The 57,671-nt window shown below is 61.7% G+C and carries 38 protein-coding genes (2 of these 38 running past the window's edge); 16 read left to right on the top strand and 22 right to left on the bottom strand.

What is annotated here, in order from left to right:
- The 4 genes from ACVIIV_RS35525 to ACVIIV_RS35510 all read left to right on the top strand — a co-directional run.
- Window positions 1-878, top strand: partial view of an ABC transporter substrate-binding protein gene (locus ACVIIV_RS35525; protein ID WP_456748349.1) — the 3' portion only. 115 nt of this gene lie to the left of the window's left edge; only the last 878 of its 993 coding nucleotides appear in the window; its start codon lies off the left edge, out of view; the stop codon is at window positions 876-878.
- Between the two features lie 208 nt (window positions 879-1,086).
- Window positions 1,087-1,359 carry a hypothetical protein gene (locus tag ACVIIV_RS35520; RefSeq protein ID WP_244607753.1) on the top strand — a complete coding sequence of 91 codons (273 nt, stop codon included), beginning with the start codon at window positions 1,087-1,089 and terminating at the stop codon, window positions 1,357-1,359.
- 292 nt (window positions 1,360-1,651) lie between these two features.
- Entirely contained in the window at window positions 1,652-2,626 is a 975-nt protein-coding gene (locus ACVIIV_RS35515) for a GDP-L-fucose synthase family protein (RefSeq protein ID WP_456748911.1), read from the top strand.
- Between the two features lie 56 nt (window positions 2,627-2,682).
- Window positions 2,683-3,990 (top strand): WcaI family glycosyltransferase, encoded by a 1,308-nt coding sequence (locus tag ACVIIV_RS35510; RefSeq protein WP_456748348.1) that lies wholly within the window; start codon window positions 2,683-2,685, stop codon window positions 3,988-3,990.
- A gap of 107 nt (window positions 3,991-4,097) precedes the next feature.
- Here the strand turns inward: ACVIIV_RS35510 and gmd are convergent, their stop codons facing one another.
- The 3 genes from gmd to ACVIIV_RS35495 all read right to left on the bottom strand — a co-directional run bounded on the left by gmd (window position 4,098) and on the right by ACVIIV_RS35495 (window position 7,909).
- On the bottom strand, window positions 4,098-5,189 hold the full coding sequence (gmd, locus tag ACVIIV_RS35505) for a GDP-mannose 4,6-dehydratase (RefSeq protein WP_456748347.1): 1,092 nt from the start codon (window positions 5,187-5,189) through the stop codon (window positions 4,098-4,100).
- Window positions 5,190-5,468: 279 nt separating this feature from the next.
- Entirely contained in the window at window positions 5,469-6,053 is a 585-nt protein-coding gene (locus tag ACVIIV_RS35500; RefSeq protein ID WP_456748346.1) for a transglutaminase-like cysteine peptidase, read from the bottom strand.
- A 755-nt stretch (window positions 6,054-6,808) separates the two neighbouring features.
- Window positions 6,809-7,909, bottom strand: a complete 1,101-nt coding sequence (locus ACVIIV_RS35495) for a helix-turn-helix transcriptional regulator (protein WP_456748345.1) — start codon at window positions 7,907-7,909, stop codon at window positions 6,809-6,811.
- A 1,022-nt stretch (window positions 7,910-8,931) separates the two neighbouring features.
- Between ACVIIV_RS35495 and ACVIIV_RS35490 the strand changes: the two genes are divergently transcribed.
- Window positions 8,932-19,734, top strand: a complete 10,803-nt coding sequence (locus ACVIIV_RS35490; RefSeq protein ID WP_456748344.1) for a VCBS domain-containing protein — start codon at window positions 8,932-8,934, stop codon at window positions 19,732-19,734.
- 249 nt (window positions 19,735-19,983) lie between these two features.
- Here ACVIIV_RS35490 and ACVIIV_RS35485 read toward each other — a convergent pair whose 3' ends face one another.
- The gene (locus ACVIIV_RS35485; RefSeq protein ID WP_456748343.1) at window positions 19,984-20,694 is read right to left on the bottom strand and encodes a hypothetical protein; all 711 of its coding nucleotides are present in this window, start codon (window positions 20,692-20,694) and stop codon (window positions 19,984-19,986) included.
- 431 nt (window positions 20,695-21,125) lie between these two features.
- Here ACVIIV_RS35485 and ACVIIV_RS35480 point away from each other — a divergent pair, with 431 nt between their 5' ends.
- Complete coding sequence (locus ACVIIV_RS35480; RefSeq protein ID WP_456748342.1) at window positions 21,126-21,464, top strand: H-NS histone family protein; 339 nt, start codon at window positions 21,126-21,128, stop codon at window positions 21,462-21,464.
- 311 nt (window positions 21,465-21,775) lie between these two features.
- Here ACVIIV_RS35480 and ACVIIV_RS35475 read toward each other — a convergent pair whose 3' ends face one another.
- Together ACVIIV_RS35475 and ACVIIV_RS35470 are read right to left on the bottom strand one after the other, a co-directional pair.
- Window positions 21,776-22,465 carry a hypothetical protein gene (locus ACVIIV_RS35475; protein ID WP_456748341.1) on the bottom strand — a complete coding sequence of 230 codons (690 nt, stop codon included), beginning with the start codon at window positions 22,463-22,465 and terminating at the stop codon, window positions 21,776-21,778.
- Between the two features lie 596 nt (window positions 22,466-23,061).
- The gene (locus ACVIIV_RS35470; protein ID WP_456748340.1) at window positions 23,062-23,328 is read right to left on the bottom strand and encodes a hypothetical protein; all 267 of its coding nucleotides are present in this window, start codon (window positions 23,326-23,328) and stop codon (window positions 23,062-23,064) included.
- 617 nt (window positions 23,329-23,945) lie between these two features.
- Between ACVIIV_RS35470 and ACVIIV_RS35465 the strand changes: the two genes are divergently transcribed.
- Window positions 23,946-24,224, top strand: a complete 279-nt coding sequence (locus tag ACVIIV_RS35465; RefSeq protein ID WP_456748339.1) for a hypothetical protein — start codon at window positions 23,946-23,948, stop codon at window positions 24,222-24,224.
- A 72-nt stretch (window positions 24,225-24,296) separates the two neighbouring features.
- Here ACVIIV_RS35465 and ACVIIV_RS35460 read toward each other — a convergent pair whose 3' ends face one another.
- Both ACVIIV_RS35460 and ACVIIV_RS35455 read right to left on the bottom strand, forming a co-directional pair.
- Window positions 24,297-25,034, bottom strand: a complete 738-nt coding sequence (locus ACVIIV_RS35460) for a metallophosphoesterase family protein (RefSeq protein WP_456748338.1) — start codon at window positions 25,032-25,034, stop codon at window positions 24,297-24,299.
- A 327-nt stretch (window positions 25,035-25,361) separates the two neighbouring features.
- Complete coding sequence (locus ACVIIV_RS35455; protein ID WP_456748337.1) at window positions 25,362-25,547, bottom strand: hypothetical protein; 186 nt, start codon at window positions 25,545-25,547, stop codon at window positions 25,362-25,364.
- Window positions 25,548-25,629: 82 nt separating this feature from the next.
- Between ACVIIV_RS35455 and ACVIIV_RS35450 the strand changes: the two genes are divergently transcribed.
- On the top strand, window positions 25,630-27,060 hold the full coding sequence (locus ACVIIV_RS35450; RefSeq protein WP_456748336.1) for an undecaprenyl-phosphate glucose phosphotransferase: 1,431 nt from the start codon (window positions 25,630-25,632) through the stop codon (window positions 27,058-27,060).
- A 43-nt stretch (window positions 27,061-27,103) separates the two neighbouring features.
- Here the strand turns inward: ACVIIV_RS35450 and ACVIIV_RS35445 are convergent, their stop codons facing one another.
- From ACVIIV_RS35445 to ACVIIV_RS35435, 3 genes are all read right to left on the bottom strand, one after another.
- Window positions 27,104-27,391, bottom strand: coding sequence for a hypothetical protein (locus tag ACVIIV_RS35445; protein WP_456748335.1), 288 nt, complete (start codon window positions 27,389-27,391; stop codon window positions 27,104-27,106).
- 394 nt (window positions 27,392-27,785) lie between these two features.
- Window positions 27,786-29,987: a Wzz/FepE/Etk N-terminal domain-containing protein gene (locus tag ACVIIV_RS35440; protein ID WP_456748334.1), complete on the bottom strand. Its 2,202-nt coding sequence runs from the start codon at window positions 29,985-29,987 to the stop codon at window positions 27,786-27,788.
- A 32-nt stretch (window positions 29,988-30,019) separates the two neighbouring features.
- Entirely contained in the window at window positions 30,020-30,532 is a 513-nt protein-coding gene (locus ACVIIV_RS35435; RefSeq protein WP_456748333.1) for a hypothetical protein, read from the bottom strand.
- Between the two features lie 648 nt (window positions 30,533-31,180).
- On the opposite strand from ACVIIV_RS35435, the gene ACVIIV_RS35430 reads away from it, so the two are divergent.
- Genes ACVIIV_RS35430 through ACVIIV_RS35415 form a run of 4 tightly spaced genes read left to right on the top strand, consistent with a single transcriptional unit; the run spans window position 31,181 to window position 35,938 of the window.
- A complete protein-coding gene (locus ACVIIV_RS35430; RefSeq protein ID WP_456748332.1) occupies window positions 31,181-32,392 on the top strand; it encodes an acyltransferase family protein in 1,212 nt (403 codons plus the stop codon).
- Window positions 32,393-32,399: 7 nt separating this feature from the next.
- A complete protein-coding gene (locus ACVIIV_RS35425; protein ID WP_456748331.1) occupies window positions 32,400-33,737 on the top strand; it encodes a hypothetical protein in 1,338 nt (445 codons plus the stop codon).
- Between the two features lie 9 nt (window positions 33,738-33,746).
- On the top strand, window positions 33,747-34,853 hold the full coding sequence (locus ACVIIV_RS35420) for an acyltransferase family protein (protein WP_456748330.1): 1,107 nt from the start codon (window positions 33,747-33,749) through the stop codon (window positions 34,851-34,853).
- Entirely contained in the window at window positions 34,850-35,938 is a 1,089-nt protein-coding gene (locus ACVIIV_RS35415; protein ID WP_456748329.1) for an acyltransferase family protein, read from the top strand. The genes ACVIIV_RS35420 and ACVIIV_RS35415 overlap by 4 nt, the downstream gene beginning before the upstream one ends.
- A gap of 16 nt (window positions 35,939-35,954) precedes the next feature.
- Here ACVIIV_RS35415 and ACVIIV_RS35410 read toward each other — a convergent pair whose 3' ends face one another.
- Window positions 35,955-37,052, bottom strand: a complete 1,098-nt coding sequence (locus ACVIIV_RS35410; protein ID WP_456748328.1) for a glycosyltransferase family 4 protein — start codon at window positions 37,050-37,052, stop codon at window positions 35,955-35,957.
- A gap of 287 nt (window positions 37,053-37,339) precedes the next feature.
- Between ACVIIV_RS35410 and ACVIIV_RS35405 the strand changes: the two genes are divergently transcribed.
- Together ACVIIV_RS35405 and ACVIIV_RS35400 are read left to right on the top strand one after the other, a co-directional pair.
- Window positions 37,340-38,797 carry a lipopolysaccharide biosynthesis protein gene (locus ACVIIV_RS35405; protein WP_456748327.1) on the top strand — a complete coding sequence of 486 codons (1,458 nt, stop codon included), beginning with the start codon at window positions 37,340-37,342 and terminating at the stop codon, window positions 38,795-38,797.
- A 19-nt stretch (window positions 38,798-38,816) separates the two neighbouring features.
- The gene (locus ACVIIV_RS35400) at window positions 38,817-40,178 is read left to right on the top strand and encodes a polysaccharide pyruvyl transferase family protein (RefSeq protein ID WP_456748326.1); all 1,362 of its coding nucleotides are present in this window, start codon (window positions 38,817-38,819) and stop codon (window positions 40,176-40,178) included.
- 24 nt (window positions 40,179-40,202) lie between these two features.
- On the opposite strand, the gene ACVIIV_RS35395 is transcribed toward ACVIIV_RS35400, so the two are convergent.
- The 7 genes from ACVIIV_RS35395 to ACVIIV_RS35365 all read right to left on the bottom strand — a co-directional run bounded on the left by ACVIIV_RS35395 (window position 40,203) and on the right by ACVIIV_RS35365 (window position 52,658).
- Entirely contained in the window at window positions 40,203-41,330 is a 1,128-nt protein-coding gene (locus tag ACVIIV_RS35395; RefSeq protein ID WP_456748325.1) for an acyltransferase family protein, read from the bottom strand.
- Between the two features lie 246 nt (window positions 41,331-41,576).
- A complete protein-coding gene (locus tag ACVIIV_RS35390; RefSeq protein WP_456748324.1) occupies window positions 41,577-45,485 on the bottom strand; it encodes an RHS repeat protein in 3,909 nt (1,302 codons plus the stop codon).
- Window positions 45,486-46,026: 541 nt separating this feature from the next.
- Entirely contained in the window at window positions 46,027-47,418 is a 1,392-nt protein-coding gene (locus ACVIIV_RS35385) for a hypothetical protein (protein ID WP_456748323.1), read from the bottom strand.
- Window positions 47,415-48,689, bottom strand: coding sequence for a glycosyltransferase family 4 protein (locus ACVIIV_RS35380; RefSeq protein WP_456748322.1), 1,275 nt, complete (start codon window positions 48,687-48,689; stop codon window positions 47,415-47,417). The genes ACVIIV_RS35385 and ACVIIV_RS35380 overlap by 4 nt, the downstream gene beginning before the upstream one ends.
- Window positions 48,690-48,718: 29 nt before the next feature.
- Complete coding sequence (locus tag ACVIIV_RS35375) at window positions 48,719-50,053, bottom strand: hypothetical protein (RefSeq protein ID WP_456748321.1); 1,335 nt, start codon at window positions 50,051-50,053, stop codon at window positions 48,719-48,721.
- 109 nt (window positions 50,054-50,162) lie between these two features.
- Window positions 50,163-51,302 (bottom strand): glycosyltransferase, encoded by a 1,140-nt coding sequence (locus ACVIIV_RS35370; protein ID WP_456748320.1) that lies wholly within the window; start codon window positions 51,300-51,302, stop codon window positions 50,163-50,165.
- Between the two features lie 252 nt (window positions 51,303-51,554).
- Window positions 51,555-52,658, bottom strand: a complete 1,104-nt coding sequence (locus tag ACVIIV_RS35365; protein WP_456748910.1) for a glycosyltransferase family 4 protein — start codon at window positions 52,656-52,658, stop codon at window positions 51,555-51,557.
- Window positions 52,659-52,841: 183 nt separating this feature from the next.
- Between ACVIIV_RS35365 and ACVIIV_RS35360 the strand changes: the two genes are divergently transcribed.
- Window positions 52,842-53,729 carry an aldose 1-epimerase family protein gene (locus tag ACVIIV_RS35360; protein ID WP_456748319.1) on the top strand — a complete coding sequence of 296 codons (888 nt, stop codon included), beginning with the start codon at window positions 52,842-52,844 and terminating at the stop codon, window positions 53,727-53,729.
- A gap of 48 nt (window positions 53,730-53,777) precedes the next feature.
- On the opposite strand, the gene ACVIIV_RS35355 is transcribed toward ACVIIV_RS35360, so the two are convergent.
- Complete coding sequence (locus ACVIIV_RS35355; RefSeq protein WP_456748318.1) at window positions 53,778-54,626, bottom strand: MBL fold metallo-hydrolase; 849 nt, start codon at window positions 54,624-54,626, stop codon at window positions 53,778-53,780.
- Window positions 54,627-54,698: 72 nt separating this feature from the next.
- Window positions 54,699-55,859, bottom strand: coding sequence for an acyltransferase family protein (locus ACVIIV_RS35350; protein WP_456748317.1), 1,161 nt, complete (start codon window positions 55,857-55,859; stop codon window positions 54,699-54,701).
- A gap of 291 nt (window positions 55,860-56,150) precedes the next feature.
- Here ACVIIV_RS35350 and ACVIIV_RS35345 point away from each other — a divergent pair, with 291 nt between their 5' ends.
- Window positions 56,151-56,966, top strand: coding sequence for a response regulator (locus tag ACVIIV_RS35345; protein WP_456748316.1), 816 nt, complete (start codon window positions 56,151-56,153; stop codon window positions 56,964-56,966).
- An 18-nt stretch (window positions 56,967-56,984) separates the two neighbouring features.
- On the opposite strand, the gene ACVIIV_RS35340 is transcribed toward ACVIIV_RS35345, so the two are convergent.
- Window positions 56,985-57,671 carry the 3' portion of a transglycosylase SLT domain-containing protein gene (locus tag ACVIIV_RS35340; protein ID WP_456748315.1) on the bottom strand. It continues 66 nt past the right edge of the window, so the window shows 687 of its 753 coding nt (coding positions 67-753); its start codon lies beyond the right edge, outside the window — the gene reads right to left on this strand; it ends in the stop codon at window positions 56,985-56,987.

Here is a 57,671-nt window from a genome sequence, read left to right as displayed (position 1 = left end):
TCGCTGCATCGAGGCAGGGATATTTCTCCTCCCGCATTGAGGTGTCGGCTCAGCCCGAAGGTCCTGACTTCGTCCAAACCATTGCACGCCAACATGCCATCGGCGTGACGAGCGGCCAGAACTTCCTGCTGGCAAGCTGGCGCGGCGTTCCCGTAACCGCCTTCGCTGCAAGCTTCCTCGATACCTCTGTCGCGATTTTCACGCTCGAAAGCTCGGGCTTGCGGCGGCCGGCCGATCTGGTCGGAAAACGGGTCGGATACCGCAGGGCGAGCGAGGGAGACGTCGTCTTTGATGCCATGATGGCGCAGCTCGGGCTGCCCCGAAGCCAGATCACCAAGGTCCCGGAGCGCGACAGCTTCGAAGCCCTGCGGGCCGGGGAGGTGGATGCGATTATCGCCGCCATCGACGAGCAGCCCGATCCCTCCAGCTCGACCTTCGTGAAGCTGAACGTCATCAAGCCGCAGGACTACGGCATCCATGTCCCGGGCCAAGTCTATTTCGCGAGCAATGATCTCATTCATGACCAGCCGTCCGTGATCGCCGACGTCCTTCAGGGGCTCATTCGAGGATGGCAATTTGCCTACGCGGACTATGCACGGAGCGTGCCCGTTCTCGCTGGCACCGGTCCGGCCAGGCTGAACTCCGAGCGGCTGAAATTCGAGCTGCAGCAGCAGCGCCCGCTGGTGCTGCCGACGGGCGGCCGCATCGGCGACTACGACGAAAGCCGCTGGCGGACGCTTCGGGATATCCTTCTCTTCGCCAAGCTCGGCGAGGAAGACGTGCCTTTGGCTCAGACGGTCAACTACCAGTTCCTTCGGGATGTGTACCGCCGTTCACCCGACCTCGCTGCCCCCGGCGCCTGGAGCGAGGAAAAATAGGACCAAGAAGCCACACTTGCGCGCCATATCGTCCCAAAAGGCCCTCGGCTGCCCCGGCATCGGTTGCATTTCGGCCGGTGCCCTTGGTAAAGTTCGGCTCGCTATTTGGGCTAGTTGCGGAGTTGCTTTACGGACCGTGACGTTGGTCGGCTGGGGTCTGACAAGCGCGAGTCGGGGATCAAATCCGCAGGGGCGAGGAGCTTTTTGGATGTTTAAGACGTTGATGCGAGCAGGTCTTTTGGCCGCAACTGTTACTTTCTGCGCAGCGAGCGGGGCGAGCGCCGCGATGCAGATGCCCGCGCCGGCAGCCCTGCTCACGGGCGAGAGCCAGGTGACGCCTGTTACATTCTGGGCGCAGCCGTATCCATATCGGTATGTGCCGTCGCGTCGTTGCCCGTTGGTGCGCGTCGAGACGCCTTATGGCTGGTACATGGACCGGGTTTGCGCGCCTGTCGGTCCTGTTCTGCGCCGGGCGTACTGAGGCTGAAGTAAACCGAGCGGCGGCTGCCGTTTTTCAAAGGTCGTTCAAGGCAGCCGCACAGCTGATGCGGCTGCCTTGCTCTTTTTTGTTTCATTGTGTGCTGATCATTTGTGCGCGCAGCGCAGGTTCACCATGAATATCTTTGTCGGGCCGGGACAGGCTGTTGCATGGTGAAGATTGTGTTAGCAGTTTGGCGGGGCTGCATCGGCAGCGTGATTGCGTAATGCGACCGGTGGCCGGATCTCGCCAGAGTGGCGGAGATCCGGCCAGCCGGATGCTGATAGAGGATACGATGACAGGGGTTTCAGCCTACGATCTCACGGGCAAACGTGTCTTCGTCGCGGGTCACCGCGGCATGGTGGGATCCGCTGTCGTCCGCAGGCTTGCGTCAGAGAATTGCACCGTGCTGACGGCTGATCGGCGTGAGCTGGACCTCACAAAGGAAGAGCCCACGCTGAAATGGCTCGAGGCCAATCGTCCGGAGGTCGTGGTTCATGCCGCTGCCAAGGTCGGCGGTATCGCAGCCAACAACAATTTCCCGGTCGACTTTCTCTGCGACAACCTTGCGCTGGAATTGAGCGTGATCCGCGCAAGTCACGCGGTTGGTGTGCAGCGCCTGCTGTTCCTCGGCTCCTCCTGCATCTATCCCAAGCACGCCAGGCAGCCGATCGCCGAAAGCGAATTGCTGACGGGGCCCCTTGAGCCGACCAACGAGTGGTACGCAATCGCCAAGATTGCCGGCCTCAAGATGTGCCAGGCGTATCGTCGGCAATATGGCGATGATTTCATTTCGGTGATGCCGACCAATCTCTACGGTCGCGGTGACAATTATCATCCGGACCATAGTCATGTACCCGCAGCGTTGATCCGGCGCTTCCATGAAGCCAAGCTCGCCAATGCACCCGGCGTCTCGGTCTGGGGCACCGGCAAGCCGCTCCGCGAATTCCTCAATGTCGAGGACTTTGCGGATGCCTGCGTTTTCCTTCTGAAGAACTATTCGAGTGACCTGCCGATCAATGTTGGCAGTGGCGACGAATTGTCGATTGCCGAATTTGCGACAACAGTCGCGGAGGTCGTGGGCTATAGAGGCAAGCTTGCGTTCGATACCTCCAAGCCTGACGGAACGCCACGCAAGTTGCTGGACAGCTCGAGAATCCGAGGGCTTGGTTGGCAGCCGAAAGTTGCCCTGCGGGCCGGCCTCGCGGCGGCTTACGCAGATTATCTCGAGGGCTACGGACGTCATCTGGAAGTCGGCGCAACGCGCTGAGTAGTTAGATTGCCAGCGACTTTTTTTATTCTGAAGTTTGAATTGGGACGGACTTTATGCGTGTTCTCTTGGTCGGCATTAATTATGCCCCCGATCTGATCGGCGTGGCGAAATACAACGCCGAGCTCTGCGAAAGTCTGGTAGCCGAAGGTCATGAAGTTAGAGTCATTACGGCGCCTCCCTATTATCCCACCTGGAAGATCCCCCCTGCGTTCAAATCGTCGTACTTCAGATCGAGAGATCTTGACGGCGTTCGAGTAACACGGACGCCGATTTATGTGCCCGGACATCCCTCGGGCGCTAAACGGCTGGTCCATCACGTTTCATTCGCGCTCACCAGCGCGGCGCCGGTTCTTTTTGAGGCGGTATCTTGGCGGCCCGACGTTATGATCGCTGTCGCGCCATCGCTGATGTCTGCTGCCTTCGTCTCGTTCGTCGCTCGTCGCGTCGGCGCCCAATCATGGCTTCACGTGCAGGATTTCGAGGTCGATGCGGCCTTCGATCTTGGTCTGCTGCGCAATCCTTCTCTGCGAAAATGGATGCTTCGAGTCGAAGCGGCGATCCTCAAATCGTTCGATAACGTTTCAACCATCTCTCAAGCGATGGTAGAGCGGTTGAGGATCAAGGGTCTGAGGCCCGACAGAACCGCCGAGGTGAGAAACTGGATTGACACCACCGCGATCTGCCCGGGTTCTCGAACGACCAAATACCGTCAGGAGCTGAACCTGGGCGAGGACGATATCGTTGCGCTCTATTCCGGAACGATGTCCAACAAGCAAGGTCTTGAACTCGTGATCGAGGCTGCGATTGGCTTAGAGAAAAGTCATCCGCATATCCACTTCATCCTTGCGGGCGAGGGGCCTCATAAGATGAGGCTCGAGCAGCTTGCCGCCGGACACCGCAACATCCATTTTCTGGGGCTTCAGCCCAATGACAGCTTCAATCAATTGATGGCCACTGCCGATTTCCATCTGATTCCGCAGAAAGCTGAAGCTGCCGATCTGGTGTTGCCCTCAAAACTGGGCGCGATCTTCGCATCCGCCCGGCCGGTCATTGCGATGGCTGAAGAAGGCACCGGCCTCGCGGCGGAAGTCACGAATGCGGGTCTTGTGATTCCACCGGGAGATTCGTCGGCTCTCGAGCTTGCAATTTGCCAGCTCAGCGAAGCGCCGGCTCTCCGTGAGCATTACGGCGAAGAAGGAAGAAGGCGAGCCCTCGATCGTTGGGATCGACGCACGATCGTGCGCCGATGGTCGGATGCCATGACAGGGCAGGGCAATGCGACAGGGCAGACGAATGTCGGCCTGACGGGCGCTGCCAACGACATTGGGCTTCCGGTCGAGGATGCCGTTCGGTCGCCCTGAGGCATTCGACCGCAGCTGGATTGCCGTGATGTCGTCCGAAAAAAATGAGCGCCGTTATGGGCGCTCATTTGCTTGGCTTGTTCGCCTTACTGGCCGATCTACAAGAACTACTCGTGGCGCGGGTAATATCTAAACCCGTGCTGCTTGATGAGTTCGTCGCGCTTTGCGGCTTCGAGATCTTCCTTCATCATTTCTCGAACCAGGCTTTCGAACGACGTCTTGGGCTCCCAGCCGAGTTTCCGCTTGGCCTTTGACGGATCACCAAGAAGCGTCGCGACCTCAGTGGGGCGGAAGTAGCGCGGATCGACGGAAACGACACACTTGCCGGTCTTGGCGTCATATCCTTTTTCTTCGACGCCACTTCCTTCCCAGCGAACTGTCATGCCCACTTCGTTTGCAGCGACATTGACAAAATCTCGGACAGAATGCTGCACGCCCGTAGCAATCACGAAATCCTCCGGCTTGTCCTGCTGCAGCATCAGCCATTGCATTTCGACATAATCACGCGCGTGTCCCCAATCGCGCAGGGCATCGAGATTGCCGAGATACAGCCGTTCCTGCAGGCCCAAATGGATCCGTGCCAAAGCTCGCGTGATCTTCCGGGTGACGAAGGTCTCGCCGCGGACGGGAGATTCGTGGTTAAAGAGGATGCCGTTGCAGGCGTACATCCCATAGGCTTCGCGGTAATTGACCGTGATCCAGTAGGCATAAAGCTTGGCGACCGCGTATGGCGAGCGCGGATAGAAAGGCGTGGTCTCCTTTTGCGGGATCTCCTGGACCAAACCATACAGTTCGGATGTTGACGCTTGATAGAAGCGCGCCTTCCTCTCCAAGCCGGTAATGCGCATGGCTTCGAGGATGCGTAAAGTGCCAAGTGCGTCGGAATTCGCCGTGTACTCGGGCTCCTCGAATGAAACGGCAACGTGGCTCTGAGCCGCGAGATTGTAGATTTCGTCTGGCTGCACTTGGCCAACGATCCGGATCAGGCTCGAGGAATCCGTCAGATCGCCGTAATGAAGCCGGAAGGGCGGATCGGGCTCGTGCGGATCGAGATACAGATGATCAATGCGGTCGGTATTGAAGAGGGAGGTCCGGCGCTTGATGCCATGGACCTCGTATCCCTTCTGCAGAAGAAGTTCAGCCAAATAGGCGCCGTCCTGGCCGGTGACGCCGGTAATAAGTGCTCGTTTCTTTGTCATATCAGTCCCAAAATGGAAATTTGTGCTTACACGAAATTGACTTGATTAGGGAGGGTTAAACGGAACGAAAATCAAGCTTAGATTAACGGCGTCTGGCCCAAGCGGGGCGCCAAAAGATTCGCCCAACAGAGTACTTGCGAGAGGTGCAGCGGGCTCAGTGTGTTCGTCCCGCCTTTGGCCGCAGCCGGACTACCAAGCGTCCAAGCTGCGCGGATAAAACGCTGGTTCGGATCCGATGACGGCCGTTCGACATGGCCCGGTAGTTGCCCAGAAGATTATTTAGAAGATCGCGACTTCTCGTATCCACCGACGCGGATCCGCCCCTGACTCCGCCCGCACGAGAGTGAACCGATCCAACGCATCGACCAGGGGCGTGACCACCGGGCTGAGATTATCGAGCACAAGAACCGCTTTTCCCTCGCGCACAAGCAGCACAAGGTGGTGTTCTCCGGTTGCTCGGATGATGACCTCTGCGAGGAGCAGGGCCGAGCTCGGCCAGCCGGATCGCAGCAGCAGATGGCGCTTGGTGACGGCATAGTCGCCGCAATTGCCTTCGTAAGGGAATATCTGCCACTCCGCGTCACGCCGACTTGCGGGCGGATCTTTTGGCGCTATGCCGAAATTCACCGTTGAATTGATCTGAGCGAGTTCTCGCCAGCGCTGAATTGAGGAACGGAAATCTCGGATCCTGCGGTCGTCGTGGTGCTGGCAGTCCTCGGGATATTGAATGCAGAACTGTGAAAATGACAGCGGTGGCGTCACCGCTTGCGATTCGTGGTTTGAATAGGCGGGCTGGCTGCAAACGCAATACATTATGGCCAGCATGCGGGCCGCATGTCTGATCATCGAAAGTTCGCCTGACATTCTTGATTGCTAGGCGAAGTATATTGCGATGCAATGGAAGCGCTATGACAATTGTGAGGCAATCGATGCACAATCGTGGAGCAGCGCGCGCTTTAGGTGTCGATCCCGATACTCGACCGTCATAGCGTTCTCGTTCTGGAGGGGCGAGGCTTGAGATGGGCGAGAACTATGCCGGTGGTGAGCGTCGCCGACATTCCCGCGCAATGTTCCGGCCGAGAATCCTCGATGACGGCACAGGTGCTGGCTATGCAAAACAACAGGAAATAGCCGCCGAAGTTAATCCGTCTGCTGATCTTTTCCGACCTAGCCCGTTTGGGGGAGGCGCGCCCAAGGATCTTGGGCATATCGCTATCCATTGCACGCAGCGTTCTTGCGCTCGTATGGGACAAGGTGCCGAACAGGTCGTTAAGTGGCGAAATGACGTCAAACTCGTTTAGAGATGATCTAGGGGGCTTGGACGACTTCTCGTTCTTCGAGCTTGAGATGCGCAAACGTTCGCGGAGCTGGGAGTGGAGTATTGGTCTGCGCGCCGGACGACCCATCATGCGAGGAAGAGCAAGGAAGCGCGTCGTGGCGAGATATGAGGCGACAAGCGCATTGTTTCTCTTGCTGATGAACGTATCCGCGGCGGCACGGAGCCGCAAATGAGAAGTGAAGCGCAAAGCATAAGCCGCGCCTTCAGCCGAAACACCGAGAGGTCGAGGTCTTTCGCTCGTGCCAAATTTGCGACTGCCGATGGGCAAAGAACCAAATGCTCAAACTAGTTGTAGGAGCAGCTTGACTAGTTCCGGCTGACGGTGCGCGCCGGTCTTTGAGAAGACCGATTTGAGGTGATTGCGCGCCGTCTCGCGCGAAATGCGCAGCTGTTCGGCGGCGCTGGCGAGCGATACGCCGGTTGCAAGCAGTGCGGCCAAGCGAGATTCCGCCGGTGTGAGGTCGAAGGCTTGGCCGATGAGGGCAGAGTCGGGCGCCGCGGGCGGGACGAGGTTGGACAGGATCATCATGGCACGCGCGCCGAGGAAGACGGAACGCGCCGCGCCGTCCACTGGTAATATGCGCAAGACAACCGGTGATTTCGCCGTGCGACGGACGAGGATGGGGGAGGCGGGGATGGTGGCGGCATCAGCCGTGGATCGGATCAAGCTGATCAGCTGATCGAGTTTCGCCATCGCCTGCTTGTCACGGAGCACGAGACGCCGATCTTTGATGCGGATCTCATTGTCAAAGCCGCCGTCGGCTACCTCGTTGGTACGCAGAACCTTGCCTTCGCGGTTGAGGACAAGTGCGGGTTGTCCAACGCGACTGAGGACGTCCGTCATCGAGGTCAGCGCGATCCTGCCGACGGCGGTCGCGAGCGTGGCGGTCTCGGTCAGGCGCGGGGCCAATTGAGCAAGCAGCTGCTTGTCGCGCGCCTCGAATGCGCCTTCGCGGCCTGTTCGTTGGATCGTTAGCGCCCACGCTGCGCTGTCAGCCCAGAAGCCAATGCCGGCAAACCACCGGTATCCGGATGGAAACAGCAACTCGTTGTACATGGGGTCGGCGCGAATCTGCTCCGGGGTCATCACATCGAGGTCGGTCACGACCTCGCCCGCCATCATGCGCGGAAAACCCTTGGCGCGTGGGTCCCGCAAGTGCCAGTTGTTCCTGAAGTAGAGATCGGTGGCTTCGGCGATCGATGCGGTGCGGGGGACGTCCGGGGTCCGGATGTCGCTCTGAAGGAGTATGGCCGCCGACGCCCCGACCGCCTTGCAGATGTCATCCATGATGCCGCGCCAAGCTTCCGGATTCACGGCAGCCTCGCCGAGCCGATTGAGGACTTTCGTCAGCTCCTCATCGTCGATTCGATTGTCCTTCACGAGCGGCCCCCTCCGCTGCGCCCTGGTCATTCGCTGCAAGCCGATGCGCATTTGCGCTACAGGCCATGCAGACCCCCCTCTTGGGGGACTTTCCGACGCGTTTCCCTGATCAGCGATGCTTCGCGAGGAGGAGGCTCGACACAAGCCCCTTTTGCCTGACTTTCCTAGAAGTGGCGCTCAACCAAAGTCTAACAGGGCAATTTCGACGGAGGCGCTGCCACCAGAACCCGGATGACCCATTCGGGTCATGCGTCAAGACGTGCCGGCGCTATTCCCTGACCGAGGAAAAATCTTCGTTGTTCCGAGAATTGAGATGACGTTGTTCTGCTCAAGCCAGACGGGTTTCGATGCTGGTTCTCCGCTTGCGTCGTGGATCGGGGATGAACTCGCGGCGCGTCAGAGTGTCGCAGGAAGTCCAGCGCGACGAGGCGCAGATTGCACGCCTGTGCTATCAGTGGTTGTGATTAAATCGGTTGGCAGCTTGGGCGATCTCGTCGCGTCGGGCCCGGGGGAGAGGGCGATCGCTTCGTTCCAGCCCTTATTGTGCTGCGGTCCGGCAGAGCTTCGATCCCCCGGCTTGCTGAAATCGGGGCGCCACCGCAGTCTGGGAGCATGCGCGTTCTCAACTGCGATGTTCAGTTCACACCCTGCTTAAGGTTAGCGGCTGTGCTGCCTTGACGCAGTCGCGCAACAGTGGAAACAATTTGCAATTATCGGAAAAGTTTTTTCGAGAGTCGGAAATTGCGACTTCGAGAATTGAGACGATGCCGAGCAACAGCGCAAGGCGTCGAACAATAACAAGACCACGTCATTTCAAACTCGCGCCGTTGGGCTGACGGCGAACCTGATAAATCAAGACGGTTACGGGAGGGGGCTCACATGAGCGACCGCACGATGACATGCGTCGCGTCCATATCGCGTTCCACTTTCGACGATTGAAGATTCCTCCATCCGCACAACGCAAGCCGCTTCCGCGCGCTCGCGAGCAATGACTATTGCCCTATCGAGAAAGATGAATCGCCATGATCATTAACGGCACCAATGCAAACGACCAGATCACCGGCACCAGCTCGGCTGACACCATCAATGCAAGGAATGGCGACGATACCGTCGGCGCCGGGGCCGGGAATGACCTCATTCAGGGCGGCAACGGCAACGACAGCATAAACGCCGGTGCGGGCAACGACATCATCGGCGCCGGGAATGGCAACGACACGGTGGACGGCGGCACGGGTAACGACATCATTCTCGGCGGCAACGGCAATGATACGCTGCTCGGTGGGGCGGGCAACGATCTGATCGCCGGCGAAAACGGCGACGATGTCATCGACGGCGGCGCGGGCATCGACATCGTCAGCGGCGGCAATGGCAACGATATCCTGATCTACCGCGTTTCGGAGAATGTGGGTTCTGTCGATATCTACGACGGCGGCAAGGGCCAGGACACGCTCCGCCTCGTCGTCACTCAAGAGTTCGCGAACTCGGCTTCGTTCAGGTCCGATCTTGCGGCACTCCAGACCCTTATCGCGCGCTATGGCAGCGCGCACTACGCGTTCAGGAGCTTCAACCTCGCCGTCGTCTCGATCGAAAAGGTCGAGATCGTCATCGAAGGCCCGACCAATCATGTGCCCGTCGCAGTCGCGGATATCGCCTCCGTCAAGGAGGACGTGACGACGGTTGCGAGCGGAAATCTGCTCGCAAACGACACGGACGCCGATGCCGGCGATACCCACGTCGTGTCGGCCGTAGCGGGAGGCTCGGACAACGGCACCACGATCACCGTGGTCGGCACCTATGGAACGCTGGTGGTCAACAAGGCGACCGGCGCCTACACCTACACGCTCAACAGTTCCAGCACGTCCGTGCACGCGCTCGCCGAAGGCCAGCAGGTGACGGAGCAGTTCACCTACACGAACGCCGACAACCTCGGAGGATCCGGCTCCTCGACGCTCACGGTGACCATCACCGGCAGCAACGACCCGGCCACGATCACCGTGTCGGGGAGCCAGGATACTTCGGTGACCGAGGCCGGGAGCGTGGCCGGCGATCCCAGCGCGTCGGGCCAGCTTGCGGTTCACGACGTCGACAACGGCCAAGACCATTTCGCAGTCCCGGCCTCGCTGGCCGGCACCTACGGCAACTTCACTTTCAATCCGGCATCGGGGGCCTGGACCTATACGCTCGATCCCGCGAAATCGGATTCGCTCGCCGCAGGACAGCACGTCACCGATACCCTGGCGGTCACGTCAGTCGACGGCACCGCCACCCACGATATCGTGGTGAACATCACGGGCGCCAATGACGCAGCCGTGATCGGAAATCCCCTCCAGCACGGCGTCAGCGAGGATGGCCTCCCGACGGCGTCCGGCATGCTGTCGATCAACGACGTCGACCAGAACCAGGATTCGTTCCAAACCGCGGTCGTCTCGGCGCCCGGCAATCTCGGGACGTTGACGATCGGCACCGACGGCGCCTACAGCTATTCGGTCGCCAACGGCCTCGTTCAATATCTCGGCCAGGACGAGACCCGCGACGAGATCTTCACCGTCAAGGCTCTGGACGGCACGACCAAGGACGTGACGTTCACGATCCACGGCGTCAACGATGGCGCCGATATCGGCGGCCCCGCCCAGCACGACGTCACCGAGGACGGCCAGCTGACGGCGTCCGGGCAGCTCTCCATCAGCGATGCCGACCAGAACCAGAGTGCGTTTCAGACCAGCGTCGTGTCGGCGAACGGCAATCTCGGTTCTCTCAGCCTTGCTGCGGATGGCAGCTACACCTATTCGGTCGCCAACGCCGCCACTCAGTATCTCAGCGCGACGGAGACTAAGATCGACACCTTCACCGTCAAATCCCTGGACGGAACGTCGAAGGACATCAGCTTCACGATCCACGGCACGCAGGATGCGCCAGACCTTGCGGTCGGCAGCAGCACGTCGGGCGCGAGTGATTCGCCCATTCCTCTGTCGATTTCCGCCACGCTGATCGACACCAGCAGCACACTGCTCGTTAAGATCACCGGCCTGCCGTCGGGCTTCACGCTGAATTACGGGGCCGCGATCGACGAAGGCGTCTGGGGGCTGTCGGCCGCCGATCTCGAGCATGCCGACCTCGCGCTGATTCCGGATCCCGCCGTTCTGCCCGGTTCGCTCACGCTTCAGGTTACCGCGATCTCGAACGACGGTGTCCATCAGGCGAGCAGCCCTATCTCGAACATCGCGGTTGATATTTCGGCCGGCGCCAACGTTCAGGTCGGTCAACTTCTCGACGGCTATATCGCAGGCGCGACCGTCTTCGCTGATGCGGACAACGATGGCGTGCTCGATCCCGATGAGGCCCATACGACGACCAATGCGGACGGAAGTTTTTCGCTCGTCGGCGGCACCGGTACACTCGTGAGCATCGGCGGCACAGACGTGTCGACCGGCCTGGCAATAACCGGCGTGCTGAAGGCACCGGCCGGGTCGACTGTCATCACGCCGCTCACCACGCTGATCACGGCGCTCGTGGATTCGACGGCGAACGATCCCACACCGCTGAGCGCGGCGGACGCGGAGAGCGCGATTAAGACAGCGTTCGGTCTCAGTGCCGGTATCGACTTGAAGACCTTCGATCCGGTTGATGCTGTCGTCAATGGGACCGATGCGACGGCCATTGCCGAAGCGACTGCCATCCTGTCGGCCGCCATTCAGGTCCAGAGCACAATTGCGCAGGTGTCGGCGGTGGGCGGCTCGCCGGATGCCGTGGTCGCGGCCATTGCAGAAGTGATCATCGACGCGCCCGCAACTGCAATCGACCTGAGCGCAGCCACGACGGTGTCGACCGTGATTACCGGCGCGATCGCAGGCGTGGACCAGACGACGCTCGATGCCGTCACCAGCGTCGTCGCGGCGGCCAACGACAGCATCCAGTCGGCAACGGATCTCACCGAGCTGGCGCAGGCCGGGCAGGTCGCACAGGACGCGGCCGCCGATCAACTCGCCAACACCGACTTCGACGACCCAACCGAGGTGACGCAGCTCCAGCAAGCCTTTGTCACCGACCTCAACATCAAGGTGACGAACGCCGTGGTCGGCGACGTCGACGGCGCCCAGCTCGGCACGCTCGGTGACGACGTGCTCGCTGGCGGCAATGGCAGCGACTCGATCGACGGGCTCGACGGTAACGACCGCGTCAACGGCGGCGCCGGTAACGATTTCCTCTATGGCGGCGCTGGCAAGGACCATCTGACAGGCGGTGCCGACAACGACCTTCTCGATGGCGGTCAGGGCTTTGACCGCGCGATCTATGCCGACGCGACGGGCGGCGTCACCGTGGATCTCGCGGCGGGAACGGCGTCCGGCGCAGGCGTGGGGACGGACACGCTCGTCAACATCGAAGCAGCCATCGGCAGTGACTTTGCCGATACTTTCAACGGAGCCGGCTTCACCGGCGATGCGCATGTCCCGGGCAGCCCCGTCGGCTACAACGAGTTCGAGGGCAAGGGCGGCGACGACACCATCATCAGCAATACCAACAGCCAGGGCGCGGAACTCACGCGCGTCTCCTATATCAGCGCCACCGGCGCGGTGACGGTGGATCTCGGCGCCGGCTATGCGCAGGGCGATGGATCGGTCGGCCACGACACCCTCGTCGGTTCCGGCTTCAACGGCGTCTGGGGCTCCGCCTACAACGACACGATTCTGGGCAGCAACAATCCGATGTTCACCGCGGAGGTGTATGCGGGCTTTGGCGGCAACGACCACATCGACGGCCGCGGCGGTTATGACCGCGTCGAATATAACGTCGATCCGGCCACGACGACGGGAATCACGGTCAATCTGGCGGCCGGCACCGTGACCGGCGACGCTACCGTCGGAACGGACACGCTGCGTGCGATCGAAGCAATCCGCGGCACCAGCTTTGCAGATACCTATACCGCGACCGGATTTGGCTCCAGCAGCGTCAACGCCGGCTCGAACGGGACGTTCAACGAGTTCACCGGCAATGGCGGCGACGACATCATCGTCGGCAACGGCTTCACGCGGCTCGGTTTCAACAACGCGACGGCCGGCGTCCAGGTCGACTTCGTCACCGGCATCGCCACCGGCGATTCGTCCGTCGGCACCGACCATTTCACCGGCGTCAACGCCGTCCAGGCATCGATGTTCGATGACACGCTGCTCGGCGGCGCGACCAACGACACCTTCACCGGCCTTGCCGGCAACGATTATATCGACGGCCGCGGCGGCTTCGACGTCTCCTCCTACAACAACATCTTCTTCACCACGGGAAGCATCACCGTCAATATGGCGGCTGGCACGGTCGTCGGGAATGCGTCGAACGGCACGGATACGCTTCGTTCGATCGAGGGCATTCAGGGCACCAACTTCAAAGATACCTACGATGCCACCGGCTATGGCGTGACTGGCGCCAATGTCGGCAGCAATGGCACGTTCAACCAGTTCGAAGGTCTCGGTGGAGACGACGTCATCACCGGCAACGGCAGCACGCGCCTTATTTTTGCCAACGCGACCGGCGGGGTGACCATCAATCTCGCGGGCGGCACCGCCACCGGCGATGGCTCAACAGGTCACGACACCTTCACCGGTGTCAACAGCGCGATCGGCAGCAGTTCTGACGACGTCTATGACGCAACGGGTTTCACCGGCCTCAACGCGAACTTCAACTCATTCCAGGGCAATGCCGGAAACGACACCATCTCCGGCAATGGCAATACGCAGATCCAGTATGGCAACGCGACCGGCGGCGTGAGCGTCAACCTCACTGCGGGCGCGGTCGATGGCGATGGTTCGGTCGGCCACGACACCATCACCGGTGGCGTACTCAACGTCCTCGGGTCCAACTTCAACGACACCATCGTCGGCAGCACCAGCAACGACGGCCTCTCCGGCAGCAACGGCAACGACACCCTGGATGGTCGTGCCGGCAACGACTTCCTCAGTGGCGGCGCTGGCGCGGACACCATTGTCTATGGGAGCGGCGGCGGCTTCGACTTCATCCAGGACTTCGTCCATGGCCAGGACAAGATCGATCTGACCGGCGTCTACGGCATCTTCAGCCTTGCTGATCTGCAATCGCATGCGATGCAGAGCGGCCCCAACACCGTCATCACGTTCAATCCGAGTGACGGCCTCACGCTTCAGAACGTCGATCTGAACAGCTTGACGGCGAGCGATTTCCTGTTCGGTACGCCGGCCGCGCCGATCGTCGGCGACGGCAACGCGAACGATCTCGTCGGAACGGCCAATGCCGAATCCATCAGCGGTCTCGGCGGCAACGACCGCCTGCAGGGCCTCGGCGGCAGCGATCTGCTGGATGGCGGAGTGGGCTTCGATCGCGCCGTCTATGCCGACGCGACCGGAAGCGTTGCCGTCAACCTCGCGGCAGGTACAGCCTCAGGTCTTAGCGTGGGGACGGACACGCTCCTCAGCATCGAGGGTGTGATCGGTAGCGACTATGCCGATACCTTCAATGCGACAGGGTTCACCGGCTCGACGGGTCTGCCCGGCATAGCGGCCGGCCAGAGTGAATTCGAGGGACGCGGCGGCAACGATACCGTCGTTGGAGCCGTCAACGCTCTTGGGCAGGTGGTGACGCGATTGTCCTATCTGGGAGCAACTAGCGCGGTCACCGTCGACATCGGAGCGGGCACCGCGGACGGCGACACCTCCGTCGGCCACGACACCTTCGCCAACGTCTCGACGATCTGGGCCTCGGCCTACAACGACACCATCTACGGCAGCGACAATGCGGCCTTCACCTACGAGACCTATGAGGGTCGCGGCGGCGACGACTATATCGACGGCCGCGGCGGCTACGACCAGGTCACCTACAATGCGGACACGACGACCGCGTCGGGCATCTACGTTCATCTCGCCGCAGGCACCGTGAACGGCGATGCGACGGTCGGCACCGACACCCTGCGTAGCGTCGAGGCCGCTCGCGGTACCAACTTCGACGATACGTTCGATGCAACCGGATTCGGTCAGGCCGGAGCCACCAATGTCGGCTCCTCGGGAGCCTTCAACGACTTCGCCGGCGCCGGCGGCAATGACACCATCATCGGCAACGGCTTCACCCGCCTGAACTACCAGATCGCGGCCTCGAGCGTTAGCGTCGATCTCGAGACCAGCGTCATCGGGACCACGAATGCGGTCACGGTTGCCGGCAGCGCGACGGGTGCGACCGAGGGAGCCGACACCTTCACCGGCGTCAATGCGGTGCAGGGATCGACCTTCGCCGACACGCTGCTCGGCAGCAGCTTCAACAACAACTTCACCGGTCTTGGCGGCGACGACTATATCGACGGCCGCGGCGGGTTCGATGTTGCGATCTACAACAGCCTCAGCACGGTCACGGGCGGCGTCATCATCGACATGGCGGCGGGCACGGCAACCGGCGACGCGTCGATCGGCACGGACACGCTGCGCTCGATCGAGGGCATCCAGGGCACGGGCTATGCCGATACCTATGCGGCGACCGGCTTCAACGGCGGCAGCGCCAATGCCGGCTCGTTCGGCAATTTCAACCAGTTCGAAGGCCTTGGCGGCGACGACCAGATCACCGGCAACGGCAACACACGCATCATCTACGCCAATGCGACCGGCGGCGTGACCATCAATCTCCAGGCCGGGACGGCCAACGGCGATGGCTCGACCGGCCATGACACGTTTACGGGCGTCAACAGCGCCACCGGCAGCAATTTTGCCGACAGCTTCGATGCGACGGGGATCGCCGGGTTCAATGCCTTCCAGGGCCAGGGCGGCAATGACACCATTACCGGAAACGGCAGCACGCAAATCCTTTTCGGGAATGCGACCTCTGGCGTGACCGTCAATCTCGCGAACGGTACCGCGGACGGCGACGGTTCGGTGGGGCATGACACTATTGTGGCAGGGGTGACCAACGTTTCGGGCTCCAACTTCAACGACACAATCACCGGTTCCAGCGGCAACGATCAGCTGTTCGGCAACAGCGGCAACGACCTGATCGGCGGCGGCGCCGGCAACGACGCCCTGAATGGCGGCATCGGTGTAGACACCTTTGTCTATGCTAGCGGCGGCGGTGCCGACATCATCGGCGACTTCGTGCAGGCGGACGCCGACAAGATCGACCTCACGGGGGTCCCTGGTATCTCGACCCTCGCGGACATTCAGGCGCTTGCCACACAGCAGGGACCGAACACGGTCATCGACTTCGGCAATGGCGACGCCCTCACGCTGCTGAACGTGACGCTGTCGAACCTCACGGCCGCCGACTTCATCCTAGGGCAGGGGGTGCACCTCACTGGCGACGCCGGCGCAAATACGTTGGTCGGCACTGCCTACGCCGATAGCCTAAGTGGCCTCGCCGGCAACGACCGCCTGAAGGGCCTCGATGGGAATGATTTGCTCGATGGCGGCCTCGGCTTCGACCGCGCCGACTATATCGCTGCAACGGAAGGCATCACCGCAAATCTCGCGGCAGGCTCCGTAACGGGTCCAGGAGTCGGCACTGACGCGCTCGTGAACGTCGAAGGCATCGTGGGCAGCGACTACGCCGACACGTTCAACGCGACCGGCTTTGCGGGCGATACCGGCATTGCCGGCACCAATGTGGGCTTCAACGAGTTCGAAGGCCGCGGAGGGAACGACACCATCACGGGAGCGATGAACAGTCTGGGGGCGCTGCTCACGCGCATCTCTTACGCCAACGCGACGGGCAGCGTGACCGTCGATTTGACGGCCCATTCGGCGATCGGAAATAGTTCGGTTGGCACCGATACCCTGGTGGGCTCGGGCTTTGCGGGTGTTGTCGGCTCTGGATTTGCAGACCAACTGCTTGGCAGCGCCAATGGCCCCGGGACCGTGGAGGTCTTCGAAGGCCGCGCCGGCGACGACTTCATCGATGGCCGGGCTGGGTTCGACCGGGCGGACTACGCGCTCGATCCGGCCGCAGTTGGCGGGATCAACGTTCAACTGGCCTTGGGAACCGTGACGGGTGACGCCGCGACGGTCGGCACCGACACGCTGCGATCGGTCGAATCCGTGCGCGGCTCGAACGAGGCGGACACGTTCAACGCCGTGGGCTTCGGTACGGGCAGCACAAATGCCGGTTCAAACGGGACTTTCAACGAATTCGTCGGCATGGGAGGCAACGACAGCATCACCGGCAATGGCAACACGCGTGTTTCGTTCACCAACGCAACCGGTGCGGTGACCGTCGATCTGCTGGCGGGTACCGCAAGCGGCGACGCGTCCACGGGGAACGATACGTTCAACGGTGTCAACGCCGTGATGGCCTCGATGTTCAACGATACCATCCGCGGCAGCAGTATCACCACGGCCACGGAGACGTTCACCGGCCTTGCCGGCGACGACTTCATCGACGGTCGCGGCGGCTTCGACATCATCAGTTACAACAATATCTACTTCGCAACTGGGCCGGTGACCATCAATTTCACAGCCGGTACGGCGACCGGGGACAGTTCGATCGGCAACGATACGTTCCGCGGGATCGAGGGCGCCCAGGGGACCGCCTTCAACGACGTCTTCACAGCGACGAGTTTTGGTGCGTCCGGCTTCCAGAATCCCGCCGTCAACAATGTCGGCAACAACGGCAATTTCAACCAGTTCGAGGGCCTGGCCGGCAATGACACCATTACCGGCAACGGCAACACCCGCATCATCTACGCCGGCGCGACCGATGCCGTGACGATCAACCTGCAGGCGGGGACTGCGACCGGCGGCAGCTCGATCGGCACCGACACCTATGTGGGCGTCAACAGTGCGACCGGCAGCAGCCTGAACGACACCTACAACGCCACAGGTTTCACCGGTGTGACCTCGGCCGGATCGTTCGGCACCTTCAATTTGTTCGAAGGCCTGCTCGGCAACGACACCATCACCGGCAACGGCAATACGCGGGTCTCGTACTCTCAGGCGAGCGGCGGCGTTTCGGTCAATCTGTCGACGGGAGTTGTGAGCGGGGCGGCCGGCGCCGATATCATCACGGGCGGCGTCAACAGCGTGCAGGGTTCGAACCAAGCCGACACGCTGACCGGCGGCTCAAACGACGAGTTCTTCTTCGGCGGCGGCGGCACCGACACGATCAACGCCGGCGGCGGCAATGACGGCATCACCGGCCAGGGCGGCAACGATACGATCGACGGCGGCGCCGGCACCGACATGGTGACCTTCTCCGGCTCGCAATCGCAGTACAACATCACGACGGCGGGATCGATCCAGGTTCAAGACACCGTTCTGAACCGTGACGGCACCGACATCCTGACCAATGTCGAAGCGCTGCAGTTCAGCGACGCTATTGTGCTGCTGTCGGCGGGCGCCGCGGGTAGTCCGATCGATCTCTCGACGCAGCAGTTCTCTGGCGCTGCGCCCGTGATCGGAACGGCTGGAGACGATTATCTTCGCGTCGGAAGCAACATCTTCGGACACCAGCTCAATCTGGGAGCGGGGACGGGAGATACCGTCCTGCTCAATGGCACCTTCGGTAATGGTTACACGCTCAATCTGACGGGCGTCGAAAGCCTGATCGGCAGTGGCAACGACGAATTCGTCAACCTCACGACGACCGCCAACGGTCTGGTCGTCGATCTCGGCGGCGGCAATGATCAGCTCAGCCTCGCAGGCGGTGCCAACACGCTCAGCCTGCTTGGTGTCGAGGGAATCGGAGGGGCCGATTTCGGTGCGACGCCTGGCGTCAACGACATTCTCACCTTGTCGACGACGGTCACGGGCCTGAACGTCAGCCTCGGTAACGGCGACAACACGATCTACCTCGCTGCCGGTGCGAACTCGTTCGTGAACATCTATGATGTCAACCACATGTACGGGTCCGGCAGTGACGACATCCTGACGGTGACAGGCGCGATCGCTGCTGCGAATGGCGTCGCGATCGATCTCGGCGAGGGCGATGACTCGATCGTCCTCAATGCAAACTTCGCGGGATTTGCGGCTGTCGGTGTCGAGCACATCAACGGCAATTCCGCCGACAATTCGCTCAGCTTGACGAACAACGTCAACGGCACCGCCATCGACATGGGTGGCGGAAACGACTGGGTGTCCCTCGCCAATGGAGTCAATTCGCTCAGCATCAGTGGCGTCGAAAACCTCAACGGCAGTGACTTTACCGGCAATCTCAATCCGTCGGACGATACGGTCACGCTGCTGAACACCGTGTCTGGCGTGACGGTCAATCTTGGAGAAGGAACGGCCAACGTCCTAAATCTCGCCGAAGGCAGCAATTCGTTCGACAATCTGTGGAACGTGAATCTGCTCAACGGGAGCTCGTCGGACGACATTCTGACGTTGCAAGGCAGCCCGGCGAATGTGATCGATCTCGGCGACGGCAACGACACCCTGAACTTCAACGCAAATGTCTACGACATCACGGTGACCAACGTCGAAACCGTCAATGCCGCTGCAAATTTCGACAGGATCACAATCGGCAATACGTCGGGTAACACGACAATCACTGCCGGCGCGAGTGCGGATGAAATCTTTGCCAGCGCAGGCCAGGACAACTTCCGCTTCGTCAGCGTCGCGGACTCCGCCCAGGGCGCTGCCGATACCATCCATAATTTCGATGCAGCCAGCGACAGCTTTACCTTCTCAGCCATCGGGGTGGCCGGAGGTCACATCGAATACGTGGATGGTGCGGATCTCCTCGGCGGGAACCAGGCTTCCGCTCATTTGCTGAACTTCGGTCCGGGCAACGACGCTCTCCAGATCGATATCAATGGCGACGGAGCGAGCGATATGGAGATCAGCCTGCAAAACGCGACCGGGCAGTTGCACAACAATAATTTCCTGGTCACCTAGCGCGGGCGTAGGCAACAGCTCCGGGGCCGATTGCCGGGCAGGGCCCGTGGACATGTCCGGCGGGGACTCACGTCCGGTCCCGCCGACCTCGCCGATCCCAGCTGTACTGCGCGGCGGTCATGCTGGCCCGGCTGTTCGCCCCGAAGCTCAAAACAAAACCGCCGCCGGCCGGAATGTCGGCATTCAGCTATAGCCGCGTGAACTCATCGACTTCGCGGTGAGCGCGTCAGGTAAGCCGTGTAGCGCGCTTCAGTAGCGCAATCTCACCGCCTGCCGAAGCGCTCGACTCGAGATTAGGAGCGAGAAGCCCCCCAGCGTCATCAGCAGCACACCGAGCCAGGTTACTGTCCGGCTGCGCGCCTCGTCGGACGCCTCCTGGTTGCGCATCGGCATGGCTGGAGGTGAGACGGCTCGCGCGGGCTTCTCCACGTCCAGTTGCGGCGGCACGGAGTGTTCGGGCGTGAGCGGGCCGGTGGGGCGATTCGTGACGGTTGTCGCGGTCATCAGCGCCGGCGTGCCCGCATCGACAACAGAAGCGGCATCAGCCACCCTCACTTCGCGTGCCGGCGGCGTCGGCGAAGCCTCCTCGGCCGGCGAAGCACCGAGCAACTCCGCGCGCGCATCGATCACCGGGCTCCGGCTTTGCCGTGCGGCCGCGTTCTCGTCGGGACGCACGGCGCGGTTGGCCACACGACCATGAACCGGCTTTCGCACCGGTGCAATCCCCTCGGCCAAGAACCAGCATTTGCGGTGACCGTCCCGCCGATACACCCAGCGCTGGCCTGGGCCCGGCGAATTGCCGGGCCGCGGCAAGCATTCGGGCTGCGCCGAAGAGGGGGCAGCGGACTCGCGAGGAGCAACATTGAACAAGTCGGTGAATGGGTTTGCGAACGCAGGTGCGGCCGTAAGACCTCCAGCAAGGACCAAACTGGCGAAATAACATCGCAAATGACCGGACATCGAAAACTCCCGGTGATGCGCCCCACCCGGCACGAGCCTTCGCGGCGACATGGGCTCCCATGCGACTTAAATCGGGCAGCGCAATGAATTAATTGTGGTCCTGGTAATGGAATTAATAAGCTCGTCCGGCACGCCTGGGTTGCTGCACGCGCGCTCAATCAATCGAGTGACCGGCGTGTCGCCGGACATCGCTCCCGCCCGCGGTCCGCGACGCAGCCACCCGTTTGATCGCCGCCGCTGCGCCTCCGCGAGCCTTACCGATCGCAGCAAATTAAATGCTCCGCCATGATATTACCGCTGTCATGCCCCTCTGATTGCAATCTCCCGCATTTAAATGTGGATTATACGGCTTGGACTTAACTGACGGCTTGTCTGCTCTGTCATTCCCGATTTGTCTGCCTGCGCCTTCTCTCAGGAATTCGGATCAAGCCATGAATAGCGCGCATTTCAATTCGCTCTCACTTGACGAGCTCTGCATACTTCACCAACAGGTGGCCGCCAGCCTCATCCAGAGAATTTTGGTGCGGAAAGCACGGTTGGAGGAACGGCTCCACAAGATTGGACTGGCCGACGAGGCCACACGGTTTGATCGCAAGCGCCGTCCCTATCCGCCCGTGCGTCCCAAATATCGCAATCCGAAGAACCCGGCGGAGACATGGTCCGGTCGCGGCAGGCTGCCCCGGTGGCTGCGGCCGCAACTGCGAGGGGGGCGCAAGCTGGACGATTTCCTAATCGACCAGGCCTCGGTCCAAAAGCGGCAGACCAATTGAGTGCCGCGGTCGCGATCGCGCCGGGATGAAGGCCGGCGCATCTGCTCATCTGTATCCGCTTGGCTTCTCGAGTGCGTGAAAGACCACCAGGGCCAGCTCCGCTGCATCGAACACGCCGATCCGGCGATCTGCAACTGAGGCATTGAGGGCGAACCTCGAGTAAGTGCGCGACAATAGACACTTCCGACGCTCGGACGCTCACGGCCGTTCCCTGTTCGGGCGCCGCCGACTCCCTGATGATCCTCAACACAAGGTCTCGATGATGCGCTCAAATGCGGGACGGGACGCAACCATGGCGCCGCTGCCGCGGATCACAGGACGCATCCGCACCGAGCCGATTGGGCATAGGCCGAAAGGCGCGGGTCGACCCCGGAATGCGCCTTGCAGAAGCGGTCTATGATTTGGGTGACTTTCTCGCTGTAGTCGCGGTGCCAGTGTCCAAGTCCGTGTAAAGCACTTTCCTGACAGGCGATCGATTTAAGCTGAAGGATACGGTCCATGGTTTGCAGCGCGCAATCGTGGAGCGTTGGCAGGTCGGGGTCGTCGGGAAGAGCCAAGCTCGGAAACGCATCCCACCACATATAGCAAACACTGTTTAGTGCTTTGCTAGCGGCTTCGCTCAGGTGGGACAGGCTAGGGTCGCAACGAGGCTCGAACAATTTTGCAAATAGAGCCGCGACAGACGTGACGCAGCCAACACGGTCTTCGATCGGAACATCAGTTGAACAAAGCCACCGGCTATCGCCGCCGGCATTGGTATTCATAAGGTAGGTTAGGCCCTGCGCGATTTGGCTGTCAGCAAATCCCTGTAACGCTGGCTCCGGGTCTTCAAACAGTCGAGTGAGATAAGACACGGCTTCTACCGCCGGCGGATTCCACCAATCATGCTCGGGATCGAAGTACCAAGGTGCTTGCTGAAAGCGAACCTCGCGTCCAAATGCGTGCTCGAGCCAATCATCAAAGCTGAGGTTTTGAAGGCGCATCGCAGGTGCCGCGGCCATACAAAGCAAGTGGATCCGTGAAACGACATCGCGGCCGCGATAAGCCCCATCGCTATGAAGGTCGCTGGCCGATGCGGTTTCGCCTTAAAACTAGCCAATGGTAGGCTAGATGCGGGATGAAGCCAAGCCGCGAAACTTTCCGATAGCGACAGCGTCCGGCCTTGTAGGTCCGGTCCCGCCGCCGGCATGCTAAGCCCTTCAAGTCCCATTCTGCGGGCAACTCGAAGCGGATCAGGCCCAAGCTCAGCGCGTTCAAAGGCATTGATCAAGACGCCTTCGGGACGGCGCGCCTGGTCAGCGTTCTAAATTTGCCTTTCGCATCGGGAGGGGAGGTCGACGCAGGTCAGCGAAGCAGCCGACGGGGACTGCCGCTCATTCGCCCTCACGGAGGCGTTTTTAATGTCGCGTTGGCTTGGGCTATGGAACGGGCGGAGGCGCGAGCTTCCCTGTTATCGCCGTCGGCCACTCTTGCTCGGCCCGCTCTCCCAAAAAGCGCTAAGAGCGAGTCAAACAAAAACCGCCGCGACCGTTTGCTCGGCGCGGCGGGTGATGATTGGGGGCGGGTTGGGTTGCGGTTAGCCAGTCGCTCCGGTGCCTTACCGCACGTACCAATATCCCCACCAGCGCTGGGACACCGGCCGTGCCTGTGCCTTCATGGCTGCGACTTCTTCGACGGGGCGAAGCTGGGGGCCATAGATCGCGGGCGGATAAACATCATCCCACAGCACAAGTCCGCCTTGGACGGAGGCCGCCCGATGATGTGACGGAGCAACGGAGAGCTCGGCGGCCGATGCCACGGATGCCGTCAAGGCGAGGCCGAGAGCGGACAGGGCAATGGATGGAATAAGGGCGCGGAAGTTCATTGGATTGAATCCCTCTAAGAATGAGATGCGAAATAATGCGACGGGTCCCGAATGGTTGCAAGGGCACCGGCTGACCTGTTGACGCGAAATTTCCCCGTCGAGGAGGTGCTCGGTCTCGCCGACGCACGCCTGCTCGAGCGCGACGGGCCTGGGCGTATCAGGCTGCGAGCACGTCTCTCTTAGAGCGGTCGCCATATAGAGTGCTCGGTGATCACCGCCGGCCGAGACGAGATGCGGCAGGGGTCGGCAGATTTGGCATGCACGCTGCATGCGTAGAAGGGATCAATCTTGAACAATCTTTCGGCGTCGAGGAGTCCTCAAGAACCATGATGTCGACACACTGCTCGCTCTTGATAGGAGGCGTACGATCCAGGACGAATCCCATGACTTCTGCGTTTGTCTCCGCTTCCATTTTTGGTGCTGGTCTCATTCTGGGATACGCGCTGCGCGCCTGGCGCGTCCAACGACGAACCGTGAACTCATCCTACGGCGGCTCACGCCGGACGTCAGAGCCCGCTCCCACCTCGACGTTCGGCCACGCCCGACGAGCCTTCTAGGCATCATCCCACTCGTTGGCGGCATCCCAGCTTCACACTGAAACGACGGGACATGATGAAATGAGTGAGCCCAAGAACGATGCGCCGCGTCGCTATATCGTGGACGGCGCCGGACAGCGCGTGCTCGTCGGTCTGACGATCTCGGAGACTATCGAGTTCGAAGCACTGGATCAGCCGGACACCCGCCCTGGCGCCGACTTGCTTGGGGAGGCGGATAGCGTCCGTCAGGCCAGGCATGGCGAACGTTGGGTGGAACTCTACGTCAAGCACGAACGAGCCTGGGGCGACTGGATGGCCAAGACGCGTGCGCGACTGGAGAAGCCGCCTTTGCTCAACTAAGCATGATGGCACCAAGGCCGCTCCATCGCCGCGAAGCCATTTCGCCCGACGGTGGCAGGTGGGAGGCCCATATCACACCGCGAGCATGCGGCTTCCCTGGATGCTCATCAGGGTGAGATTGCCGGTCGCATAGGCGCCGGTGTCGATGTTGACGCGGTTGGCCATGAATTCCGCGCTGCGGACCGGCGTATGACCATGGACAATGTACTTGCCGAATTGCTCCTCGCTCCGCAGGAATTCCTCGCGAATCCAGAGCAGATCGCGCTCCGTCTGCTCGGCCAACGGAACGCCGGGGCGGACGCCGGCGTGGACGAAAAAGAAGTCTCCGCAACTGAAGCTCAGCCGCAGATTGTCCAGGAATTCCAGATGCTCGGTCGGCATGGCGCGAATCAAATCGCGCAGGATCGATGCCGGCTCGTCGCGCTTGAGATCGGGCGGGGCAAGCCCGTAGGACATCAGTGTCTGGGTCCCGCCGAAGGCAATCCAGTCCTCGAACAGTGAAGGGTCTTCGAACACCCTCACCAGAAAGGCCTCGTGATTGCCCTTGAGGAAAACCGCATTTCCCCGGCGGCTCCGCTCGACCAGGATGTCGAGGGTGGAGCGGGTATCCGGGCCGCGATCGATGTAATCGCCCATGAAGACTTCGACAGCATAGCGCGGCCGGCTGCGGGCAACGTCGGCGTCGATCACCCGCAGCATGGGCTCGAGCAAATGCGCGCAGCCGTGAATATCCGAGATCGCATAGATGCGGACTCCGTCCGGCAATTGCGGTTTGGGAATGGACGGCTGTGGTCGCGCGAGAGATTTCATGGCGCTCAATCGATCGGGTGGTCGAAAAAAATATCCCCAAGTCGCCGGCACCGGAGAGCTTCCATCCAACACGAACAACCCGAGTTCGGTGAGGCCGCGACTTGTTCTCCGACCGGATCATGCCAAAAGAAGGGCGGCATTTTTTGCCGACCTTCTTTCGTGGCGGACTGCAGGAACAAGATCGGTCCGCAGAAATTGCATCGCTGCCCCGAAGCGTGCGGCAAAGCTGCATCACTCAGCGGAATCCTTGTACGCACCCACAGATAGAAATTAGAAGAAATTCTCGCAGCCGACTCGATGTGCTTTCGGCGGAAGCAACGCAGCGCCTCAAAGTTGAGCGAAGAGACGCATCGGATGCGGAACTTGATTCAAAATGGGGCAGTCCGTTCGCTCATATGTCAGCACTGTGACGACTTTTTCAGCGCGGCGAATTTCGCCGCGCATTTCAACACGACGCATCATCCGTGCGCCGCAAAAGTTTTGCGTGCAGCGCCACAATGTCGCTGCGATCAATCAACACTTTCCGTGCGGGGAATTGACGAGTCTTCAGCATCACGATGAGCGTCAGGCACTCTCTCGATAAGCAGAGGTTCGAATGGCTGTTGCAACTTATGGTTCTGAAAACGCCCATGCGCTGTCATCTGCGCGTGGCAGCGCTCTTCAGAGGCCCTTTCAGATCGTCGTCATCGCTGCTGACTTTCTGTTGATCCTGCTGAGTTATGCGGCGGGAGCTTCGCTGTATGGCGTGGCCCTCGCTGCGCCTCCCGACGGTGCATCGGTGGGAGCCGGATTGTTTGTCGGCGTGGTGTTCGTCGGGATCGCCTATTTCCGCGACGTCTATTCCACGCACCGCCTGCTCAATCTCGTATGGCAGCTTCGAACGGCGGTGTTTGTTTGGCTGACGTCGCTCACGATCCTCGCGGTCGCGGCCTTCCTGCTGAAATCGACGGACAATCTGTCGCGCGGTACCGTCATTATCTTCGCGGTGATCGGTGGGCTGGGCCTGATCAGCCTCCGCTTCGGCTGGCAGGCCGTGTTCGGCACGAGCTTCGCGCGAAGCCGCTTGGTCGATCGCAAGGTGGTTCTGCTCAGCCTGAAGCCGCTCGACTTCACTTCGAGCCGCTTCAAGGATCTGCGCAGGAATGGCTTCGACGTCATGCGCCATTTCGTGCTCGGAGCCGACCGGGATGATGGCCAATGGGAGCGACAGATTCGCGATGTCATCCGTCAATCGCGCTCGGCTGACGTCGACGAATATCTGCTTGCGATCGACTGGAACGAACTGCCGATGCTGCGCAAGCTGGGGCCATACTTGCGTGCCGTCCCGCAGCCCATTCGCCTGCTGCCGGACGACCCGGTGGCTGACCTGGTGACCCGTCCCTTTTTGCCGGTCAGCGGAACCGTAGCGGTTGAGATCCAGCGGCCGCCGCTCACTATTCTCGAACGGCTGCAAAAGCGCTGTCTCGATGTCGGCGTCGCTCTGTTCGCACTCGTGCTGCTGACGCCGCTGCTGCTGACCGTCGCCGTGCTGATCAAGCTGGATTCACCGGGAACGGTCATATTCCGGCAGTCGCGCCGCGGGTTCAACGGCAAGCCGTTCGAGATCTGGAAGTTTCGCACGATGACCGTCTCCGAGAATGGCGAGACAGTGACGCAGGCGACCAAGAGGGATGCGCGGGTCACCAAGATCGGGCGCTTCCTGCGCATGACCAGCATTGACGAGCTGCCGCAGCTCTGGAACGTGCTGCGTGGGGACATGTCACTGGTCGGGCCGCGTCCGCACGCGCTCGCGCACGACAATTATTATGACGAGCTGATCAGCAAGTACGTCTACCGCCATCACATGAAGCCGGGCCTGACGGGCTGGGCCCAGGTGAACGGATTCAGGGGGGAAACGCCGACCATCGATCTAATGGAGAAGCGGGTCGAGTACGACGTCTGGTACGTCAGCAACTGGAGCATCTGGCTCGACCTGAAGATCATGGCCCGCACAGCGTCCGCAGTGATGTTCCAGGAAGCCTATTAGTCGCTCATTTTCTCAATCGCCTGGAACCTCCGGCCCGAGGGCCTCAAGTTCCATTTCGCGGCGGCTTGCCGAAGAGCCGCATGATCGCATCACGCAGGGCGAGCAGCGGCGGCACGAGCACGAAGAAGGCTCCCATTGCAACGGAGACGATGACGTGGCGGATCGAGAAAGGTTCGTCCTGCTCGATCTCGCGCCGGCCTGGCTCGATGGGCGCCGGCGAGAGCCTCGTCGCCATGGGCTGCCGAAGCGGCTTGCGTGGGGGAACCACGATCAACACGAATAGAATGTTGAGCAGAACCCAAATAGTCAAAATCGTAAGGACGATCAGCATCCGAGCTCACCGGAAAAGAGCTGCGAGTATGGGCCGAGATTAGCCTCAGGGAACCGAGAAGGAAAGATGCCTAAAGTTTCGGCATCTTGAGGCATCAAGGCCCGGATTGTCTCGTCTTGACGACAGATGGTTGCCCGTGGCGCCCCGTCTTCGTCAATCCTTGCTTTTGGCTAGAGCAATAACTGTAAGTTGTGGATTCCGGACGAATACGGAGACCCGAGCAGCCCGGGCGCGCCTGGCACTATCTCCGACCGCCCGACAGGCTCGCGCTGTCTCGTGCGCGAAGACGCACTCGATCCTTTCACGCGGCAATTCCGCAAAGCACGAATAAGGCCCGCTGCCAAATGGCAGCGGGCCCAAGGTCGTCCAATTCGGTTTGTCGCCGCGCCTGCGCCTAGGCGTGCTCGACGTAATAGCTGTTGTGGTGCTTGCCCTTGTAGGCCTCGATGCGCTTGAGCATCTTCGGGTTGGCGCGGTTGAGCACGGCGCCGAGCAGCTTCTTCTGGAGAACCTCCGACCCCGAAACCGACTCCTGAAGAGCGCTTCGTGTCGTCTGTCCCCATTCGATGACGTAGACCATGGCATCGATCAGGAAGCTGACGGCCTTCGAATCCGCCACCGGCATCACCGGGGCAAGATCGATCACGATATACTCATAGTGCTCTCTCAGCACCTTGAGCAGTTCGGCCATTGCCTTCGACCCAATGACGTCGGCCGAATTCACCATGCGGGAAGCGACGACGGAGGGGAGGAAATCCAGTCCCGTTTCCTTGCTCCGCTGCACGTGGTAGCCGAGGCTCGCGGGGTCGTTGAGCGCCTCCACCAGCCCGCTCTTGGCGTTGGGCGCGAGCTCTCGCGTCAGCGAGCGCGTGTGCAGGTCGCCGTCGATCAGCACCGTACGGTGCCCCGTGAGGGCGATCAACTGGGCGAAATTCGCGGCGACGGTCGTTTTTCCTTCCTTGGGAAGGGAAGAGACGATGCCGATCACCTTGATCTCGCGGGTCAGGCGCGCAACGTCGATCGATACCTTGATGTTGCGCAACGTCTCGGCAAACCGCGAGAATGGATGATCGACGACGTAGCGAGACAGGTCGGATGGGCCGGTCTTCGTGGGCGAACGTATATCGGGCAGGACGCCGAGGCACTTCACGCCGAGCTCATCCTCGACCTCGCCGGGGGTCCTGAGCACGTCGCTCAGCAGTTCACGCGCGAATGCGACGCCGAAGCCGAGACAGAGGCCGCCCACAAGGCCCCCCACCAGCGCCAGGACCGTGCGCGGAGAGCTCTTGCGATCCGGCTTGGCGGCGGTGCTGATGAGGCGCGCCTCGCTGAGCGGAAAGCTCTGGTTCTGCGTCGCGCTCTGCAGCTTCTCGAGGAAGTTGTTGTAGAGGTTGCGGTAGGTGTCGGCGGCGCTTTCGAGATCGCGCAGCTTGACTGCAGCCTGGCCGGTATCGCCGGCCTGGGCGACGAGTTCCTTTACGTTCTTCTCAAGCGAGGCTTCGCGGCTCTTTGCGATCTCGTAGTCGCTGCGATAGGCGTCGCCGATCCGATGCAACTCGTCGGCGATGTTCTTGCGCAGCTCCTCCATCTTGTTGGCCAGATTGACCGCAGCAAGGTGTTGCTTGCCATAGCGCCGGGACCAGTCGGCATACTGGGCCTGGAGGTCCAGATATTGCGCGCGCAGGCGGGTGATGACCGAGTTGTTGAGAGCATCGGTCACCGTCGATTGCGCGACGTCCTGGTCCGAAATCGCGGTGATCCGGTCGAGCCGGGCCTTGGCTTCGGCCGTCGACGCCCGCGCTTGAACCAGCTGGGTGTTGAGGTCCGACAATTGCTGTTCGGACATCAGGCCGCGGCTGGTTCCGACGATGTTGTGTTCGGCCTTGAAGGTCTGCACGGCACGGTCGCTGGCGGTTGCCTGCTCGCTCAGCTCAATGCTACGCTGCTGAAGCCATTCGGTTGCCCGCTTGGTGGACTGATATTTGGCTTCTAGCGCGCCGACCAGGTAAGCATTGGCGATGGCGTTGACGATCTTCGCGGCCTTGTCGGGGCTCCGCGAGCGATAGTTCAAAGACAAGACATACGTCGTCAGGACGCGTTCAGTTCTCAGGCTTTTCTGAACTGCCTCGACCACGGCATGTTCGAGCCGCTCCTGGGAGGCCGGTTCGCCGGAGCTAAACAGCGACATGACCTTGCCAAGGACGACGGACAACAGGCCTGGATTGGAGCCATTGAACTCCGGATCCTCCGTCAGTTTCAGGCGACGGACGACCGAGAGGATGAGGTCGTCCGAGTTGATGACCTCGACCTGGCTGTCGACGTATCCGGTATCGATGAGGGCGCTGTTGGCGTTGCTGTCCTTGTCCAGCACCTGCGCCTGACGGGTATCCATCATGATGCGGGCATTCGCCGTGTACATGGGTTGCGCCATGATCAGATAGACCATCACCAGCGCCAGCGAAGCGCCGGTGCACACCGCGATGATCGGCCACTGCCGGCGCAGGACATCAGCCACGCGCTCGAAGCTGAGGACGGCTCCGCCGAATTCGATGCCGAATCTGTGGCCCGACTGGAAATGTTCTCTAGGCTGATACATCTGTTAATTCGCTGCCTTTTGACGATCGCTGATCAATTCGGTAGGGGGACGGGCTTGAACGGGTTGGCCAGCTTGGTCTTCCACTCGCCGTCGAGCAGCGCCCCGCCTCGTGGCGGTTGCGCCCGGCCCTTGTCTTGCGATTGGGCCTGGGCGCCGGAGGCGTCCTCTCCGGCGGCGGAATAACCTGCCTGCACGTTGAGATCGCCGATCCGCTGCGCGAAATCCCTGATCTTGCGCGCAGCGTCCGGCTTCGTCGACGTGCACCGCCCTTCGGCGATCCTCAACGCGGCACCAATGGCTGAGCGGTCGGTTGAAGCCGACGCCGAGATGAGTGTCTGCACGGACGGCAACACCGACGGGGTCGTGGCAATTAAGGTGGCGAGCCGATATCTCAGCTTCTCCTTGTCATTGCGTAGTCGCTCCAGAAGCGAGGAGGGCGATTTTACGAACGTGTCGAGTTCGAGCTGCGAGGCACGATCCGTAAATTCGACGCACTGGGCGCGGCAAGCATCGATGCTCGAAACGATCAGCGCAGAACCTATCAAGACAGTCGGTAGCCATCGCGGTTGTGCATGGCGACGTGTTAGTCCGCGGCCCATCCGTGTTCCTTGCTTCTGTTGCAATAGGAGAACAGGTGAAACTTGGCAGGTAACTGTGTCATCTTTTTGTGCGGCGCAAAAGCTGAAGCGCGATCGTCAACCACGAACAACGTTGCTCGACTTTGCGTCGGTTGCAGAAGCACGATTTACAATGCCTGCGAGATCGGCATGTTGCGCTCACGAATGTTGCAACTTGAAAACATATCGGGCACTCGCAGACCGCCGCGTCGCAAAACCGACACAAGTCACGATGCTCTTCTATTGTTCCCGGCATAGAAAGAAATTTTCACTGCGGATCGATACGCAGACAGATCAATGTCGTGCGCGCCGGCCTTCATCGCAACAGCGCCGAATTTCGCGCACACTTTCCACGCAAATACTCGCAATCATCGCGACTGATGAAATTTGCGCCCGAAGCACGCGGCGCCTCGAACAAAAGTGGCATGAACTTGGCGCTCGCATGTCCGAATGATCTGCGAGGTTTGAAATTATCGTCGGTCGTCATGCATCGAGTGCGAGTCCGCGATCGCGGAGATTGAACATGCGCGAGACCTGATACACACTGCTGCGGTGCAATAGCTATGGAATGTTGATGTGACGGAGTTGGTTCATCGTGAGAAGGCGCATGTCCTGCCGCTCGACAGCATTCGGGGGATCGCCGCGACCTCGGTGGTGATCCACCATCTTCTGCTGATGCCGACTTTCCTCGCAGCGTTCCCGCACAATGCGTGGATCAACTGCTCGTTCTTCAGAAGCGCTTGGCTGCTGGTCGATTTGTTCTTTGTTCTCAGCGGGATCGTCATGTCGCTCAGCTACGTCGAGAGCGACTTCGGGCGCTTCTCGCTGCGCGAGTTCATGGTGCGGCGCCTGGCGAGGGTCTATCCGCTGCACATCGTCATGCTGATGGCAAATCTGTTGTTTCGCCTCCTGCGCATCAGTCTGGTCATGGCGGGCGTCGTGGTGGCTGCACCGGCCGCCTTCGAGGTGAACAACGCCTATTCCTTCGTGCTCAACGTCCTGCTGCTGCACTCCATGGGGTTCATCGACTATCTCAGCTGGAATGCGCCGAGCTGGAGCATCAGCGTCGAGTTCTACACATATCTGGTGTTTGGCCTGATCGTCCTGCTTGCGCAGCGGATGCGTTCCCTGTTGTGGTTCTACGTTCTCTGCGGGGGGCTTGCGGTGGGGAGCCTCGTCTTCATCATTTTCGTGCTCGACAAGAGAAGTCTCGGGCTTCAGACCGACTTCGGCATCCTGCGCTGCTTCGTGAGCTTCTTCCTGGGCGTGCTGACGGTGCGAATCGTCGATCGTCTGCCGGCCAAGCCGGGCCGTGCCGTCCAGGGCGTGGTGCAGTTTGTCGCCATGATCGCCAGCATCGTCCTCGTGTCCGTGGCGGAGACCAATCCGGCGGCAACCTTCCTCGCGCCGGTGACATTCGCGATCTTCCTCGGCAGCTTGCTCGCCTTTCCGGATGCGATGCTGGTGCCGCGGATGCTGGTTGCCAAGCCATTGGTCTGGCTCGGACGTCGTTCCTACTCGATCTACATGGTGCATGCGCTCGTGGTGCTGCTGGCCGAGTATTTCGTGCGCGCGCTCGGGGCCAGGCGGATCGCCGCTCTCGATTCGGTCTGGGCGGGTCTGCCGGCCTCGCTGAATCTCGTCGTCTCGCTGGCCGCCGTGCTGGCGGTGTCGCACTTCACCTATCTCTACGTCGAGATCCCTGGCGGCAGGTGGATGCGGAACGCTCTTGGGAGCCGGTCCGATTTCTCGGCTTCCCCGGCGCCATCGGCGCGGCCGACGAACTGAGCCGGACATGACCATCCTCACGCTGAACCGGCCGCAAATCACGCTGATCAGTCTCAACATCGAGGCGATCGCGCTCGGCGTCTATCTGGTCCGCGACGCCTTTGGCGGCGTGATCCGCTATTATACCAGCATCTATCACGTGGACACGCTCTGGTACCTGCCCGACGCCGTTGCGCTTCTGTGCCTCGTTCAATTCTTCGTCCATTGCATCCTGCGCAATCGCAGCACGCTAGCCCTGCTCGTGCTCGTGCAGATCATGCTGTCGCTCGTGCTCGGCTACTTCATGCTGGGTACGATGAACGCGGCGATCTCGTCCTTCAAGATGATGTTGCCTGTATTCGTCGGCTTCTGCTTCTGCGATTCGAGCCTCGGCTCGTATCGCAAGCTGCTGTCGGTCATCGCGGTGACCTTCTATCTGTCCGTGATCGGCGTCTTCCTGACGAAATTCTACCTCATGCCCTGGGTGGGCTATAAATACGAGTCCTTCGGCGCGGTGCGCGAGGCCGGCCGGTTGTGGTGGGCCTATGGCGGCGATGACCAGCGCCTCATGGGCTTTGCGGCCGACAATACCATGGCCGCCTTCTTCATCCTCGTATCGTTCGCGATCACCTCCATTCGCATGAGCACGACGTGGTGTCTCGTACTCGGTTCCATCGCGATCTATGCCATCAAGCTGACCACGAGCAAGACGACCATGATCGTCCTCGTGCTCTACTTGCTCTTGCTGGTGTTCGTGCGGATGTTGCCGGAGAAATCGCGCTTCCCCGCGATCCGGTCGATCGCGCAGTGGTCCTTCGTAGCGATCTTCGTGCCGTTCTTCATGATCGTGGTCGCTTCCGGCACCGCCGCGGTGCCGCACTCGACCTTGTTCAGCATTGTCGATCGCATCAACAACAGCTGGCAGTTGCCATTCGTCTACATGAGCCAGCTCATGCCGATCGGCCTGGTGACCGGCTGCGGCGCGGGCTGCTTCAACTATCCGCAGAAGCTGTTCTCGCCGCTCGCGCATTTCTGGGTGCCGGTCGACAATTTCTACATCGGCACGTACCTGATGTTCGGTCTCCCGTTCGTGGCGTTCATGGTGATGGTGTTCCGGGCGACCTTCGGAGCGACCGACGTGTACAAGCTGACGCTGCTCTTCGTCGTCAACCTGTTCACGATCACGGTGCTGAACTACGGCCCGGCGTCCGGCCTGCTGATCATCGCATTGAGCTTCAGCGAGGTGTTCTCACGGCGTGCGACCTCCGCACGAGGGGCCGACGCCGTGCCAATCGTCATGCGGCCACCGATGCGACCATTGGAAGACTTCCGCCCGGATCTACCGGCGGCGAGCGGAAGCAGGTGAGAACGAACCATGCATAAACGTCTCGCATTCATCGACACATTGCGCGGCATAGCCGTGTTGTCGGTCCTGGTTCAGCATGTATTCGAGGTGATCGTCGAAAAGCACCCGACGGGCGCCTATTACTGGCCCATACATGAGGTGTTCGGCTACTACATGAACTTTGGCCGGTTCGGCGTCGTGTTGTTCTTCTTCGTCAGCGGCTTCGTCATTCCGTTCAGCTTCCCGGACAGCGCCACGCCCGTGCGGGATTTTACGATCAGCCGCTTCTTCCGGCTCTATCCCGCCTACTGGACGTCGCTCCTGGTCGGGCTCGTGACGATGCAACTGCTGGACTCGAAGATCTATCCGCTGGGGCAGGTCGCCGCGAACGTGACGATGTTGCAGACCTTCGTGAACGTCCCGAACCTCTGGGTGTTCTACTGGACGCTGGCGATCGAGCTCTTGTTCTACGTCGGATGCACCATTCTCTTTGCAATGGGGCTGCTGAACCAGCGTTTCACGGCCGTGACGATCGTCGTTGCGGCCGCACTGGTCGGAACCACCGCTGCGCTCCTGGTCGAGAACAGGACCGTCTCCTCGGTGATGGAGGTCGGGTTGAACCTGTCGGCCATGTTCCTGGGCAAGATCATCCGCGACACCGTTGTTGGCGGCAAGCTGCGATGGACCCATGTGGCCATCTGCACGCTCTTGTATGCGATCTTCGCCGTCACCCTGTCCGATCGCCGGTTCGGAGGCGTGTATCACGAGAATTTCTTCTACAGCTATTCGATCGGATCGGCTTATGTCTGCGCGGCGCTGGTCTTCATCGCCTTTGCCGTGTTCGGCGAGCGAATGGCGTGGCGCCCGATGGCGTTCGTCGGCGTGGTCAGCTATTCGGTCTACCTGATGTCGCCGTTCGTGATCGTCGCCGTCCATCGCCTGTTTTGGTTCGGCGACGGCCCGCTGGGGTGGTCGATCTTCATGGGCGTGATCCTGGCGTTGTCGATCCTGGTCAGCTGGATGACCTACGCCTTCGTCGAGAAGCCCTGCATTTCCTTCGGACAAAGATTCCGCTCGGCGCGAAGAAAGCCGGTCGTTCTCGAGCCCTCCCTCAGCACGCAGGGTGCCGCAGAGTGATCAAGACACCGCATCAGCCGGGCGCCGCCTATGATGGATCGTTCGTTCCTTCGGTCCAGGGTCTTCGCGGCATCGCGGCACTGAGCGTGCTGATGGACCATTTCTACGACATGCCGAAGGGAGGCATGTACGACATCCCAGATCCCGGCTTCCTGCCACCGCTCTGGCTGTGGCTGCAATCGGTGATCAATGTCGGCGGCCACGGCGTCGAGCTGTTCTTCATGATCAGCGGATTCCTGATCCCGGCTAGCTTGGTGCGGCACGGTTCGTTATCGCGGTTCTTCTTCGACCGCGTCCTGCGCATCATGCCGGTGTTCGTCGTCCTGCATCTTGCGCTGTTCGCGATCGGTCCGATCGTGGCCTATAAGTTCTTCCGCGGAATCGATCTGACCAGCTATCTCGCGATCTTTGCGGCCAATCTGTTCTTCGTGCAGGACGCGCTCGGCCTGCCCATTGCCCAGCAGAATGCCTGGACATTGACCTACGAGTGGGCGTTCTACATCTGGTTTGCGCTGACGTTCTCGATGTGGCGTGCCGGGGGCAGATGGCTGGCCGCGCCCTTGATCCTGCTGGGCATCGCCTGCCTGATGCATTGGCCGATCACGGCATTCTTCTGCATCGGCATGCTGTTCAGCGCCACTGGATTCCGCATCTCGATTCCGGGGCGCGCCGGCTTGTTTGCAGGCCTGGCCTGCGGGGCTGCGCTGTATGCGAGCCTGGTGCTGTTTCACCCGTTCGTGGGGCTCATCCCCGGATTTCTGCTGTTCGGCATGGTGCTTGCCCCGGAATCAGGCTTCGGGAGGGCTCTGAGTGCGCCGGCCCTGCAGTATGTCGGCAAGATCAGCTACAGCCTCTATCTCGTGCATCCCTTCGTGCTCTTCCCCTTGCAGATGATCGGCCTGAAGCTTGTCGCCGCCGGCGTTGACCGCTGGCTGTTGTGGGCCGCCTTCATCGGGCTCGGGCTGGTGATGTCGTTGGTGGCAAGCGCGATCAGCTATGAATTGATCGAGGTCAGGCTGAGGCGATTGCTGGATGGTGCGATCCGCGGCATGTTGTTTCGGCCGCAGATCGAGCAATCGGTTTGAGAGCCGCCTGTCGCGGTCAGCTGACGGTGCGTGCGGCGAGCCGGTGATAAGATCCAAGTAGCTGCTCGGCGATGTGATCCCAGTTCAAGAGGCCGGCCGCGGTCTGCCGTGCGCCTTCGGTCAATGTCGCGGCCAGAGGCTTGGAGGTCAGCACGCGTTCGAGCGCATCGGCCAATGCCGTGGCGTCGCCGGGAGGAACCAGCAGCCCGTTGACGCCGTCGGTCACGACGTCGGGAATGCCGCCGGTGGCACTGGCGACGACGGGTCGCGAATTGCCATAGGCGGATGCAAGCACGCCGCTCTGCGTCGCATCTTTATAGGGCAGGGCAACCACGGTCGCGGATTGAAACAGTCGTCCGGTGTCGGCAGGCGAAATGTAGGCGTTGATGGTCTTGACGGTCGGCATCGCCTCCATCCGTGCGCCGAGCCGCGTCATCTCGGGGCCGCGACCGGCGACGATCGCCTCATGCGCCACACCGCGCCCGGCCAGGATATCGATCGCATCGATGAAGACGTCGAGACCCTTGTAAGCCCACATCCGTCCAAAAAACAGGATGCGCGCAGCTTCGGGCGCGGCGGCCGCACCTCCGGCTGGTGGAACCATGAGCACGCCGTGCATGCTGGAGACCGCTTCGCCCTTGAAGTCGGGCGAGGCCCGGCGAAAATCGGCAATACAGCTCTCGCCATGCGTCGTGACGACCGATGCGGCTGCGCGCATGCGCCCGCGCCAGGCATCTTCACGTGGCGAGGTGCCGGAGCCGCCTTCCGAATGCGGGATCGCATCGTGAACGGTCAACACCAAGGGAATGCCGAGCGGACGGAGCAGCTGGATCAGCTTGGACGTGTAGATCTCCGGAACTTCGTGACAATGAATCACGTCGGGGCGAAACGAAATTATGTCCAGGAACGAGGCGGGGATGCCGATCGCACCGCCGCGGCGCAGGCTCAAGTCGCGAATTCTCGTGTCGAACGGAGCCGTCACGGCGATATCGGCCAGTTCCCATTGCTGATTGGCGTCTTTGCGGTTGAGCACCAGCCGGACATCGCAGTGGCGAGCCAATCCCGACGCGAGACGGTAGGAATATTCCGCAAAATGCGGTGCGTAGATGGCCACACGCAAGCGCCTGGAGTTACGGAGAGAACGCTGAGCGGGCGAATTCATCAAGGCATCCATTTTGCATCACTTCGCAAAGGTTGATTGGAGTGTAGTCCACGATTTGAACTCACTTCCACTCTAAATCGGAATCGTGACGGCACTCATCTGATTGCCATCACTCCGTCGTATTGTAGCGAGCAATCAGTACTCCGCCGCGATCGGAGATGGTGACGTCGCGGCATCGCATGCCACGTTGTCTAGTCTGTGATTGTGGTCGGATCTGTCGAAATTGGGTCGAATTGTTGATGAACGCCACGCAGGGCAAACAACATCAGGTCGTGGTTGCCTTGTTCTGGTCGCTTGCACAGAATTGGGGCGGCCGGACGCTGTCGTTCATCCTGTTTCTGGTTTTGGCCCGGCTGCTCAATCCCGCGGATTTCGGTCTTGCCGCGCTCGTCGCCTTCATCCTGCTGCTCCTGAGCTCGATCGCCGAATTCGGCTTCGGTGATGCGTTGATCCAGCGGCGCACGCTCGAACCCGCCGATGTGACGCTGCCTTTTTTCTGCTCCTTTGCAGCTTCGGCGATTTTGGCGGTCCTGATCGCTCTGCTGGCGACGGATATCGAGCGTTGGCTCGACGTGAAGGGGCTCGCGCCGCTGTTGACGGCTGCCTCGCTCTCTCTTCCGATCGGCACCGCGACCCTGTTCCAGGAGGCGCTCTACAAGCGCCAGATGGATTTTCGCGTGCTCGCGGTCAGGACCATGGTCGCCACCGCCATCTCCGGCATCGTGGGAATTGCCTGCGCCTATGCCGGATTCGGCGCTCTGAGCCTCGTGATCCAGGTGGTCGTTCAGAGCGCGGTCAGCGGCTTGTGGCTCTGGAGCCAGCCGCGGTGGCTGCCGATGCGCGGCTACGATTCCAGCAGCTTTCGCGAGCTCTCCGGCTATAGCGTCCATGTCGTGCTGAACAGGCTGCTGGATTTCGCCATCGTTCGCACCATCGACATGATCATCCTGTCGCTCTATGGCGTCGCAGCTCTCGGCATCTACACGGTCGGTGCGCGGGTCTACATCATCCTGATGCAGCTGCTCACCCAAGCGGTCATGGATGTCGCATTGAGTGCGCTGTCCAAGATCGCCCACGAGCGCGATCGTATCGCTGGCGCCTACCTGCGCAGCGTCAGTCTCGGAGCGCTGGTCGGATCTCCCATCTTTGTGCTGCTTGCGGCGATTGCGCCGGAGTTTTCCCTGCTGCTGTTCGGCGCGAAGTGGAGCGGCAGCGAGGCGGTGATGAGGCCGCTGATGCTCATTGGCGCGATTCAGACGGTGCAATTCGTCAACAGCGCCTATTTCGGCGCTCTGGGCAAGCCGAACTACGTCTTTGGGCTGAACATCCTCAAATTCTGCGCGGTCGTACCTGCAATGTTCCTGCTTCCGTCGCGCGACATTGGTCAGCTGGCGACGATCTTCGCGTTCGCGCAGCTTGTGGTGACGCCCGTGACGTTTGCGCTGGCGCTGCGGCTGCTGGGCTTGAGCTGGAGCCAGTTTCTGCGTCCTATCGCAGGCTGCCTTTGCGCCATCGTGCTGGCCTACGGCGCGGTCGTGCTGTGCCGCGCGGCGACGCCGGACATCAACCCGTATTTGCGGATGGGGCTGCTGTCGTCATGTTTCGGCGCGGTCTATCTGATGAGCATCCTGCTGTTCTGGCGGAAGCAGCTGTTCTCGCTGATCGATTTCGTCGTGAAGCGCGGTGCGACCGCCTGAGGAAGACGAGGAGGACGATTTGAAGCAATTGATCCCGGTGCCCGTGCGCAGGCAGCTCCGAGGCTGGCTCAACAGTGCGAAGAACACGCCCTTCGCGGTCGATCTCCTCGAGCTGCGCAGATGGCAGATCGCCCGGAAGGACGTGGGCGTCAATGCGGCACCCCGCAATAATCCGCGCCGGCTCGTTCTGTTGCCGTCAGACCCCTGGAGCATTCATCAGTCACGCGGCGATGAGGCGATGATCGAAGCTGCCGCCGGCGAGATGAAACGCATCTATCCCGATCTCGAGACCTACATCGTCACCGCCACCAGCGCGGCGAGCGCAGACGTGCGCGCCATGGGTTTCAAGCCGCTCGAGATATGGAAGCAGCCGTTTTCCTATGAGACGGTCGCGCAGGAGCTCTCGATCACCCGTCCGGATTTCGGCGTGATCCTGGGGGCCGACGTGCTTGACGGCTACTATTCTCCGGTGGATGCCGCGCGCATGCTGCTGGTTGCCGACCTGATGGCGGCGTTCGGCGCCAAGGTCAGCGTGCTCGGCTTCAGCTTCAACTCCCGTCCGGCGAAGGCGCTGCGCGAGGTGTTCCGGCTGCTCGATCCAGGCGTTGTCCTGAATCTGCGCGATGCGATATCTCTCCAGCGTTTCGATGACTTCGCCCGGAAACGCGCGCGTCTGGTCGCTGACGCGGCGTTCATGCTGACGCCGCGCGCCGACACTGCGGCCGTGAAGCAGATCGCGGCCAAGATCGCGCAGCAACGCGAGCAGGGCCGCAAGGTCTTCGTCTTCAACATGCACCCGATGCTGTTCAAGAAGCCTGAGCCCGCCAAGCTGGAGCGGATGATAGAGCTTGCGGCGGATGCCATGGCGCGCCTGTCACGACAGCACAATGCAAGCTGGTTGCTGCTAGCGCATGACTACCGCCCCGGAATCGCCGACGACAATTGCCTGCGGCCGCTGGCCGCTCGGCTCAAGCCCGCGCTCGGGGAGCATGTCCATCACGTCGAGCAGGTTCTGTCGGCGGGCGAGATCAAGGCCGTTGTCGGGCTGGTCGACGGCGTGATCACCGGCCGCATGCATCTGGCGATTGCGGCGCTCGGGCAGGGCACGCCCGTGGCGGCGATCACCTACCAGGACAAGTTCCAGGGCCTGTTCGCGCATTTCGGCATCAGCGAGCAGCTGCTGCTCTCGCCGGCCCAGTTTCTCGTCGGGGACAGGTTCGAGGCATTTCTGCTGCACTTCCTCGGCACGTACCAGGCCGCCGGCGAGCAGGTGCGACACGCGCTGCCGGGCGTCATGGAATTGTCCCGCGCCAACGTCGCTCCTTTGCTGGACGATGGTGCGATGAGGATCGTGGCGGAGGCCGGCGGCAAGGTCGCCTGAGTGCCTCGATGGCGTCCGAAGGCGTCAGTTGACCGCCCGCTCGGTGTTCTCGAAGCGCAGGGACGTCTCGGCCGTCGCTGGCCGGACGTTGCGGGAGGACACGAGTCCGGTGTCGGCCAGCCGATTGATGAAGCGCCGCGCGGGATTTTCGAAATAGGCGTAGGTGCGATCTGCGATGATGGTGAGGACCGCACAGCATGCCAGGGCGAACAGGCCAAACTGATCCGGGCGCAGCTCGAGCCAGGTCCACAGCGGCTTGAACACCGCGATGAGGACGGCATCGTGCAGCATGTAGATCGCGTATGAGGTGTTGCCGAGCCGTCCAAGTAGCCGCGCGCCCGGAAACTCCTTGAAGGCGCTTTCGCCGACCGCGGTGAGCAGAATGGCGCAGGAGAACAGCAGAATAGCCAAATCCGGCTTGGCGAACACGTTGAGGACGAGCACGGAGAGGCCGAACACGCCGATGCCGGCGAAGACGACCGGCTTCTGCCGGTAGGGACCCGACATCCGGAACAGAATGGCGAGCAGGATGCCGTTGAGGAAGCTCGGTAACGCGCGGAGCATGCCGTAGTCGTAATTGGCGCCGTACATCTGCGACCGTTCCTGCCAGATCGGCAAATGGCCATGGGCAAGGACCAGATAGAGCACCGCCACGATTGCGCCGAGCACGATAGGCTGGACCTTGCGCGCAAGCAGCATCAGTAGTGGAAAGATCAGATAGCAGAAGAACTCCGCGCTGATCGACCATGACGGCGAGTTGAAGCTGAGATGATTGGTAACGCCCCAGGCCTGCAGCAGCAGGAGGTTATACAGGAAATCCAGCGAGGTTGACCGCGCCGTGCGCTCCAGACCGACGCCGATGAGCACCACGAAGATGAGCAGGCTCAGCAGGTGCAGCGGATAGATCCGCGCGATGCGCCGGATCATGAACCGGGAATAGGCCCGTACGCCGCGCGCGTCGGCTGGATAGGAATAGGAGATCACGAAGCCGGACAGGATGAAGAACATGTCCACGAACAGGCCAAAGGACCCGTTCCAGGCCGGCGAAATGCCTTGGTCGATCATCTTGAGATGAAAGATGAAGACACCGAGGGCGGCAACGAAGCGATAAAAATCGAGGACGACGAAACGTCTTGCTTCACTGGCTTCCATCGGGCGTCGAATTCCTTGCGGCGTTATCTCCTTCTAGGGATCAATTGTGACGCAAGTTCGCTGCGATCGCCGGTCGATGCGGCACCAACGTAGGATCGGCCAAATTGTGTTCCCGCAGACTATCCGCTCGCAACGAGAGAATCCGCGTCGATCGAATCGTGCCTCCCGATGAGGCAAGCGCCTAATGAACGGGCCGGGACCTTGGCTGGTCCCGGCCCGCGTTGGATGCGGTTCTGTCCAGTCTGCTCAGACGAACAGGAAATCGTGGCTCGTCAGGCTGCTGACATAGACATTCTTCAGCAGGATCGAGTCATTGGCCGAGAACGTGATGAGCGCGTTCGTGCCGGACTGCGTCATCTGCAGGTGGCTGTAGTCCGCGGCCAATAGCTTCGAGATCTGGATCACGTCGTGGGTCGTGCCGTCGCCGGCCTGGAAGTTGAGGACTTGGTCCTGGCCATGATCGTAGGCGATCGTGGTCGAGCTTGGTGCGGCCGAGAACACGTCGTTGCCGGCCCCGCCCTGGATCGTCACGCCGCTCGCGACGGCCGTGACGTTGTGGGTGCCGTCGGTCTTGGTCTGATCGAAGAACTGCAGCGCGTTGGTGCTGTTGTAGTTCTCGTGCTGCGTCGTGCCGGTCTGTCCGTTGAAGTTGAACAGGAAGACGTCCTTGGTGCCGTCGGCGTTGTTGGCGATCTCCTGGGTCTTGACGCCGGCGCTGTTATAGATGTCGGTCAGCTTGCTGCCGTCATCGTGGATGACCTGCGTATAGTCCAGAGTGCCGTCGGCGTGGGTCCGCGTGAGCTCGACCAGCTTGCCCGAGGCATCGAGGTGCTGATGCTGGGTGGTGTAGGACTGCCCGGTGACGTTGTAGTTCCAGTTGTCCGACGTGCCGTCGGCGTTCTTGATGTAGGCCGCGGTCTTCACGCCGCCGGTGTAGATGGTCGTGGAGTTGTAACCGTCGCTCTTGGTCGTGACCTCGCTGGTGATGACGCCGTTGGCATCGTACCAGTCCGAGGTCTTGGTACCGTCGGCGCTCTGCACCAGCGTGAATGCCAGGCTGTTGTCGGCGTGGGTACGCACGATGTTGGTGAGGAAGCCGGTCGTATCGTAGGTGTCGTGCTCGTTGGTGTAGTTCTGGCCCACGACGTTGAACTGGAACACGTCCTTCGAACCGTCGGCGTGGTAGTCGGTTTCCGTCTTCTTGACGCCGGCCGCGTCGTAGTTGGTGACGACGCTGCTGCCGTCGCTGTTGACGACCTGAGTGTAGTCGAGCGAGTTGTCGGCATGCCAGCGGATCACCTCGGTCGTCTGACCGGATGGATCGAGGTGCTGGTACTGCGTGGTATAGCTCTGGCCGGTGATGTTATAGCTGTAGTTATCGTGACTCATGTCGGCGTTGGTGATGTAAGCCGCGGTCTTCACGCCATTGGTGTACACCGTGGTCGAGCTGTAACCGCTCGCCTTCTGGACGACCTCGCTGGTGAGGACGCCGCTCGCGTCGTACCAGTCCGTCGTCTTGGTCCCATCGCTGCTCTGCACCAGCTTGAACGCCATGCTGCCGTCGGCGTGCTTGCGGATCAGCGTGGTGAGGAATCCGCTCGCATCGTAGACGTCGTGCTCGGTCGTGTAGTTCTGGCCGGTGATGTTGAAGAGGAAGACGTCCTTGCTGCCGTCGGCGTGAAGGTTGGCCTCCTTGATCCGCGTTCCCGCGGCATCGTAGTTGGTGACGACGCTGCTGCCATCGGCGTTGATGACCTGGGTATAGTCGAGCGTGCCGTCGGCATGCTCGCGCGTCACGGCCGTGATCTTGCCGGACGGATCGACGTGCTGGATCTGCGTGGTGTAGCTCTTGCCGGTGATGCCGAAGGCGTAATTGTCCTGGCTGCCGTCGGCATACTTGATGTAGGCATTGGTCTTCACGCCGTTGCTGTAGGTCGTCGTCGAAATGGTGCCGTCCGCCTTCTGCACCACCTCGCTGGTGAGGCTGCCGGCGGCATTGTACCAATCGGTCGTCTTGGTGCCGTCGGTGGTCTGGACCAGCTTGAAGGCAAGACTGCCGTCGCCGTGCAGGCGCGTCAGACTGGTGAGGAACCCGTTCGCGTCGTAGTCGTAGTGCTCGGTCGTGTAGTTCTGGCCCGTGATGTTGTAGGTCCAGACGTCCTTGCTGTGATCGGCATGATAGGTGGTCTCGACCAGCTTGGCACCGGCGGCGCTATAGGTGGTGATCACGCTGCTGCCGTCGCTGTTATAGACCTGGGTCGAGTCCAGCGAGCCATCGGCATGGCTGCGGGTCACCGAGGTGATCTTTCCCGTAGGGTCGAGGTGCTGCACCTGCGTGGTGAAGCTCTTCCCCGTGATGTTGTAGGTGTAGTTGTCCTGCGAGCCGTCGGCGTTCTTGATGTAGGCGGCGGTTTTCACGCCGTTCGTGTAAAGCGTGGTGGAGTAATAGCCGTCGGACTTCTGCACGACTTCGCTCAGAAGGGTTCCGGCCGTGTTGTAGGCGTCGGTGGTCCTGGTTCCGTCGGTGGCGACGTGAACGAACTTCGTCTGCACGCCGGAGGTGTAGCTGATCAGGTCCTTTGAACCGTCGCTGTAGGCCACGCTGGTCGAGGTCGGCTGCCCGTTCGCATTCAGGCCGGTGTCCGCCTTCGACAGCAGGTTTCCGCTGGCGTCATAGGTCTTCGTGTTGCTCCAGGTCGCGGCCGTATTCGTCACCGAGAACGAGTATCCGCCCTGGATCTTGGACAGCGCGCTGCCGTAATGGGCAATGATGTAGTCCATCGTCGCCTTCGAAGCGACCGGCAGGACGTGCGAGTCGGTCAGCGTGATGCTCTGCAGCGCCGTCGACTCGCTGAGATCGGACAGTTGGGGCACGATCTCGGCGGCCGTGCCGCTGATGCTGGTCCGGGTGTCCGGGGAAGTCGGGGTGGTCGCAGGCGCGTCGATCTCGATGATCAGCGGATGATCGCTGACCGGAACGGTGATCGTGCTGACGTCGGTGTAGCTGGCGATCGCCGTGGTTCCCGTCAGCGTGTCGTACACCTTCACCGTATGATGGATGGCGCCGAGGTTCACCGTGACCGTCTGGGCCGCATTGGACACCTCGGTATCGGTCGCATCGTTCCAGAGCTTCGGCTCGGCCCAGACGACGAGCTCGTAGGCGCCGTTGCTCTTGCCGAGCACCATGCTGTTGCCCGAGGCGGGCATGTTGCTCAGGGTGTAGTTCAATGGATCAGTCGGCTGCAGGCCGCCCTTGCCATCGTCGGCCAGAATGGTCGTCAGATTATGAATCGCCGTCGCGGCGAGCTTCGGTGTGCCGTCGGAGTTGAACAGTCCGAAGTTCGCTTCCGGGTTGGTATTGGCAGCCGACGAGTCGCGGTCGAACAGCTCATAGAGATAAGTCGAGCTGACGCCGGCCTTGTAGGCGTCGACCAGGGTGTTCAGGATCGATTTGGCCTGCACCGTCTCGTTGACGCCGAGATATTGAGTATTGGCCTGCGTGGTGTAGCCGGTCTCGGTGATGACGACGGGCTTTCCCGGTGCCGCGGTGGAGACGGCGCTCAACGTGGCAGCAAGCGAGCTGCTGGTCGTCAGGCTGGTGCTGACATAGGCATGCGCATTGGCGAAGTCGACCGAGCCCGACATGTCGCCGAGCTGGCTGTAGCCTTGCGGATCGTTGTAGGCCAGCGACAGATTGTAGACGGGGATGCTGCCGAGCGCGGCGTTGGCATTGACGGCCTGATAGAGCGCGCTCTGGAACTGAGCCGCGGCACTGAGGCTCGAGCTGCCGTTGTAGCTGAAGGGCTGGTGATTGGCCTCGTTCAGGCCCTCGATGGCGCTGATGCTGCCCGGATGGCTCGACGCGAACTTCTCGAGCGAGGCGATGTACTTCTGAAGTCCGGTCGTGCCCATCTGGGGCAGGGCCGACGAGACGAGGAAGTCGAACTTGTAACCGGCAGCGGCGAGGCCGTCGACCACCGGTTGTGCAGCCGGGCTGGTTCCCATGGCGTCGCGGAGATGGGTGACGCCGAGGTACTCCAAGTCATCGACCATCAGCGCGAGATTGTTGTAGCCGGTCCAGCCGAAGCCGGAATGCGTGTTGACGCCGATGGAATTGATGAAGCCGCTGGCAGACAGGATGGTTTGATCGGACATTGCACACTCGAGTTTCAGCGCGAACGAAATTGCTCGCAGGGATTTGCGTTCAAGCTTCTCTGTCGAGTGTGAATTTCAGATAAAAATGGAAGCTACAAATCGCGAGCGAAACGGGGTTCCTTGTGCAGGAACAGGTCGACTCGAGTTCACAGCAGAATGATGATGCGATGCCCGCGCAGCATGGCGTGAGGAAGGCGCTTTCAAGATTTTCGTGATCTGCACTGCTGAATGTGTGCGCAGGCTGTGCGAATTGGATCCATACGACGGGCTTGCAATGGAACGTGTCGCACGCTTGCAGTGCTCGACATCGGCTAAAGAGCTCTGTCGTGTCCGCAATTCAACGGGGTCCTCATCTGCAGTCCGTAGTTCCTGCACAGGACGCTTGCAGATGCCGTTTCTATGGGCGTTTAAAGTGCAGGAGATGCTCGCGGCGGTTGTGCGGCTCGGTGGTAGTGCACGCACACGCTGCGGGAGCGGAGACAGGAGGTTGGTTCCGTATCGGAAACCAGGACCTGATTCACATGGCTGGTGGTGCGGCGAATCAGTTGCGGCGAGCCAGCATGAGAAAGTCGCCGCGCCATGCGATGACCGCCGTTGCGAACGCGGCGATCACGATCTTGCCGGCGAGCCATGCCGCAGGCTCCGTCGGCATCGAACCGAGCGAGCCGATCAGGACTGCGGCCACCAGCGCCTGCATGACCAATGACCAGCGCGGGAATGCCTCAAACCGCAGCGTCGGACCGAGCGCGACCAGAATCGTTGCGAGGGTGGCGAGCGAAGCGCAGCTCACCGCCCCCCGCGGCGACAGGCCAGCCGACACCGCGATCAGGGAGAGGGCCACGACGATGGCGAGCTGGCCGGCCGCGACCAGGACCAGCCTGGTCGCCAGCTTCTCGAGGTGGGGGACAACCGCGATCGTCGCCTGCAAATGGGTATGCAGGAAATAGAAGGCGGCGATTGCCGGCGCCGTCTCCAGGAATCCGCTCAGGCTCTCCTGCGGCACCAGGATCCGCGCAGCATCAGGAATGAAGCCGACCAGCCCGCCGAGCAGCACGAGGGTCGTGCAGATCATGAACTCGAACATGCGGCGCGCCGATTGCACTGATTTCGTGCCGGTCCCGTGCTCGAAATCGTTGACCACCTCGGGATAGCTGACGGTGTGGATCGCCGCATTGAGGACCCAGAAGGGGCGTTGCAGCAGGTCGAGCGCGATCGAAAATCCGGCGCCAGCCCCCGTCGCACCAAGCCGGCCGATGACGATGACCCGGAGCAGCACCGGCACCGACAAATGGATGACGGACGCGCCTGCGGCGAGCATGCCGTAGCGGGAGAAATCTTTCCAGTCGGCGAGCATCGTCCGCAGCGAAGCGCGCGCCAGGGGGGTGCGATAGGCCGCCAGCCCGGCGACGAGGCCCAGCGCGTGGCCCGCGTTCACGCCGAACAGCGCCGCTTCGGCCGTCCCTGAAATCGCTGCTCCCGCGGCGGCCCCGGTGAGAAGAGCGGTGGCCCGAAACGCAAGAAGAAAGGACGCGAGGCCCAGCCGATCGGACAGGCGGACCGACAGGAAATAGAGATCCGTCAGGCCCTGAAGCACGGATATGCCGAGGCCCAGCGCGATGATCGCTGTCGGGAGCGCGCTGGCCAGGGATGCGCAGCTCCCGATCACGACGAGCGCGCCCGCACTCGACAGGCCTGCCGCAAAGAGCGACCATCTCAGCCGGGCCGCCTCTTTCTCGCCGGCCGCCGCCAGAAAGCGCAGTCCGGCAAGCTGCAGCCACTCGAACATCAGGACGCAGAGCAATTGGCTCGAGGCCAGCGTGAAGGAGAAACTGGTGTAGGCGGCGGCGGGCAGCAGATGGCTGATCGCGAAGATCAGGATGATCGCCGCGGCACTCTGATAAACGTAGCCCGCCATCGCGAGGAGGCGTGTCATCTCGGAATGAGGCGCTCCTTGCCGACGGCCGGTCCCTGTGGCGCTTCGGTCGTTGCAGCACGCATGCGCGACATCCGCTGCTCGCGCAATTGCTCATACAGGTTCTTGTATGAAGACAGCACGTCGGCAAATATCCATTTGTTTGTATCGGCGATCAGGCGCCGGCTGATCTCGTCGATCTTGTGCGGATCTGACGCGACTGCGAGCATGCTGTTGGCCAGGGATTGCGGATCGGCGTCGGTGAGCCAGCCCGTCACGCCATGCTCGATGACCTCGGGCATGCCGCCAAAGCGCGTTCCGAGCAGCGGCCTGCCGGCCGCCTTGGCATCTGCGACGACCAGTGGACCGGGGTCGTGCCAGATCGACGGCGCGATCACCACGTCGACCTGCTTGTAGAAATCGTCCGGCGCCACGAAACCCATGAACTCGATGCGCGCATGCGGCGCGAGCGCCCTGAGGCGGCGTTGCTCCTCCTCGCTGACCCGGCCGGCGATCATCATCCGGATGCGTTCGCGGGGCAGCAGGGCAAGGGCCCGCATGAGGTTGTCGATGCCCTTCTCCTCCGTGAGGCGGCCGATGAACCCGAACGTCACTTCCGTGGTGCAGATCGGACGGGGATAGGGCGCGCGCGGCGGCTCGGTCGAGGCGTTGCGAATCACGGTGCGGATCGGCGTCTCCACGAACATGCCCATGTCGGTATGAATGGACAGCACACGCTCGCTCACGCCGACCACGGCGCTGAGCCAATGCGTGGCCCGCTTGCGATGAAAGCTCAGGATTCCGCAGCTCGTGCAGGTGTGCTCGCAAGACCGTCCTTTGTCGAAGCGCGAGCAACGCGGACAGGTCAGGTAATAGTCGTGAAGCGTATGCAGCACCGGTACGCCGAGCTGGGCGGCAACGCGCCAGATCGCGGTGGTGAGGCCCGACAAATTGTTGGAGTGCAGCACGTCCGGCTTGAAGGCCCGGATCCGCTCCGCGATCAACGGCGCCTGCATCTGCCAGTCGTCGACCGCGTGCCAGATGCTGCGTAAAGCGGCATTTTTCTGCTCCGTGAAGGGCAGATAGATGTTCTGTACCGGGGCGGAATAGACGTCGATGCCGTTGCAGGTCTCGCGAGCCTGCTGGGGTGCAGATGCGGCCCGTATCACCTCGACCTCATCTCCGCGTTGCACCAGGCCTTCGGCGAAACGTCGCGCGAAGATCTCTGCACCGCCAACGATCTTGGGTGCCAGAGGCGTCGGATAAAGCGTGGACGTCAAAAGAACTTTCATCGCGTAACCTCATGTCTGCAAAATCGCGCCTACCTCGCCGGACGTATCTCCAGGGCGGGAATGGCACCGTTATTGGCTGCAATAAGAACCGGTGTGCTCGAAACCGGAATCCAGGCCCCGGACGCCGGCCTTGCGGCCGCATCGCACGGCAGTGCGTAGGTTGCGCCTTGCTGATCGCCTTTGAGCCGGATTTCGTAACGTCGATCCGGCGCCTCGGACCAGACCGCAACCCTGCCGCCGGACGTTGTCGATGCATTGATCGATACGACGCCGCTGGCGAGCTCGCGTCGCTCGGCACTCAGGCTGGGGCGAATGAAGGCCCAGGCGCCCTGGGCCGCACAGGCGACGGGCTTTGGCGAATTGTCGAAGCGATAGAGTCCGAAATTGTGCTCCAGCTCCGATGGATTCTTGCCGCTGTCCTTGAGCTCGTAGAGCCACATTCCCTTGAGCCAGCGAGCGGCGGTCGACGCCCACAGGATCAGCTGCGCAGTGTTGTCGGCCTGGGCTTGTTCACTGACGCCGCACTTGTTGGTGGCCGTGGTCCATCCGGTCTCGGTGACATAGATCGGGAAGTCGGGATTTCCGCTCGCCTGGCCAACGAGCCGGTGAAACGCCGTGAGCCGCTCGATGATCTCGGCCGACGTGCGTTTGCTCGGGCCCATGCAGAAATTGTAGAGATGGATCGAAGCGCCGTCGGCATATTGCAGAATGCCGGTCCGCAGCATCTTCTCCGTCCACGTCCAGCCCAGATCGTCGCCGAGCGCTCCAACGAGGAAAGGCGCATTCGGCGCAACCCGCTTGACCGCAGGTCGTGTGGCCTCGGCAAGCGCCAGATAGTTCTCCGGTGAGAAGGCGGCATCCTTTTTCGCCGCCAGGTTCCACTCGTTCCAGAGCTCGAAGAGGGGATGCTGCGCCACGACGGATTGCGCCGCCGCAGCAGCATAGTCGGCGAACCGCTGCCGCGCCTCATCGGTTGTCGGCGGCGAGGAATTCGGAACGAGATGATGGCCGAAGGCGAGGATCAGGAGGGGACGTGCGACGCCGGATTTGACCTGTGCTTCGAGCCTGCCGAGCCTGGGCGCGAAGCCCATCCGGCGTCCCCCCACCTCGAAATCGGACCAGGGGAAATCATCGCGGAAAGAGTTGAGGCCGAGCTGCTTGATCTGGGCGATGTTCTCCGCAGGCACGTATCCCCGCGCGCTCACCGGCCCGCCCAGCCCCTGATGGGTGCCGACACCGAGCAGGAATCGAGCGTCGAGCGGTTGAGCGTGCTGAGCGCAGGCAGGGACCGACAGAAGAATGGACGAGATGAGGCCCGCGAGGCGGAGGACACTGTCGCGAACCAAGGTGCGTGGGCGTTTCATGGTCGAGATCATGCTCACGCGCGATGCACTGGCGGTGACATCAAGCCCGGCTCAGGCCATTGCCATCGCGATCGCCAGCACTTGCAAGGGCAACCGTGCATGTTGATCATCAGAAATTCTTGGAGAGATCCGACTGCAGTCCCGCCTTCGCTTCGACGGGTGCCCGGTCGTCCTGAAGGAGCTCGACATAGACCTGCTGCAATTGTCCATGCGTCTTCTGAATGTCATACAGCTGCTTGAAGCGGTCGTAGCCGCGCTGCCCCAGCACCTTCAGATCGAGATCGAGCGCTCGCCGGAAGCCGTCGACGAGCGGCTGAACGGCGACGGGCTCGCAAAGCACGCCGGTGACGCCATCGACGACGATCTCGGGCAATGCGCCGCTGCGGAACGCCAGGATGGGCTTCGCTGCGCGCATCGCTTCCAGGGCAACGAGACCGAAGGCTTCCCATCGTGACGGAATCACGACGAGGTCGGCGGCCTCGAGCTGGGTCTCGATGGCCGGGCGGTCCAGCCAGCCCAGCAGGGACACGTTGGACGGGACCGTCGGGCCTTCATACTTGTTGACGACGGAGGCACCGACCATGCGGACGTCGAGGACATCCTCGAGCGAGCGTGCCGCTTCGATCAGGAGATCAAAGCCCTTCTGCCGGTCCAGGCGTCCGATGAACAGGACCTTGACCTTCTTGGAAGTCCAGTCCGCCGCGGCGGGCTGCGGCGTGCGGCTCTTCGAAATGCCATTGTGGACGATGGTGAGGCGGTCGGCAGGAATTCCCGCGCGGACCGCCTCATTATACTCGTCGCCGGAGATGCAGATGATGCGGTCCGACGTGCGCGCGAGAAGGTTCTCCGCCGCCTTTGTCATCACATGACTGAGGCGGCCGGTCTCGCGCGAAAACGCCCAGCCGTGCGGACAATATACGACGCGCGGTCCGCCCGAGCGGGCCGCCAGCGCGGGCCGGAGCACGAGGCCTGCAAACGAGGAATGCAGGTGCACCACGTCCGGCCTGAAGGCATCGAGCGCCTGCATGCTTGCGCGCAACATCTGGAACAGCCCCGAGACGCTGCGGCCGGATCGCTCGAACGTCGTAATCTGGTCGTCATCGATCGCTCCGAGATCGCGACGATGATCCGACGGCACGACATAGTGCACGTTCTCGGCGCCGAAGCTCGCCTGTTGCTGTGGATGCAACTCGTTCAGATAGCTAGCAATCCCGCCACGGATCGTCTCGGCGACGTGCAGCACTTTCATCGTTTGCCTCGCGTAAGGCTGCGTCGGAGAGCCGGACATCGTGTATCCCTGTTCTGAGTTCGCTACTGCGAAACACAGTTCCTCGAATACGTAGCGATATTGGGGCAGCGATGTGGTGATGTTGCGCCAAGGTCTTCGTGCTTGCGATCACCCGCAAGATCGAAAAAGTTTCATGGAACTCTGCAAAAAGCTGCGAGTTGCAAACTGTTTGTGCAAACACCATTGCGCGCGACAGGCGAGCTGCGTCGAATTTCAAGCAGCGCTGGCGACGTTCGCCGGCCCTGCGAGGTGATCGAGCAGAGCCTTCGCCGATTTCTTCCACGAAAAGAATGTCACGCGATCCTGCTGCCGCATGCGTTCCTGGTCCGAGATCGCGCCGATTGCCAGTCTTTCGAGCATGAGCTGCTTCAGCGCCTCGGCATCGGTGGCGCGAAAATACGCAGCCGCGTCGCCGCACGTCTCCACGACGGCGTCAGCCGTCGAGGCGATGACCGGACAACCGAAGATCATGGCTTCGAGCGGCGGCACGCCGAACCCCTCGTAGAGTGAGGGAAACACGAATGCCGATGCATGCGCATAGAGAGCTGCGATCTCGCTGTCGGTCAGACGCCCGGCAAGCAGCAGACCCGCAGCCCCGTCGCCCGAATTGTCCTGAAACACCTTGCTGTTATCGCCGCCCACGATGACCAGGGGAACATCGGGCCTGTCGAGCAGCTGCATGGCGCGAATCGCGACCGAAAGATTCTTGTTCTTGGTCCTCGAGCCCACATAGAGGAAGAATTTCTGCGGCTGAACCCCGAGCCGGGCAATAATGCCGAGATCTGGTTTCGTCTTGGCGAAGTGCTCTGCGCTGTTGGGGAAGACCGGGATCTCCGTTGCCGATAGATTCAACACTTCGGCGAGTTCTCCGCGCGAAAAAGCCGATACGGTTGCGATGCTTGCGTGCCGGGCGAGCAGCCGGCCCATCGTTCGGTGAACTGCCAGATAACGCCAGCTGAAGAAGTCGGGCCTGCGAAAGACCTGGGCGTCGTGGATCACGACAATGTGGTCGCGATGGAAGACGGGGCCGGAATTGGCCAGACTGATCAAGCGGCCTCCGGCAGCGGCGCGCGCGAGATCGATTTGATCCCAGGCGTGCCCATGCAACCGGCCGACAGCGCGAACCTTGATCCGGTCGAGTTGAATATCCTCGCTTGCATCCGCAGGCGTCAGCAATTGCCAATCTGCGTTGCGCAGCGAGGCCGGAGTTTGCTCCGACGCCAGCAGCACGTCGATCGCCTTGACCATTTCAGCGGCATAACGCTGAACGCCGGTGAGCTTTTGCGACAGAAAGCGGCCGTTGATGAAGATATTCAATTGGCTACCACGATGGTTCATCGGCGTCCCGGCCGGTTGGCGGGGGGAGCTCGCGGTGGAGGAATCGCAAAGGGAGCAATCGTTAGGTACAGAAATATGACGCAGCTCGGCATGGCTCCGGGGCGCCGCCTGCATGGCCGGCGCCGCCTTGCTGCGTCTGAATCCGCGGTGTAGAGGTCGGCAATGACCGATGACACCCACGCCGTTCGCAGCGGCTCCCTCACCGCGACCGTCAAGGCGCACGGCGCCGAGCTGTGCTCGTTGAAGGACGGCGGCATCGAATTCCTTTGGCAGGCGGGGCCGGAATGGCCGCGTCACGCGCCGCTGCTGTTTCCGATCGTCGGGCGCCTTGCCAATGACGAATTGCGGCACCAGGGCAGGACGTACCGGATGACCCAGCACGGCTTTGCCCGGGACAGCCGCTTCGTGTGGGCAGAACGGGGCGAGAGCCGCTGCACGCTGGTGCTCGATGACAATGAGGCGACGCGCGCGCTCTATCCATTCCCGTTCCGGCTCACGGCCGCCTATGCGATCGATGATTCCGGCCTCGAATTGACTCTCACGATCGCCAACACCGGCAAGGAGACATTGCCGGCTTCGCTCGGCGGTCATCCCGCCTTCAATTGGCCGCTGCAGCCCGGCGCGGCAAAGCAGAGCTATGCTCTGACATTCGCGAGCGCCGAGTCGTCTCCGGTCCGCCGTCTCGATGGTGGACTGCTGCGCCCGGCAGCGGAGCCGAGCCCGGTCAAAGGCGCCGCGCTCTCTTTGTCCGAATCCCTGTTCACCGACGACGCCGTCATCTTCGACCGGATCGAGAGCACTTCGGTCCGCTATGCCGCGGGGCAGGGTGCATCAACCGGGCCATGGCTGAAAATGTCCTGGCGCGGCTTTCGCGAGCTCGGCGTCTGGTCGAAACCGTCAGGCGCGCCGTTCCTGTGCATCGAGCCCTGGCGCGGCTATGCCAGTCCCGTCGGCTTCGACGGCGAGTTCACCGACAAGCCGGGGCTGATGCACATCGCGCCGGGCGCTGAAGAAGAGTTATCCTATCGGATCGAGGTCGGATCGTCCTGACGCCGAACAGCTTCCGCACGTATTGTGGCGCGCGTGCTTCGATGATGCTCAGACCTCGATGCGCGTGAGATCCTCGCCGAGTACGACCGGCCCCGCATAGTCCTGCCTGACATCCGCCAGCAGCGCGTTCAACATGGCATCCTCGGTGCGCGGTCGGTGATGAGTCAGTGCGAGTTTCTTGACGCCCGCCTTGGCCGCGACCTTGCCGACGGTGTCGCCACAGGCGATCGTGTACTTCGCAAGCCGACGCAAATGCTCGTTGTTGATCTCCGGCGTCGCGAGGAAGCAGCACTGGACCAGGAGGTCGGCTCCCAATGCCAGCCGCTCGAGCCCGGGGCAGGGGACGGTGTCGCCGGAAATTGCAATGACCTTGCCCTCCGCTTCGAAGCGGTAGCCGAGACACATCCAGCGCGCCAGGAAGGCCGGCGGCATGTCGAGGCCATCGCCATGCGAGACCAGCTCGGCGCTGATCTTCCAGCGCCCGGTGTCGAGAACGGGACCCGGCACGATGTCCGTTGCGGCGACAGGCTTCCAGCCGCCGAAGCTGGGCTCGCCCTTATCCCGCCACATGATGTCCTTGTCGTAGACCTGCGTGATCAGCGTGCTGACGAGCCGCTCGGTATCCGGCGGTCCATAGACGCGCAGCGCGTCCTTGCGCCCGTGCATCCATGAATTCAGCATCACATCGTAGAGGTCGCCGATGTGGTCGAAGTGATGGTGGGTGAGAAAGACCGTGTTGATGGCGCCGAGCGGCACGCCGGCCTTGCTGAGCTGCACCACGACGCCGCGGCCGGCATCGAACAGGATATTCTCGTCGCCGAGCCTGATCAGCGTGGTCGTCGCCATGCGGCGCGGGTCCGGGCGCGGACCGCCGGTGCCGAGCAGGATGACCTCCATGACGCCACCTCCAGTGAGAAGAGTCTTTACACTAGATTCGGAGACAGCGACGAAGCAAGCCGGAGCGGGGGTTCAGCGCAGACTGGCTGCGGTCGCCGCGAGGGGCGGCCGGATGCTTGATCGGTCGGATCCCGCGGATGTCAGGCGGTGCGCCAGATCCTGGGCGCGCCGTTCCACCAGATGCCATGTCGCGCGTGCGACGAGATAGCTCAATGCGGCGGTGACGACATAGGCGATGAGCAGCGAGCCCAGTCCATCCGCCAGCGGCCAGAGCTGGCGCAGGCCATAGATCACCGCGAAGTGCGACAGATACATCGAATAGGAGTTGCGGCCGAGCGCCTCGAGCGGCCGCAAGCGGATCGCGAGGCGGATGCAGCCCGCCACCAGCGCGCCGAGCACGAGGTTGATCATCAGATAGTTGAACTCATGCGAGCCGGTCGCGCGGTCGGCGGCGAAGGACAGCGCGATGAAGACGGCGACGATGGCGGCGTCGGACCTGGCGAAACCGTCGCGCAGCGAAAAGAACAGCGCGCATCCGACGAGGAAGACCGGAAGCTGGTTCAGGAAGCTGATGTGCAGCGTGGTCCAGACGAAGGCCTCGTGGCCGGGGCCGTAATAGGCGGAGAACAGCGCGAAGGCCCACGGCTTGAACAGGCAGACATTGACGAGATGCAGTGCGATCGCCAGCGCGAGATAGAGATGGCGGCGCGATCCGAATGCGGTGATCAGAAGCGGGAAGACGAGATAGAACGTCATTTCCGCCGCGATCGACCAGTCGCCGGGAACGACGCTGTTGATGCTGTCCGGCCAGAAGCCGTGCAGGAACGTCGCGGTCAAGATCACTTGAACGGCCCCGATGCCGTTGGGCGCGTTGTCGCTCGGTCCGGTGCCGTTGATGACGAGGTAGGCCGGGATCGCGAGCCAGAACAGCGGCGCAATGCGCAAGGCACGCCGGATATAGAATTTCCTGATCGGATTCGTTTCCCCGCTGCGCTGCGTCCACATCAGGCACATCGTCATGGCACTGACGAAGTAGAACACGTTGACGCCGGTCCAGCCGCACATGAAGGCAAAATCAACGACGCGGATATTGGACGGAAATGACTGCGACACGTGAATCGCCATCACGCCGGCGATGGCGAGGCCGCGCAGGACGTCGAGCGTGTGCGAACGGCCGAAAGGCACTGTGCCTTGCTCGCTTCGACCGGCAGCCAACCGGGCCTGCCCCTGCATCACGCCTGCTCCGTGGTTTCGTGTTTTGCGGGCGGGACAATAGAGGTGCGATCGGGCTTTCCGAAGCCGAAGCCCTTCTTTACGTTAACCGGCGGTTCAATCCGAAGCCGGATGTGCGGGATCGGCGGTCCTGGGCTGGCGCGAGGCCGCTTGCACGGCCCGCGCAAGGATGCGCGGAATGAGAATTGTGCGCCAGTTCATACTTAATGCGGCAAGAGCATGACCAATATTGTTTGCGCATCACAACGCGCCTAGTATCGCGGCAGGCAATTTCGGGGGCTCGAACAGGCCGTGAATGTCCGTTCACATGACAGCGCGCTGCGCGGCGATTTGAATTTGCAGGTGGGGTCGCAGGCACACGGGACACCCAAGACGGTGGTTGCTTCCGCACGTCAGGAATTGCGTCCGGCCGGCCGCGAGCGATTGATCGTCGTCGAGGACGATCCGGTGACGCGGACCATGCTGGTCGGCTATTTCAGCGAGAACAATTTCGACGTGGTCGGCGCCGGCTCCTGCGCGGAATGCCGTCAGGCGCTGCGCGCGCGCACCGATCTCGTCTTCCTCGACGTGCAACTGCCCGACGGCGACGGCTTCGAGCTCGCCAAGGAGATCCAGGCCGCCAGCAACGCGGGCATCATCTTCGTGACGCGGCGCGACACCGACGTCGATCGCATTCTCGGCCTCGAGGTCGCCGGCGACCACTACGTCACCAAGCCGATCAACTTGCGCGATCTGCTCGCACGCGCGCGCAGCGTGCTGCGGCGGCGCTCGATCGACCGCAAGGCGGCGCGCCACCACAATTCGATCGCGTTCGGCGACTGGATCATCGACCTGACCCGGCGCGAGTTGCTCGGCAGCGACGGCAAGCCGGTGGCGCTGACGCGCGCCGAATTCGACCTGCTCGCGGCGCTGGTCGGGGCCGACGGCAGGCCGCTCAGCCGCGACTATCTGATAGAGGTCGTCAGCAACCGCCAGGCCGAGGTCGACATCCGCACGGTCGATGCGCTGGTGGCGCGGCTGCGCCGCAAGCTCGTCGGCAGCGGCACGCCCGTGATCGCGACCGTCACCGGGGTCGGCTACAAGCTCGCGCTCAGTGAGCGGCTGTAGGGGCTGGCAACGTCGCCGTCAACGCGATGCGACGCGTTTCCATCTGGCTTCGATGCGCGCCTTGATTTGGCTGATCCTAGCCTCGTGTGCGGCCCAATAGGCGCGGCTGGCGGCCGCGGTGCCTTGACGATAGCGGGCATAGACCGCTTTGGGTTGCACCGGCATCTTCGGGCGGCTCGCCGGCTTTGCCGGAACCACAGCGGCGACCGCCGGCGCCGGATCCGGAGCAGGCGCAGCTTCGGTCCCTACCGACGAGGCGTTCATGGCGACGAGACGGTTACGGGCCCGGTTGCAATAGACCTGCGACCGCGCCGTCATCTCCTCTTCGCCGTGACCTGCCCGGTATTTCATCAGGGCGCGGCAGAGGTCCCCTCCCGCCAGACGCCAGGCCTGGCTGAGATAAAGCACCCCGTAATGGATGTTGACGTCGGGTTCTGCCAGTTCCGCATTGCTTCCGCGGAAGCCAAGCATCGCCGCTGTCTCGGGCCGCACCTGCATCAGGCCGATTTCGCCGACGCTGCCGATGACCGCCGGATTGTAGCCGCTTTCGACGAAGACGACCGCTTCGGCGATATCGGCCGGTAGATTGGTGCTTTTGGTTTCTCTCTCGATGATCTTCCGGATCATGGCCCGGGACCACGGCGTTTCGCCGGCGCCGAGCTCGGTACCTCCGTCGGCCGCATGTGCGCCGATCGGAGCCGACAC

Source organism: Bradyrhizobium sp. USDA 4354, from assembly GCF_054060315.1.
Note: the sequence above shows the minus strand (reverse complement) of the source record. Positions and strands in the feature narration are given on the sequence as shown.

Coding starts and splice junctions, on each gene's coding strand:
- ACVIIV_RS35480 (WP_456748342.1), top strand. CDS start 21,126: ATGAATAGCGCGCATTTCAATTCGCTCTCACTTGACGAGCTCTGCATA.
- gmd (WP_456748347.1), bottom strand. CDS start 5,189: ATGACAAAGAAACGAGCACTTATTACCGGCGTCACCGGCCAGGACGGC.
- ACVIIV_RS35440 (WP_456748334.1), bottom strand. CDS start 29,987: ATGTATCAGCCTAGAGAACATTTCCAGTCGGGCCACAGATTCGGCATC.
- ACVIIV_RS35470 (WP_456748340.1), bottom strand. CDS start 23,328: ATGAACTTCCGCGCCCTTATTCCATCCATTGCCCTGTCCGCTCTCGGC.
- ACVIIV_RS35485 (WP_456748343.1), bottom strand. CDS start 20,694: ATGTCCGGTCATTTGCGATGTTATTTCGCCAGTTTGGTCCTTGCTGGA.
- ACVIIV_RS35490 (WP_456748344.1), top strand. CDS start 8,932: ATGATCATTAACGGCACCAATGCAAACGACCAGATCACCGGCACCAGC.
- ACVIIV_RS35405 (WP_456748327.1), top strand. CDS start 37,340: ATGAACGCCACGCAGGGCAAACAACATCAGGTCGTGGTTGCCTTGTTC.
- ACVIIV_RS35425 (WP_456748331.1), top strand. CDS start 32,400: ATGACCATCCTCACGCTGAACCGGCCGCAAATCACGCTGATCAGTCTC.
- ACVIIV_RS35350 (WP_456748317.1), bottom strand. CDS start 55,859: ATGCAGGGGCAGGCCCGGTTGGCTGCCGGTCGAAGCGAGCAAGGCACA.
- ACVIIV_RS35390 (WP_456748324.1), bottom strand. CDS start 45,485: ATGTCCGATCAAACCATCCTGTCTGCCAGCGGCTTCATCAATTCCATC.
- ACVIIV_RS35380 (WP_456748322.1), bottom strand. CDS start 48,689: ATGAAAGTTCTTTTGACGTCCACGCTTTATCCGACGCCTCTGGCACCC.
- ACVIIV_RS35385 (WP_456748323.1), bottom strand. CDS start 47,418: ATGACACGCCTCCTCGCGATGGCGGGCTACGTTTATCAGAGTGCCGCG.
- ACVIIV_RS35370 (WP_456748320.1), bottom strand. CDS start 51,302: ATGAAAGTGCTGCACGTCGCCGAGACGATCCGTGGCGGGATTGCTAGC.
- ACVIIV_RS35475 (WP_456748341.1), bottom strand. CDS start 22,465: ATGGCCGCGGCACCTGCGATGCGCCTTCAAAACCTCAGCTTTGATGAT.
- ACVIIV_RS35465 (WP_456748339.1), top strand. CDS start 23,946: ATGAGTGAGCCCAAGAACGATGCGCCGCGTCGCTATATCGTGGACGGC.
- ACVIIV_RS35375 (WP_456748321.1), bottom strand. CDS start 50,053: ATGAAACGCCCACGCACCTTGGTTCGCGACAGTGTCCTCCGCCTCGCG.
- ACVIIV_RS35500 (WP_456748346.1), bottom strand. CDS start 6,053: ATGTCAGGCGAACTTTCGATGATCAGACATGCGGCCCGCATGCTGGCC.
- ACVIIV_RS35460 (WP_456748338.1), bottom strand. CDS start 25,034: ATGAAATCTCTCGCGCGACCACAGCCGTCCATTCCCAAACCGCAATTG.
- ACVIIV_RS35355 (WP_456748318.1), bottom strand. CDS start 54,626: ATGGAGGTCATCCTGCTCGGCACCGGCGGTCCGCGCCCGGACCCGCGC.
- ACVIIV_RS35520 (WP_244607753.1), top strand. CDS start 1,087: ATGTTTAAGACGTTGATGCGAGCAGGTCTTTTGGCCGCAACTGTTACT.
- ACVIIV_RS35515 (WP_456748911.1), top strand. CDS start 1,652: ATGACAGGGGTTTCAGCCTACGATCTCACGGGCAAACGTGTCTTCGTC.
- ACVIIV_RS35395 (WP_456748325.1), bottom strand. CDS start 41,330: ATGGAAGCCAGTGAAGCAAGACGTTTCGTCGTCCTCGATTTTTATCGC.
- ACVIIV_RS35450 (WP_456748336.1), top strand. CDS start 25,630: ATGGCTGTTGCAACTTATGGTTCTGAAAACGCCCATGCGCTGTCATCT.
- ACVIIV_RS35445 (WP_456748335.1), bottom strand. CDS start 27,391: ATGCTGATCGTCCTTACGATTTTGACTATTTGGGTTCTGCTCAACATT.
- ACVIIV_RS35420 (WP_456748330.1), top strand. CDS start 33,747: ATGCATAAACGTCTCGCATTCATCGACACATTGCGCGGCATAGCCGTG.
- ACVIIV_RS35360 (WP_456748319.1), top strand. CDS start 52,842: ATGACCGATGACACCCACGCCGTTCGCAGCGGCTCCCTCACCGCGACC.
- ACVIIV_RS35510 (WP_456748348.1), top strand. CDS start 2,683: ATGCGTGTTCTCTTGGTCGGCATTAATTATGCCCCCGATCTGATCGGC.